We start from the raw sequence: 56351 nt of genomic DNA on the forward strand, positions 1-56351 counted from the left end.
ACCACGGTCAAGCCCGGATACCGCTGCTGTCGCAAACGTGTATGTCACTTGCTGGCTGGGCAGCGCTGGCGGCGTTGCGCTGTCTGAGCGCTGATAAATACTCACCGTCACTGAGTTCAGACCGTTCACCCCATCTGCACCATCCTTGAACAGCTGCACCGCACCAGAGAAACGCCCAGCCCCTACAGTTACAGTCGCACCGCTGCCACTTGCACTGGCAGCACGCACATATACCGGACTATTGCCTGCGGGAATTTCCTTAAACCAGCCGTTACCCAAATCCCCGACCGGCGAAACAATCGCACCCGCAGTAAAGCTGTACACCACATCGCCGGGGCCATCTGTCGGCGCAACAGCCGAGCGCTTGAATGCGTAGACGGTTGCATTCGACAAACCAGCCGCACCCGGCTGACCGTCATTACCATCCTTTACCCGGATAATCGTCTGCGTCGCTTTATACGTCTGACCATCACTGTTCAGTTCTGCTGTGATCTGCACTGCATCATCAGTCACGTCAGCATAAGACAGCGTGCGGGTCAGGCCAGCGCTGCCGATTAGCTTGCTTGCGCCGGTCACGGCAAATGTCGGCGCACCCGTCAGCCCGTTTAATACTGCTTCGATAGCAATCGCTGCAGGCGCTGCAACACCAGCCGCCACTTTGAACTGTAACGACGACACATTCAGCTGCAGCGACTTGCCCGCGCGCGGGTTTGTATTGCGCACCGGCGCACCCTGCAGCAACACGTCGCGCGCATTGACAATCGCACTCATACAAGCACTCCTAATCTGACTATCTGATTTTCAAACTGCAGCGCGCGATACACCACTTGCCCCGGTACACCAGCCGATAAGCCGAAACGCTGGTTTTTGATCATCACGTCCTGACCGAGTTTGACCGGCAATAAATCCGGCGTTCCGTCAAACTCAAATACACGCCGCTGCACTTTGTATAAGCTCAGCTGCCGCGCTGCTTCTGCATCTGCATCCGCTTTTGTCAGCAGCAGTGTTTGCTGTTGCTGCACGACTTCGTCCAGCTTGTACAGTGCGCGCACCGCATCATCTTTTGCGACTGTTTCCAGCCACTCAAGCGCAAACAGGTCTTTATGCTCTGCCGGTAATGCAGTCAGCAGCCCTGCCTGCACTGTCCAGTTTTTCGCGTAAGCAATGCGAACACCGGCCACCACGTCCGGGCGCTGCTTCTCTGACAGTGTTCGCTCCACCATCTGCGCGGGACCGATGGCGCGACCACCGGCCACCGGCGCGCGCACACGAAACAGCTGCAGCAGGCCGGTATTGCTTGCAATGACCTGCGCCCCGACACTTCCCGCCAGCTGCTGCAGGGCGCTGATGATGTTTGTGCGATCTGTCAGATACAAACCCACCGGCTGCGGGCAGCTGGCCTCGAATGCTGCGAACGAATCTGCATCGATGTCAGCTGCAGTCATGCGCGTGGCAACGGGGCCGAACTGGGTCACGATGCGCCGGATAATGCCGCCGACCGTATTCACATAACCGCCGACTGCATGCCCCTGCACACTGCATGTAATCGCGCCTGCTGCCGCCTGGTTCAGCGTGAAAGTGCCGTCTGCAGGCTGCTGCGTGAATGACACCGGCAGGCCGTTGTCGCGCACTTCGATCACGCTTTCAATCGCACCGGCATGCACCGCATATTTCAGCGTTGCAGCATCGATCAGCACTGGCGTCACGTTGTGACATTCACCGAAGCAAAGCGGCAGCAGTGATGCTGCTTTTGCTCCTGTGCCGCCGACGGTTTTTTCACTGATGGGCTGGTTCAGCAGCTGCATCCGGTCTTGCAGCTTCAGCGATATCGTGTCGCGGTTTTTTGCGATGACATCTGCCACCACACCGGAAAACACCAGCACAAAATCCGCGCGCTTCCAGCCGGGACCACCAATCCAGACTTTAATCGGGCGACTGCGCCAGACGTCATTCAGCCAGCTGTCGCGCCTTCCGTCTGCATTGCTGATTTCAATATCACCCGCAGCCAGCGAAGGCTGCGCGCCAACACCCACGGCCAGCCGCTCTTCAAAGCTGATACCGGGCGATGCCACCGGCTCATAAGCAAGATTCGGCGGCGTATCGTCCGGCGCTGTGCGATAAGCGAACGTCGATAAAAAACGGGTCTGTTCAGACCCGTTCACATTGACACCGACTTCAATCAGAAAGCCGCGCCGGTTTGTACCGGCCAGCCACTTCTGAAAATCTGCATCTGTCATTTCACCCCCTTAGCTGCGGCCGATTTTCTGCCCGCCACGCTTGTTCTTTCACCACGCGCTGATGTGACTCCGTGACCTTTTTCGCATTGTCACTTGCTGCCGTCATCGTGACATCGGCCAGCGTATCGGCCTGCTTCCACGCATCATCGCGCAACCCTTTGATTTCTTCCGTCATTGCCGCAACCTGTGCATTCAGCCGCTTGACTTCTGCGGCCAGCGCGGTCGATTGCTCTTCCGGCTGCGCAAAGCGCGACAAGTCCAGCGCAGGCGCAAGGTCTGCCAGCGGATCACCACCGCCGCCGCTGTAATGCCGCCAGACATTGCGATCACGCCCCAGCTCTTTCACTGCCTGCTCTACTTGCTTTGTCGCCTCAACACCGGCGCGCAGCGCATCGAGCGACGCTTGCCCCAGATCAGCCTGCTGCTTTGCCCAGACTTCCATTTCAGACGTGCTGGACATCACTGCAGCAAAGTCTGCCGTGTATTGCTCAGACGAAGCATTGACTGTGCGCGAGGCTTCTAAAAACGCATTGGCTGCACTGGTAATGCGCCCCTGTGCGTCTTTATCACCGGCGCGGGCTGCGGTCAGCGTTGCTTCATATTGCTGCCTTGCCTCCGCATACCTTTCCTGCGGCGTCTTTGTTGAAAGGCTTCCCAGCAGCAGATCAGCGCGGTATTTTTTGAGCGAATCGACCATGCCCAGATACCCGTCAATCTGCTGCTGAATCGCTTCTGCCTGCGCATTTTTTGCCGCCTGCACTGCATCGACCATGTCGCTGAACTGGCCTGTCAGTGCCAGCAGCTGGCCTGTCAGTTTGGCAGTGGCATCTGTGCTTGTTCCGGTTTTTTCAATCAGCGCGCGCAGGGCTTCTTTGCTCGCTGGCATAGCGATACCCAGCTTTGCAAATGCCTCGCGCACGTTGTTTGTCTGCATTGCAGCGCGTTCTGCATCGCTGAAATACTTGTCCCGGTACACACTCAGCGCGTCGCCCAGTTCTTTACTACCGCCTGCGCCGCCGATCATCGCTGCGCCCAGTGCCTGCCCGTTTAAGCCGACGTTTTTTAACAAGCGACGCACGTCCAGCAGCTGCGCATACGCATCCGCAAGGTCTTTTGCCTGCCCTGTCATGCCCTCCAGAATTTTGCCGACGCCGGACATTCCTTCCACGGCCAGCACTGACTGCCGGAAAATTTCAGCAGCGACATCGCCCTGTTTGTTTTGAACATTCTGATAAGCAATCGCAGACAAGCCAAAGCGCTCCAGCTGATAACGCGCAACTTCAACACCAGACGCGACACGCATCACTGTCTGCGTATAGCCTTCACCGACCTGACGGAATGCGTCTAAGCCCTTGAATGCCGCTTCAGACATCTGATCCATCACTTTGCTGATGACGCCGTTGATTGCGTCTTGCAGCGCCTGTCCGGTCAGACCTTTCAGCGAAACTGTGGTCGTGTCGATTTTCAGCGTATCCAGAATTTTGGTCACTTCGTCAGCGCTGGAACCCAAGCCACCAGCCGCCGCTTTCAGCGACTTTTCAAGATTGCGGAAAATCAGTGCGAACTGGTCAGACAGTTCAGACGACAAGCCCTGCGTCAAAACACTGTTGCTAGTGTCTTTTTTCAGACCGAACCAGCTGCTGCTCGTTGTCTGCACGTTCGCATACTGCGAATAGCCCTGACCCGCCTGCAGCGACCGCAAATCACCGCCGAACATCAGGCCAGCGTCTGTGATGGTTTGCGTTGTCTTGCCCCACAGGTTCGCCAGCCCGCCAAGTAAGCCGCCGATTAACGGGATTTTGCTTAGCAGATTGCCGATGACATTACCTTTTGAAATCACACCTTCCGCGACGCCAAAATTGCTGCCCGATGTCATGCCGTTAGTACGCAGCACAAGGTTTGTCAGACCAGCCATTGACGCTTCAATCGCCTGCAGGCTGGACAGCATGGCTTGATTGATCGGCAGCATCATGTCGCTGTTCTGTTTCAGAAATTCCAGCGACTTTGTGATTGACTCACTACGCGCAGCGGCATCGCCCCAGACGCTGCCGGTTCCTTGCGTTTTTTGACGCTGCGCGGCAAGGTCTGCACCATCATCACCACCACCGAAAAAGCCGGTCGCAAAGCCCAGCGCTGCCATCACCGCAGCCATTGCTGCCATGCGTGGCCATGCAGTGTAGGGATCGCCCTGCGCTTGCGTCGCCACAGCAACCGATGCAGCTGACGCCCCCTTCACTTCATCTGCAGCCACCGCGATACCGACACCCGCTTCAATCGCTGCTGCCTTTGTCGCTTCTGCGCCCAGCGTTGCCGCTGTAACGCTCTCAATCGACACCAGACGTGCCGCCATCGTTGACAGTGTCATTGCCAGCTGTATCGCCTGAAAAACCTGCTCAGCGGCCTGCAAAGCCTTGTATCCACGGCTTTGCTCATTGAAAAAGCCTTTTGCAGCACCGGCAATCTGGCCGTAATTCGCCAGCTGGTTTTCCATGCTCTTTTTGTTGATCGCGTCCATGCGCTTGGCCAGCACTTCCGGGTCGCCGTTTGATTCGCGTCTGGCCAGCGCGACCATCTTGTCATACGCTGCCGCGTTGATCGCGTTTTGCCGCATGGCTGCATCCAGTTTTGCGACAGATGAAACCGCTTCGGACAGCGCACCTTTAATCGCTGCACCGAAGTCTTTACCCTTTGTCGGGTCAAACAGCTTATCCAGCTCTTCGCGGGCTTTTTGCGCGTCTGCAGCGGCTTCCAGCGCCTTTTCTTTGCCTTCGTTTTCGTTGCGAATTGCGGCCAGTGTGCGGCGCTTTGTTGCGGCGTACTCCAGCGCTCCCGCATACGACAGATAAGCATCTTTCAATGGCCCTGCAACTTCTGCGGCCTCGCGCATGTTTTTTGCCAGCAGTTCATCTGCCTGCGCGTCTGCTTCCATCTGCTTCGATGCCAGCGCTTCAATTTCGGCTTTTGTCAGCCCGATCTGCGCGCTGCGCTTGCGCTCTGCATCGATCTGCTGATCCAGCGTTTTCAGATTGTCCTGCGCGGCTTTTTCCATGTCTTCCGCAGCCTTGCGCGCCGCCTGTTGCGCTATCACTGCCTGCTCATTGATCAGCAGTTTTTCCAGCATGCCGCTGATCTGGATTTTTTCAGCATCCGACAGGCGCAGAACACCGTCACGCAAATCCGTCATAATCCGCAGGCTTTCCTGTTCAGCAGGCGTCAGCTGGCGCACCATTTCAAGCTCAGCATTCTGTGCTGAAATTTTTTCGCGGATAGCGCGGGTCAGATTCGCATACGTGTTATCGACTTTCTCTTTTTCATCTTTGCCGCCCTGATGAAAATTCAGCTTTTCTTTTTCCGGCGGCGCTTCTTCCGCGCGCGCCTGTCGCCGCACTTCCATCGCTTCACGGATTTTTTCGCCCATCAGCTTCGGATTCCACAGATCATCAAAATCCGTTTTAAACTGCTTGCGAATTTCTTCTAATTCACGGTCACGGTCTTTCACTGCACCGAACCCGGATTTTCCTTGCTTGATCTGATCTATGATGCCGCCAACCATACGAACTTCTGCGCCGACTTCTGCACCCATTTTTCCGATCAGTTTTCCTGCAATACCCACCACACCGGACAAGCCCTGCACAACGTCTGCAACATAAGTCAGCGCCGTGACTGCACCGCGCGCCCAGTCTGTCAGCGTTCCGTCCTGCGACAACCCTTTAATGCCTTTATTCAGGCCATTGACACCGTTAATGTTATCCAGCCACGCCTGCGCCATTTCGTCCATGACCGGCAGCATGGCCATCGAAATCTGCTTTTTCCATGCCTCATTTGTGCCTTTGATTTTGACCATGTTGTCGCCGTAGTTGTCGGCCATTGCTGCTTGTTGCGCAGTCATTTTGCCGTTCAACTCACCGACCGCCGCCAAGTCTTTCAGCATTGGAATCAGCGATGCACCTTCTTTGCCGAACAGTGCCATCGCGACTGCGACCTTGCCGCCGCCATCCTGAAACTGATCCATTGCTTTCGCGATGGCCAGCATTTGTTCATCCGGCGACAGCTTTGAAAAGTCAGCGAAATCTATCCCCAGCGCTTTAATCGCCATGCCAGCGCCGCGCGATTCTTCGTCTGCGACCGACATATTTTTTGTCAGCCGGTTCAGCGCTGCACTGATTGCATCCAGCCCGGTATCCGACATTTTGCCGACACCGGCCAGCGCCGACAGCGACGACACTGCGACACCTGTGGCCGCGCTCAGGTCATGCATTTTCGCTGCGCCTTCGACAGCGCCCTTCACCATATTTGCGAAAGCATTCACTGACAAAATGCTGCCAATGCCGACAGACAGCGGCCCTAAGTAGCTGGTCGCAGTTTTAATCGGGTCAATCAATGACCCTAATGTGCCTTTCAGCACCGCCACCCGCGCTTCGATATCTTCTACCGTGTTTTTGACGACGCCTTTTGCAGACGTCATTTCCTGCCGCATCTGGCCGATGTCAGCACCCATCTGCACAATCAATTCACCGATTTTGACTGCCATCACGCACCCCCGTTAAACAAAAAAGGGCAAGGCCATCGCCTCACCCTTTTTTTGTCTTTGCACTTTCTTCTGCTTTGTATTCCAGCACTGCGCGCTCCATAATGCGCAGCCCTTCGAATACACCTTTTCGCCGCGCTACCGGCACACCCAGCATTTCCATGACTGGCGGAATAGCACTGTATTCCAGCCCCTGATAGACCGCACCCGCCATGCCTGCGATTACGCGCCACTGCGTTCCCAGCGCGCAAAATACGCCGACGGTTTCTACGTTGTCTGGCTCAATCTCGCAGACATCGTCTTCTGCATCGTTGTGCAGCAAATCATCTGCCACATCCTGCAGACCGAACAGTGCCAAATCTTCAGCCAGTTCGCTGTTATCGTCTGCAGGGCGGGCAGTTACCCAGTGCAGCGCGGCGTCTTTCAGTTTTTTGCTTTGATACCAGCATCAATTTCTGTAACCGCGCGAGTTACCGCTGTAATAAACGCCATACCAACCGGCCCCTTTGCAATTTCTCGCAGCGCTTCTTGGGAATACTCAATCGGCTTATTGTCTTCGTCCACGATGTCAGACCAGCCGACCATAAAGCGAGAAATACGCAGAACAGCTGCGTCAATATAGTCCTCACCTTCTTTCCTAGAAATATCGTCCAGCTCTTCATCAATCTTTTTGCGCTGCTCATTATTCAAGCGCAGAAATTTACCTTTAAATTCGACTTTCTTTACTTTTCCGCCATCCTGCGCCATTTCAATAAATACTGGCCAAGTCACTGGTTGGTCGATTTCTTTACGGAATACGAACATTTTTTTTCCTTACATTTTTTTGAGTGTGAGAATAAAAAAGGGCAGCTGCTGCTGCCCTTTTCGGTTTGCTTTTGTTTTACTGCGACAGATCACATAAAGCTGATAGTCAGCTCATCATTGCCCAGATCAGGCAACAGCTTCAGGCCAGTTTGCAGCATGACGATGTTGTCCATATCCGACAGCTGCGGCTTTGTCAGCTGTACGCGCGGCGCGTCGATTTTGACGATATTGCCTGCCACTGTGCCATGTGTGATAGACAGCGCGCCGACTGCGGCATTTTTAATGGCCGTGTACCAGTCTTTGTCTGCCATCTTTGTCGCTTGCTGCGTGATGCTGCCTGTCGGCTTGCTGTCTGTGATCAGCACTTGCTCAGTACCACCACCCAGCGTGCGGAAGGTTATATCGTTCGCCACATCAATCGACAAATCCGACACTACCGCGCCGAAGAAATCATGCAGGCGCGTATTGCGCGTATTGATTGCATTGACTGCAACAGGCGGCGTTTTACCCGCATACGATGCCTGACCAGCTGGCGCGTCTACCACCTGTGCGAACAGCCCCGTCATGCTGAATTTTGCTGTCGGTACTTTCTTATTGCTGAAGCTGAACGACACCGTGCCACGCACACCTAACATCTTATGCAGCACACCGTCGATATTGACATAGTGCGTCACGCTTTCCGGGTTGTCCGTAATACGGCGATACACCACTTGCGCCGGAATTGTGTATTGCGTTGTCGCGTCCGGCGCGGTCGCCAGCGGCGCTGTAAATACTGCGGTTTTTGTTGCGCCAGTGTATGACTTGATGACTGCAGACTGACCAGCGCCTGTGCCGCCCGTCAGATTGATCGTCATACCGACATACGCACCATCGACCGCCGATGCACCAGCTGCCAGCGGCATCTGTGTCACCGAACCACCCGCACTGGCAACACCAGTCACTGGCGCAGCCATAATGGTTTCCGACATTGAACATGCGCGCAGCAGCTTGCCCAGCTGCGGCACAGTACCTGCCGCGCCAGAACCGGACACTTCGACATCAAAGCTCAGCTTTACATATGCCGCTGCGATGATGTCTTCTGTGTTACCGAAATACGGCTGCACTTGCCCGCGCTCTTGCGCTTCGACTTCCAGCGGACTGAGATCAAGATTCGTCACCATGATGGCATCTACGACGCCGGGCGCTGCGTCGCTGCCGTATGTGCCTTCGACCTTTGTCGTGAGAATTTTTTTCTTCGTTCGCAAAACTCCTGTAGCTGGCATCATGCACCCCCTTTCGCTTTTTGTTGAACTTGCTGCACCGGCGCTGCTTGCTCAGCAGCTGGCGCGGCCTCCTGTTGCGCAGTTTGCTGCGCTACTTCTGCGGGCGCTTGTTCTGCTGTGCCACCGGCGCGCTTGACTGTACCGTCTGCGCCGATGACATAGCTGCCGCCCTGCGTTAATTGCTCCATTGTTAGCCCTTTACTTGATATGTGACTGAATAGCGAAAAGTCACCAAACACGCCCGCCCGTTAGCGCCGCCGTAAATCGGTTCATCTGCACTGCTTTCTTCGACCGATACAACATCCGGGAAGTCGTCCGATGCTTTCACCACCGGATCGAATTGCACGAAAAAGTTTTCTGCAACGTCTTCCGCCAATACTTTGGATGTGGCCACGCTGATGCACAGCTGCAGCTCGCGATTTCGCCAGCCTGTTGACTCAGACAGCAGAATGTCTTTGCCCCGATGTACTTTGATAACATCGTCGTCATCGATGTCAGCACCATCCATCACTACCCGACTGACCGGCAATCCGACGTTTTGCAGACGTCTGCAAACTTCGCTGATATACGCTTGCCGGAATGTCATGCTGACCCCAATGTTGCGACGCTGTATGAGCCATCCTCCGCATGCCGGATGCGCGTGACAGCGTAGATTTTTCCGGTCTTCAGGTTCTGGATTTTGTCATCTTTGCGCAGCGTGATTTCCTCGTTGCGAAATTCGACGGACGGGTCAGACATTTGCACCATGCCATCCATAACCAGCCCCTGCGGCTCTTCAAAAATTCCGGTGAAATCACGGTCAGCTGCTGCGCCGGATTTCACTACAAACGGCGTCAGAAAACCGACAGCTGAAAATGCCCGAAAAATCAAATTTTCCATGCTGCCGCGACAGCTTTCGCTGCCGCCTCCGGGTTAGGTTTTGATGATGCCTGCAGCGCGCAGCGATGCCAGCAGCGCATTGACCGTGGCCTTTGTCGCATTGGCCAGTGTCTGTGCTGTAGCGAGGTCTGCAGCGTTTGCGGCGGCGATGTCTGCGATTGCTGCCAGCCCGCCGCGCAGGAACTCTGCAGGGCTATCGGACAATGCTGCATTGATCGTCACATCACCTGCCGCCGCATCAGCCGCAGCAACACCGACAAAAATTCCTGCTGCGCTATCGGTCGTCAGCTTTTTCGCAGCGGCATCAAAATACAAGCGCTGACCCAATGCTGCTGCACCAGCTGCTTTTGGCAGGCGGAACACACCTTCACGATCCAGCGATAACTGTTCGCCAGCTTTTGCCGAATGCACTGCAACACCAATCAGCGCATTAACAATCACCAGATCACCACCGGATACATCCGCTGGGGCGACGATCTGCAGTACGCCGCCAACTACGATTTTGTTTTGCATAGGTTCTACCTTTCAAATGAAATAAAAAAAGGCCGTCAATACGGCCTCTTATTCAATACTGTGCGAATGCGGCAAAAGATTAGCCGCCTGCATTCATTACCATGTTGCGATAATCCAGCGCCTTCGCCACAAAATCCAGACGGGCTTTGACAAACATGCTGTCATTTTCCGGGTCAATACCCTGTTCGGTGTACAGCCCTTCCTCACCGTCCAGATAGCAATACTCGACTGTGTCCAGCATTTCGTTATCACCGAGCAGATACCATGCTTTTGACGATTTACCATCCAGACGGGCTTCAACAATCGGCGTCAAAATGCCATTGAACGGATTCGTATCGATAGCCTTTGCAGCGATCAGCTGGGAACTGCAAAACTGGATCGCCGCCGTTTCCAGCGCTGCCGGAACCAGCAAGAATTTCGGCGTCAGGTTTTGCACTGTGCCATCTGGCCCAGTCTGTGTGCGCAGCAGTTTGCGGCCTTCAGAAAGCGATGCAACAGAAATGACTGCCGATGTACCAACGTTCTTATGTTGGTCATCAAACAGAGGAATGCCGTCTGCCATTGGTGCATTACCAGTCAGGCAGCTGTAAACAATGTCAGCCTCCATTTCAGCGGCGGCACGCCCCATCAGCACAGGCAAGCGGGACAGGGCGTCAAGATCATCATTGATGATCATCTGGCGCGTAACAACCACTTTTTTACCGTAGGTCGCCAGACGCAGGGTCTCTTTCCCTTCCGTCAACATGCCGCGTTTGTATTCGCCACCGGGGGCAATCGTTTCAAATTTAAGCGCCGCATCAAATGCTGCGCGGTTCATATCACGGAAATCACTGAGCGTACCTTTGCGCGCCCATTGCGTGAATGTTTTCGGCGCATTGGTGTAACCACGACGCAGCGTACGGTTAATAACACCACCGAAGATTGTCGGCAAATCAGAAGGCGTTCCCGCACGATTGACCAGACCCAGTGCGATGCCGGTAAATTCACGCTGGTCCAGCCCTGCTGTGCTGATACCCTGCGCTTCCAGCGAGGCACGGCAGATTTCGCGCAGAGACATACCGCGATAGATACGACCCGCATCTGTCAATTGTGCTGCCGGGTTAATACGATGTTCCAGCGCGTTCTGAATGGCTGTACGACGAACATCTGTTTCGTCCTGTACAGTCGTAATGCGCGGCGTGCTTTGTGGCTGCGTAACAGCTGCTGCCGCTGAGCGCTGCACCATTCGATTGAACATTTCAGCGCGTACGGTTTCTGCGCTGACGCCACTGTCAATGAAGCCGCGTGTCAGTGCATCCGCATCTGCCACGCCTGCACTGCGCACGACTTCTGTGATGTCTGCAATGCGCTGACGTTCACGCAGAATATTTTGATCCTGTGCCGGTGTTGGTTGCGTTTGCACTGCGCGTGTTACATTGTTTTCTGGCTCTGCTGCCTGAGTTTGTGTTTGCTGTGCTACTTCCATGCTGTCACTCCCTGAGTTTGTGTTTGTGTTGCTGTTGTGAATACTGCGAACGACTTTAATTTCGCAGCCTTGGAAAACATCGTCTTTACGCACGACCGCATCCGGGTCTGCACCGATAGGAACCAAGCTGATTTCGTAAGGCTCCCAGTCAATCGCGCGGTAAATCCAGTCTTTATTGCCTTCTGCGCCTGGTTCGATCATCAGGAGTTTGTAGACCCGTGCGCCGACCGATACCTGCCGCAGAATTCCGTCTTTGATGTCGTTAAAAATGTCTGTAACGCCATCACGATTACTCATGCGAATCGTTGCCGCACCACCTTTATCCGGGGATGTCGCACTTTGAATCACACCCATGACTGCACTGACGTCATACGAATTGTGATTATTAAGAAATGGTGCATTACCCGACTCCAGCGTTGCCATTCGGCATGCGCCTGCATCAGTGCTTAATTCTTCGATATAGCGACGCTCACGCAGGTAGTCGTATCGTGGGACTTGTGACTTGGCAATCCAGCGAACGTCGAATGTACGTGTTTCCGCGTTGCTATTTCCGATATCCGCTTTACGCGCGACAGTGCCGACAGGTAACTGGCCGACCGTTTGCTGCTGGCCTGCCTGCTGTTGCTGCGCACCCGCCGAGCGAAAGATATGCAGCGGTGTTTGTTGTCTTTCCAAAATGAATCTCCCAAAAAAAGAAACCCGGCATTGCCGGGTTCAGGTTTCTTCGTCTGTTGCTGCTTTGGTTTGCGGCTGCAGTTGCGGGGCCAGATCATCACCCCGGATTTCTGCATCCATTTCTTCCGGGTCGTAACCCAATTCACGCTGCACCTGATGCCGTGACAGCACGCGCTGGTCTTGCAGCGTTTTGTAGCCCAGCGCTTCTTTTTGTACATCCAGCAGCGGTACGCGCGGGCAAGTGAATGAGAGCGGCATTTCCTGCTTTGTGATTGCACCGCGCAGATACGCCACCTTGACAAACATACGTACAATCCGCGTCATCACCATCGGCAGGAAAAGCAGTTCTTGGTATTGCTCGGTTTGCTGCCTAAATTCCAGCTTACCCATGCGCCCGGATGTGAAATTTACTTGCGAGTAGTCGCCGGTCATCTGTTCATAACTGACTTCTGAACCCGCAGCAATAGCTCGCAATTCTGTGCGCGTTGTTTCTTCGTAGCCATCTGACGGCGTTGGCGATGAAAAGTCCACACCTTCACCGGGGCGCAGGTAATGCACCATGCCGGGGCCGATGTCTTCAAGACCCGGATCAGATTGGCCAGCGACGCCGGGGACACCAATGCGCATATCATTTTGCTGCGATGTTACGAATACTGCGAAACACGCTTCAATTTTTTTACGTACTGCGTGCGCTTCCTGATACTCGTCCAGATCATTCACTTTCCAGATGGCGCATGACAGCGCTGGAAAGCCGCGCACTTGATTCGGCCTGCCCATTGCATCGAAAAAGTGCAGTACAAATTCTGCCGATACAAATTCGCTGACCATGTCGCGCGGTATTGTGTATTCACCCGGATGCGTTTTAAACAACCAGTAGCCGATACGCTTGCCGCGATCATTGAACTGCACGCCAGCGATAGCGAATCCCATTTCATTCCGGCCAGTTTTAAAACTATCCAGATGATCTGATTCCAGCACCTGAACTTGCAACGGCACTTTCAGCTTCGGGTCATCAAGAACATGAAAGCGCAGCAGGATTTCGCCGGATTCAATTTCGCCACGGCACAGCTGTGCAAGCCGCGCATTCAGCGATAACACCTCATCATAATCGGCTTCGTATTTACTCCAGTAGTCCCATAGCGCTTTCACTTTCGGGTCTTCCCACTTTGGGATAATGCCTGTGCCGACGCGGTTTGATACCAGCGTTTTTACTGCTTTTTTCAGATAGCCGTTATTCAGAATTAAGTCACGCGAACGGTTACGCACGATATGCAGACCGCTGTTAATTTCCGAATTGATGCTACCGGTGCCGGGCTTCCAGTTTGTGCTGCGGGCTGGCTTGGCGGCATTCATGCTGCGTTGCACGGCTTCATACTGCTTTCGCTCAAATACGCGACGGATACCGGCAGCAGGTGAGAATGCGCCGACGATACGATCCACAAAATTCATGATCTGATTCCTATCGGTTAAAGCGCAGGCGGGTTACACGCGTGCGCTCTGCGCTGCTGCCTTTTAACAGCTCTGCCGCGATGCGATCCCGCAGCCGCAGCATTTCGTCTACTGAGTGATATTCCACCTCGCGCCCGTTATGCTTCACTTTTTTTACGCCTGACTTGATGGCCGTATCAAGCGCATCTAAATCAGCTCCTGTGTATGCCATGTTCTACCTCCGTCGATTCATCCAGCCGCTCTTCGCGCGATTGCCCATCCACCCCGATTTTGCAGACGTCTGCAAAACGGCTGTATCGGGCGCTGGCGCGCTTTGTTGTGGCTGCTCTTCTGTTGATATTGCCTGCGCACTTGTGTGCGGCTCAGGCGCTTTTTGTGGCTCTGGCAGGGCTTCCTGTTGTGGCGGCTGGCTGAACAGATCAAATGTGCGCGGCTCGATGACTTGCTCCAGTGCCACCCAGTCTGATTCTTTGTAAAGGTTCAGCCGTAAGCGGGGATGGTATGCGCTGGCAAATCCGTACACTTTCAAGTCCAGCGCTTCATTGCGTGGGCGTACTTTGTCCCAGCGGTCTTTCGCTGGGTTGTATTCTTCAGCCAGTAATTGCTGGTAATACTCGTCGTCCATCCCTTCGGGAAAATTAATACGCCATGCTTCCGGCGCTGCATCACCGTCATTCAGCAGTGCATGACTGATGATTTCTTTCGCGGTATCTGTACCGACTGGCCACAGAAGAACACCACCTTCCGCCACCACCTGACCATCCTGCTTCACATCCTGCTTCGTCGCTCTGCCGATGACGGGTTTGCGTCTTTCGGATGCGCCTTTTAAAGCATAGACGCCCAGATGCTGACGTGTGCGGCAGTAGTCATAGACTTGTTGCGTAGATGACCCGCCCGAATCTATGCCAATCAATACCGGGCGCATCTGAACGCCGAAAGCGTTGGTGTATGTCAGCCTTTCAATCGCTGCAGTCAGTTCGTCCCATGTGCTGCTGTGGGTTGTATCCCCGTGGACGACGATATGATCTATCGTCCAGTTTTTCATGCCGCGCCCCCAGCCATCAACCGCCAGCTCCAGCCGGTCTTTCTGCGTATCGACTGACGCTGTGAGTATCAGACAGCCACGCGGAATTTCGCCGCGTTTGTAGCGGCCTGCGCGTGCTTTCAGCTGCTCCCATTTCACCGCGTTGCTTTTGATGACGTGACATTCAGCCAGAAAGTTATTCAGAAATGCGATCAGCTTAATGACATCTGTCTGCGCTTCTTCCCAATCTTTCGCCGCATCCGTCCAGTACCGCCAGCCCAGCGCCGCATACATTGCAGACAAATGAAAGCTCGCGGTTTTTCCGTCGCCTTTTGCTGTCGGCATCCAGTACGCGCGCGGATATTGCGCTTTCCATGCTGCTTCTGTGCCGTGGTAACTGCAGGCGCAGCAGTGATATTCCGCTTTCTCTGGTTCTCCTTTCGGCCAGCGCAGGTTCTTAAATTCAAAATACTGCGGATGATCACAATCTGGGCATGGCACAAAGTACCGGCGCTGATCGCCGCGCAGATACAGCTTCTCGATTTGCGACTTGCCTGCAATTGTCGGCGTAGAGTTTGCGTAAATCTTCGCGCGATGCCGGAAGTTTGATGTCCGGTTAATCGCCAGCGTTACCGGATTGCCCTGCCCGTCGATATTCAGCGCATATTCGTCTACTTCCTCCAGCAGCACATAACGGACAGACGTGGATTTCAGCGCGCTGACTGCGTTGGCCGTGGCCAGCACCATCATTCCACCGGGGAAGGATTTCTGCAGCTTGCTGGTCTTGCCGCCTTTCTTATCCGATGGCGGCACCCGCTTACTGAGTTCTTTTGTACTGACGCGCATTGGATCAAAGCGGTCTAACTCCCACTTTTCCGCGTCTTTTTCAGTTGCGAAAACACTCAGAATATTGCCAGCTGCAGTGCATATCGAATTGCCGATAAAATTTTCACCGGCGCATGAGCCGCCCAGCTGATGGCCTTTCATCGTCGCCACTAGCGTAAAGCGGCTGTTATCAAATGGCGTTGTATCGTCGTGGCTGTAGCGAGTGCAGCTGCTTGCTGTGCCGCTCAGCGCATCCATGATGCCGATCAGATAGGGTGTTCTGGCGTTCGTCCACGGCCCCGGCTCCGGCGTATTTGGCGGCAGAATCCGGTATTTCTCTGCCCATTCTGCGATGGATACTTTTTCGTCTGGTTTCAGCGCATCCGCAATTGTGCGCAAAAAAGATTCAATTGCCCCCATCGTTGACATCCTCCAACTGGCCCCGCATTGCAGCAGCAATGTCAATGCTGCCGAAGACGCGCGTTAATTCCGCCATTAGCCTGTTTTCGATTTTTATCGGGTCTGTTTCTGCAGCCAGTTCATCCATCACCCTGCCCGGTACATTCAGAATTGCATCGCGCACCATCCGAAATGCAGTGAATGCAAGCGGCCCTGCTTCAGCCAGCGGGATCATCTGACCTTTTTGTATCTGCAGTTCCAGCCGTTCTTTTTCGACCCGAATCTGTGCGATCTCTAAGCGCGCCTGACGCTGTGCGCGGTTAATTTTGTCGTCTTCGCTTTCCTCTTGCTCGTCCTCAGTATCTGTAGCAAGCGGATCAGCGCCAGTGCTGAAAAGATCGTCATCATCTGTTGCCGCCGGCGGGGCGCTTTTACCCGGCGGCGCTTTGAAAACGTCTGTGTTATTCATCCAGTCGCGGTCAGCAATAGCAGCATCAATCTTGCCGTTTCTATTCATTTTGATGCGATTGGTTCTAATTGCCTTCTGCACTGCCGACAGAGCAACGCCCCTGTGCCGTGCATAGGCGCGTAAGCTCATTTCGGAAGACATCATTTTCCTTTCTTACTGACCACCCAAGTGACCACCCAATATTTTCTCTGCACAGACAGGAAGCCCGCGCGCGAATGACCCACAGCGGCAAAGTCCCGGGAAGGACCCAGACCCATCACCGCCGCATTGTTTTGATCGCGGCATCCCATGCCGCCCTGAATTCTTTTTCGTAGACATCGACCGATGCCTGCCGCACCACGTCACCGAACTTATAGCGCGGCTTGTAGTTTGCTTTGGTAACGAAGACCAGCTGCGGCAGGATTTCCTTTTTGTCTTTTGACCGCATTGCGATCAGCTGGATGTCTGGCCGCGACTTTGCGGTCAGCACAAAGTAATTACCGCCCAGACCTTTCGCGATCTTAGTAATCTCAGCGCGTGACAGATTGCCCGCAGCATTACGCTTTGCCGCTTTGCCGCCGAACGCGAACAAGCCGGTTAAAGTCTTACCGAAGCGTTCTTCAAACGGTTTGAAATCCCGCTTACCGCCGAAGACTTGCGGCGCTAAGTATTGCGCCTGATCGTCCTTAACAAACACAGCAGCGGTCAGCGTGGCTTTATCTGCCGGTCTGAATGCAATCGCTCTGCGTGTGAATGACGTGGGCGAATCAAACGCGCGGTCAATCTCTTCTGTTGCCGCTTGCCTGCCAGCCCTTGCGGTTTGCGTCAGTGCGCGCGCGGTTGCGAATGGCAGCTGACTTTGCGTGATGCTGTCGATGGTCGCCACAATCTCTGCTGCACCTTTAACGGTAATAGTGATCATGCCAACCTCACTGCAGACGTCTGCAAATAAAAAAACCCGCTGCCACTTCTGACAGCGGGCAAGCCCACCTCAACATCAACAACAAACCAACCGCACCAAAGCAAAAGCCCCGCAACTTTGCAGCTGCAGGGCTTCGTTTTCTTCGGACGTGCGCGTGCCCCCATCTGGGAGCAGCGCAAGTCACGGAAGTCACACCGGAATCAAATTTTCAAATCGAATCATAACTGCAAAATTAATAAAGTACAACACTACTTGATATCAAGTCTGCTTTTTAACTCACGCTTAGCCGATGCCATAACAATCAGGTGCTGACGTCCACGCATATTCATCTTGTTGCGAATCTTATTCATGCAGTAGCCGGTTATATAGTAGAGGCGCAAAATCTCTTTGTGCGTATATAGCGGAAGGCTGCGCCACGCTCTCTCCACTCGCTCCGCGTCCAGCAACATTTCCGCCCTGTTCACTTCCTTCTCAATAGAAACAACCAGCGCCGGTACAGGCTTGAACAGGTTTTCACTAATAGCCAGCTGACGCTCCAAACTCTGCTGATACTGGTAAAAACGCTGAACCCAAAACGGCATATCGGCTGGCTTTGCATAAATAGCGAAGTCACGACCATTCATGCCGCGCACCATACCCCAGTTATGCAGCCGGTCTTCCAGCGCATAATCAAGCGATGGCGCTCGCTTAGCACCGGCCATCACTCGGTTTCCCGCCTGATCAAACCCCGCCCTTTCCATCGCCACAGCCACCGGATCACGCTGCACGCTTGCCGCTCTCACTACTCTCTTCTGTTGCATAAGAAACCTTTCTCAGTATTGTTCTCAATCGCTCTGCACGTTGCAGCGCTTCATCAAAATTCGTCACATCCACCACATTCACTTCATAACCCAGCGTTTTTACAAACTCAGCCGCTTTCAGCATCCACGGCGGGTCTGCGCACCGCACCAGCCTGTCCTGCTCACCCCAGTGGCAAATGTGGTTCGTTACTGGCGGCGTACCGAATGACAGATAGTTCTCAGCATTCCAGAACAATCCCGGCTCACCAGCCAGCGCACAGCGCACCAGCCAGTCTGCGCGATCCCTTCCCTGTTGCTGCCTTAACTGAACAATCATGCGCGCTGTTTGCGGCATCAAAACCTTTACACTCACTTTCAAACCCTCCACACTCTCAAGCAATCCTCAATAAGAAAAAACCTATACAGCAATTATGTTTATGGACACTATTGATACTATTGATAGATAGAATTAAGGTTTATAAAAATTACTAAGCCTAAAAAATCCCTGACGCAAAAAGCACTTAAAAAATATAAGTAAAATCACTACGCGTAAAAAACCGGAAAACATCTGTGCATAACGTCCAAACCGTCCACAAAACCCCGTCGTTATTGCGTTTAATCACATGGACACCTGTGCATAAACTGTCAATCTGGTTCACTGATACCATCCATGCGGCGACGATAAGCACGTAAAGCACCGTCAAACAGATTCGATGTCGCTGTGATATGCGCTTCTTTCGTCACGCCCTCTGGCTGCTGTCCACTAATCCAGTAGCACGTCAGCTGCCTTTTACTTGCTCCCTCAGTCACCATCACAGGGATGGCGCGCATATCGGCACTGCCTGCACGCTTTACATCACGGCCAAAACGGGCTTGGGAAGGCGGGAAACGCTCCCCCTGCAGCGCGCACCAGCGCAGGAATGCGTCATAAAGCTGCTGTGCTGTGCAGCAGATGTAAGGAACTGGCAAACGCTGTTCTGCCCATTCGCGATAAAAACGCTCTGTCGGAGACAAGCCCAGCTCGATCAGATCCATTTTTGCTTCGGTCATCAGCGGCTTTGTGTGCGCGTTGAAATCGCCCAGCTCCAGATTCAGCAGAAAGTGATAGAACGCTTCCGTGCCGCCGCTTTCCATTTCTGCAGCAGCCGCGCTGTAAAACTCTGGTCCCAGCTTCGGCGGCGTCCAAACCACCATATAGCGGCGGTCTGTCTTATCCAGCGCGAGTGGCTGGGTTTCATTCGATAAGAAAACAAAATTGATGTGATTCCGCTCTTCGCGCGGCGTCAGGTTCTTCGGATTGATCTGTATGGTTTCATTCGCCGTGATCTGCTTTAAACGGCCTTTCAGCTGGCGCATTTCAGCGCGCGTCACAACTTCATCGCAGACCATAAAAAGCTTTTGCGACGCCCACTCATTGAACTGAGATTCAATTTCCTGATTGCCGATCACAGACGCATACTTGCCGTAAATCTGTTTCACGCACTTTTCAAAGAACAGGTTTTTGCCTGAGCCTTCGTCACCGTGCATCACGATTGCCGTGGCCATCTTTGCACCAGGGTTTTGCAGCGGATACGCGATCCATTTCAACACCCACTCAAACGTGTCATCGTCACCGCACAAATGGCGCAGCAGCAGCAAAATCTGATTGCACTCACCCACCACCGGCTTCATTGCAAAGCCATCAAACAGGTTCAGATGCGTTTTTGGGTCTACTGAATATGTCGGGTCAAACACAAGGTTCTCACGCGGAACCATCTTCCGATCAGGGCAGTTCAGCCACGTTTTCACAACGTCAGGCGTAAAAGCAAGGCGCAGAGGGCCGATCTTTAACAACTCGCGGCGCTCACCGTCAAACACTTCGTCGCTGCCGTAAATCAGCGTGAAGCTGTCCACCAGCCGCCCCACCTTCGTAAAGAAATCATCGTCAAAATCCGCGCGCTTGCCGCCCTTCCCCCCGCCTGCGGGCGCAGGCTTTTGTTTTTCGACTTTCTTCTGATCAATCGAGCGACGCTCAGGGCTGGAAAGCCACGCCTGATAATTTTCTTTACCAACCGCCGCAATAAACGCCTGTTTTTTAAAGTGAATATCGTTCAGTTCGTCATAAACGTCTGTTGTGCCGATCACCAGTGCGCAATTGCGCAGAATCACTTCCAGCGGATAAATCGCCTCCGCCTTTACTGGCTCATTTTTATCCGCATCATCTGCAGAATCGCGGACATGCGGCGCTCCAGCCGCACTGAAATCCTCCTGCCCTTGCGGGGGGGAAGGGGCGCGCGCAAAATCCTGCGGTTGCTCCGCAACATCGGGGGGAAGGGGAAAATCCGCAGCTGTATCAGCTGCAGCATTATCTGGCGCTGCTATCGCAGCGAAAATTTGAGAAGCAACTACACCAGCGCCTTCAGCGGCCTGCAGGTCATTAAAGTCCGTCCATTTCTTACCAGTACGATCAGTAAAGCGCGGATACACCACCACTGCATTACCCACCGCATCGGCGGCTGCATGCGATTTTGTCCGGCCAGCATTCAGAAACTGCTCAGCCTTCACCAGACTGGCTTTCTGCACCTTCGCCTGAATACCCGGCACACCATGCGCATCCTGCAGTAATTCCGCATGCACAATCACATCATGCCCCTGCGCACACTTCAGCACCTGTGGCATCGGGCTGGCCAGATCAATCACCGGCGCAGCAACACCCCAAAACGACTGCAGCCGCTTCAGCATGCGCTCTTCCAGCTGATAGTCATCGTCAGCCAGAAAGACAATGCGCGCCGATGGGAACAATGCGCGCACCTGCTTTGCCACATCCAGCAAACTGCCCGCATCAAATGCCACTACTGCCGGATGCTGGCCAGCCTGCACCGCATAAGCACTGGCGCACGTTGCATATCCTTCGCCGATGTAAATAAGGTCTGTTGACGCAAAAGGACCGATCACAAAACCAGCACCGGCTTTTTCCATGCCACTGCTGAAGCGTTTTTCGCCCGCTGCATCAATCTTTTGCAAGCCCTGCACACGCAGGCCAAAGCCCGCATTTTCAATAAACGGGATCAGCAATTCGTTTTTGCCGTTCACGCGCAAGCCATACGATTCGACCTGTTTTTTCAGCAGATACGGATGGCCGGACATCGATGCAACCGTCTGCGCATCCTTCCACTCCTGCCCCGCACGATTCGCCGCGCGCCGCGCTTCGTCAGCCCGTTTTTCTGCCTGCACTTTCTCTGCTGCAGCCAGACTGCGGCGCATTTCTGCGCGGTCAGCCTCGGTCATTACTTCAGTGTCAGACTCAAAATCTATCGCGCCGTTATCGTCGCCGTGCCAGCAGCCGAAACTGCCCTGCAGCACTTCGCGACCACTTTTCAGCGTCACAGTGCGCGCAACGTACCACCACTTTTTCTGTGGTCCGAACCGATGCACTTTACCGCTCAGCACAGGATGACCGTCCGGCAGCTTCGGCGCTCCAGCTGCCTGCATCTGGTCAACAATCTTTTCTTCAAAACGCATCAGTCCACCCCACCCGGCAGACGGCATTCACTGCCCATGCGCGACGGGATACTTCTGTAATCCAGCGCACCGGGGCGCACTGGCGCTGGCGCGCGCAGCTTCGCCACATCCAGCGGCTTGAACGGACGAACCGCACGCGGCGCAGCTACCTGCCCGACATAACGCTCTTTTTTGGGCTGCTGCACTTTCCCGAATTTCAGCGCATAGGCTTTTGCTTTATCCGTAGCAATCAAAAAGCACTTAGAACGCACGTTCACCAAGCCCAAATCCTGCAGCGGCATCAGCACATTGCGCCGGAACGCATCTGCGCTGCAGTGCTTTGTTTCCAGCACGGCACGGACATCATCGATAGACAACATCGCATCCGGCGCTGCGCATATCTGAAAAATTGCGATCTGTGCCGCGCTGCCAGCGCGTGGATAGTCAAGACTTCCCATGTTTGCCTCCCTTAATTTGCTCAATAAAACGCTTCTTCAAAATCGAAAAAATCACATCCACCTCTGCATGCACCGCATCACGGTCGCTTTCCAGCGCTGTCAGCTCTTTGCCAGTCAGCACACCGTCTGCCAGCGCGCCAATTACATCCGTCACAAAATGGCCGCTCTCGCTCATAAACTCAGCCAACCGCTGCTGCATTTCCGCTTCACTGAGACTCAGCACCGCATGCGGCACAAACGACCCGCCAGATTCAGCTGCAACGGCTTCGGCGTAATAAGCTTTCCCCGTCAGCGCTTGCAGTTCCATCCACTGCGCATGGCTCAGTGCCTGACCGCGCTTCTCATAAAGCCGGTTACGCAAGCCCTCCTGCGTCAGTCCCAGCGCCAGTGCCGCTGCAGCCATGCCGCCCGCTTCATTTATCAGCCGCAGACCTGCTTCACGTTTGTTCACACAAAACCTCTTTTTGGGTGGCATTCAGCTGCAAAACTGTTTCTTAGAATCAGCACAAACAAAACGGAGCCAACCATGTGCCGCTACGAAAACCAGCCCGCTCAAAAACAACTGAATGAATTACTGAAAAAAAATGACTACCTGCAAAGCTGCTTCAACAGCCAGCGAATCGCCTTCGCTGAAGCCCTCGCTGCCATCGTCAAGGCCGTGGTCGCGGTCAATCCCGAACTGGCTGCACCGCTTGCCGCATCGATCAATGAAATCGGAGAAGGATTCACAGACAGCGGCCCCTCTGTTCGAGGGGATCGCTCTTTATTCGCACGCGCCATGCGAGACAGCCTGCAGCGCGCTACCGGGGGGAATGGATGATGAATCACTGTTCTTTTCCTTCGCCCTGCACTGATTTCTGTTTAGCGTCCTTAACAAAAATTTCAGGACGCAAAAGCATCAAATATCGCAGCTGGGCTTTAGGAATTCCCTTCGTTCGCCACTGCGAAACAGCGCCCTGCGTGACATCGCATAGCTCAGCTGTATTTTTCGTCCCGCCCAGACGGTCGATGATGTGATTGGTATCCATGCACAAACTTTAGCACACTTAACTTAGTTTTGTGAAGCGCACTAAACTTTTGAGGAATTAGAATGCAGGACATGAACACGTTAAAAGAACGATTAGAAGAAGTCATGTCAGAGCTAGGCATGCGGAAATCATCGGAACTGGCCAGCTATTGCGGCGTTTCCGCAAGTCTTGTCGCCCAGTGGTTTTCCGGCACAACAAAGCTCGGCTCAAAGCCGCTCAAAGCACTGGCAAAGACACGTTTCAATATCGAATGGATTGCAGATGGCACACTGCCAAAATATCGTGCAGGCGCACCGGCGCAGGTCGAAGCACTGCCAGTGGCGACACCGGAAGTGTTTCTGGTCTACGCAACAAAGCGCGAATTAAGTCTGCTTAGCAAATTCAGAGAAGCCACGCATTCAGGCATGGAACTGATCGAAACAACGGCTGACGTAGCCGAAAAAGATGGTAGAAAAATAAGAGAAGTGAAGCGCGGTTAAGTAAAAATCTGTCGCATCCGGTACAAAATAACCGAATTCGACAGATTTTTTGTCTTACAGAATGCTGCTGCGTATATTCGGCAGCATGAGCAAGATTGCACACAATATCGACATAGCGATGCGGATCGCGCATATCAAATCGCAGGCAGAATTACACCGATTGTCAGGAATTCCGGCCACATCAATCGCACGCATTCTGAAGGGGCAAGCCACCCCATCCATTGAAAATCTTGCAAAAATCGCACAAGCCTGCAAAACAACGACCGATGCGCTTATTTTCGGAACACACGGCAGCAGCAAAGAAATCACACACTTTCCGCTGATATATGTCACCCAGAGAGAACTGACAATCCTGCATCAATACAGGCAAGCCAATTCGATGGGGAAGACGCTTATCGAGACAGCCGCAGAAACTGCCGAAAAAGCCCCCTCCACACTGGCTTAATTTTTTCCTGCTACAAGCTTCAACCGCACCTCGCGCACCACCTGCTCCGGCTTTCGCGGTTTTTTAGCCGTCCACGCGCGCACCAGCTCCATCAGCTGGCCCAGCGCGGCGCGATCCGTCTTTGGAACTATTTCTGCGAATTCGCGTATTACTTCTTCATCAGTCATTAAAGCCCCTGTTGTAACAATGTTTATCAGTTGAAACAATATAAATGAATAGCACCACGGATTTACAGTCTAAAACGGAAAACGTATTTTCTATTTTGGAAAATATGCTTTAACCATTGTTAAACGTAATAATTCTGCATTTCAACTATCTGTTGAATTACAGAAACTATTTGCTGAGGCTCAATGCAAGACCCCAGCATGAAAAACTATACCGTCGAAGAATTCCAGTTACTTGTCGCAATTACCGAAGAGCATTCATTTAGCTCAGCAGCCTCACGCCTTTCAATTGACAATTCTGTGCTGAGTAAAAAGCTCAATAAGCTGGAAGAAAAAGCAGGCACAAAACTGGTACACCGACCAGGCAGACCGTATCGACTTACTCACGCTGGCGAAAGACTTCTCACTACCGCAAAAAAAGTATTAGAACTGACAGAAATGGCAAACAGAGATATCGAAGCGATGCGTCACCAACATCATTTAACGATCATTTCAAATCCCAGCATCGCCATCATTGATGTAGCCCCCGCACTCAAAATCCTGCGCGAACAATTGGACGTCAGCGTGAAACTGATCGACGGAAATTTTTCAGAAATAAAATCCGCAGTCCTCACCGGCAAAGCGGATATCGGCCTACTCACAGAAAACCCGCACCATGACGGGCTGCGATTTTTTGACTACAGATCAGACCGGCTGTGCCTGCTTTGCCCGATCTCGCACGACCTATCGTGGCGCGAATCAGTCAAGCTAAAAGACATCGGAGAGTATGAGCTAATCGGCGCATCAGCCGCGCGTCAGATTAACCAGTTCTTAGAAATCAAAGCAGCAGACGCAAAAGTTACGCTGAAGTATGTCATGGAAGCCGATAATTTCGACTTGCAAGCGCACTTAGTCAACCAATGCGGCATACCCGCGATCATGCTGGAAAGCTTAGCGCGGCAGTGGGCAAAAGCCTTCAATATCCGCGCAATCCCAATCAGCGAAAAGTGGGCGACTGGTAAGTTTTTCGCATGCGTACCAGACATTTCAACACTCTCACCCGCCACGACCAGCCTGCTGGAAATCCTTTGCGCCCGAAAAAAATTTACATAACTTCGACGGATGCAACCCTGCAAGCCACGGAATCTGCCTGAGAATGCAATCCCGGAATCATTAACCGCTGAAACCGATGATCTTCAGCCGGGGCAATGCCTTCATATAACGTGCCACTAATCCGCCCCAGCTCCGTACCACTACGCGCGGACACCGTGCAATTGATGACAGGGTCTTTCACCGGGAACTTACTGGCATTAGTAATAACCCCGCTTACCACAAGAACCGTGCCAAACCCGCTTTTTTCCATGCTCCACTTTTTCAGCTTCACTTCGTTTTGCGCCTGCACCTTCGGATCAATCGCCACCGGCGCAACACTGCCATCACTTGCGCCATTTGTACCCACGACAGCTTTATAAATCACCATCGCAAAAACACCCAAGATAATCATCCCACCGATACCGATATTCGTAACCGGATGATTTATTCCGCAGTGCGGGCAAACCTTCGCTTTATCGCTCACCTCTTCGCCGCACTCCCGGCAGTTTTTCAGCGCCATACATTACCTCGCGTAAATTTCCACATAATCAAGATTGTATTTTGTCAATAACTTAGTGCGCTTAATTTTTATTGCTTGATTTTATTTAGTGCGCTAAACTCCAAAAAACTTAGCTGACTTAACTTTTTTGGAGGCTTTTATGAAAACCGAGTTTTCCGCAGTTAAAACCAGTATCACCTTCGCAATGCTGCTTGCCGCCTACAGCTGGGCAGCTGGCGAACAATTCGATGCCGAAGCCAAAGCCGCAGAAGCAACCAGCAATGCCATCTACATCGAACAGATGGATGCAGCAGACCGCCGCCGCGAACGTCAGGCAGAAATCGTGCTGGCGGCAGCAGACGCAGAACAAGCAACTTTGCAGACGTCTGCAAAATGAAGGTCTGCATCCTGCCCAGTGCGGACGAAATGCGCCAAGCGCACCGCGAACTGTCTGTCAAAAAAACGCTGGCAGATGCGCTGAACGACCCCGCACTAAAAATAGTCATCCGCAACCGCGCGCAGCAAATTGCGCGCAGACGGGAAAGATTCGACCCGGCAGCAAGAAAGGCGCGCAACGATGAATAAAACCATCAGACCAGCGCAGCCCAGCCCGCAGCTGTACGCGCGCCGGATGCAGTCCGGCCTGTATCTGGATAACGAAGACGGGCTGCAAAAGCGCTGCGCCTGCTGCGGCGAACACTGGCCAGCCGACACGGAATTTTTTCAGAAACGCGCAGGCGGCGACGGACTGGACAGTCACTGCAAAGACTGCCGCAACACCCAAACAGCAATAAAAAAACAGGAGAGAAAGCATGGATATGGAAATACGCATTAATGAAATATTCCCCAGCAACACCAACCGCACGCACTTCTCAGAAAGCAACCTGAAAGAACTGGCCGAAAGCATCAAGCAAAAAGGCTTAATACAGCCCATCATCGTCAGACGAATTGAACCATCCGGCCAGCTCCTGAAGGCATTTGAAATTGTCGCAGGCGAACGCCGCTGGCGCGCGTCGAAGCTGGCAGGACTGAAAGAAATTAAATGCACCGTCCTCCAGCTAACCGACAAAGAAGCGCAAGAACTGCAGATTATTGAAAACCTGCAGCGCGAAAATCTGCACCCGCTGGAAGAGGCGCAAGCATTCCAGCTGTACATGATGAAACACGGCGCAAACGTGGATGATGTTGCCCGCACGTTTAACAAATCCAAACAGTACGTTTACGCCAGCTTAAAACTTTGTGACCTGAACGTTGATCTGCATGCCGACTTTTTGAGCGGCGACATCGATGCAAGCACTGCGCTGCTGATTGCCCGTATCCCAAACCCCAGCCTGCAGAAGCGCGCGCTGCCAGAAGTCAAGGGCATGAGTTTTCGCGCAGCAAAAGAACATATCCAGCAACGCTTTCAGCTGAATTTAGCAAAAGCGCCGTTCGATATTACCGATGCAAAACTGACCGAAGCAGGCAGCTGCAAACGCTGCCCAAAGCGCACCGGCAACATGCCAGATGCGGAAAAAGGAACAAGCAAAGACCTCTGCACAGACCCGGATTGCCACGCTGAAAAATCCGCAGCAAACCTGCGCAAAGTGACAGAGCAAAAAATCAAAGATATGGAAAAGCAACAGGCCAGCACCCCAGCACCTGCTGTATCCGACGAAAAGACCATCACTATCGGCGGCGCAACACTGACCGCAACAACAAAAGACGCCTACGCAGACCGCTTGGCACAAGTCGATGGCTTACTGAAACCAGCCCAAGCTGCAACAGCTACCGCACCTGCCGACGACAAGACCAAGCAACGCAACGAACGCAGCGAAAAGCTGTTCAACATCCTGCGCAAAAAATTAATCGGCAGCGATCTGCTTTTTGACGTGATTTTTTCTGCGCTGCACCTCGGCCATCGCCCGCATATGCACTTACCGGAATTCGTCAAACCGCACTGGCCAGAACTGGACATGATGAATATCAATGCTCTGAAGCCAACAGAAAAAAGTCGCCTGTGCGCTGATTACTGCCTCGCAGTGCATTTGCCACAACCACATCACTCATACACAACCGGCGACGCCATAGACCACCCGCTGATCACAAAACTGATTAACGAATTTCAGATCGATCTGACCGAGCCAGAACCAGCAGCACCTGCAACCGCTGCGCCAACAAAAAAAACTTTGTCACTGAAAAAATAACCCGGAGAACAACATGAAAACACCTGACCCGATCAATTCCATAAAAAAACCAATTCGTCTTGAAAACTACATCGACAAAGACGGCACAAGCATCAATAAAAAAGCCCTTATCTATGCGGCATGTATCCTATTACCAATCTTAACGATCATGGCCAGCATAGTCATTATCGCGTACGTATCGACACGCCACACCGAACCAGCAGAAATTATCGGGGGATCGCTGGCAACTGATCTGAAAACCGGCTGTCAGTATGTCACTACATTGACAGGCATCACTCCGCGAATGAATGCAGACGGAACCCAAACATGCCTGACGGTGCAACCATGAAAACATCTGACCTGATCAAATCCGCAATCTCGCTGGCCATCGTCATCCTGTTGACTTACGTCATTTTCGATCTTGGCCGCGACACAAAAACCGTCGCCCTAACCTCTGCACCATCAGTCACCTGCAGCGACGGATACCTGCACAGCGTCACCACCAGCGGCGACAAGCACCAGATCACCGACGATGCTGGCCACGGCATCAAGTGCAAAGCCTGACCCTGTAAAGCCGCTTCTGTTTGACCCGTTTTTCGCATAAATCAAAAAAAATGATACGCTATTTAACTATCGCTAAATTTTCCGAATTCTCTGGCTACAGTGAAAACGCAATTCGCACAAAGATTCGCGATGGACTTTGGCCAGAAAATGCAGTGTGGAAACGCGCGCCGGATAAGCGCATTTTGATTGATAAAGAAGGATATGAAGAATGGGTAGAGACGGGAGCGGCGTTAAAAGTGCGTCGCAAAGCAGTATCGAAATCACCTTCACCTATCGCGGCCAGCGCTGCCGCGAAAGGCTCCCGCTCAAGCCCACCCCCGCTAATCTGAAACGGGCAGAGCAGCACCGGGCGGCAATTCTGCACGCTATCGCGACAAACTCCTTCGACTACGCATCAACATTCCCCCACTCTAAGAACGCCGCCAAATTCGCAGACATTCAAGGCGACGTTCTCTTCCTCGAAAACTACCTCGAAAAATGGCTGGACAGCCGCAAGCCGGAACTCAAAGCATCCGGCTATGACGGATACCGGAAAATCATTTTCGGCAAACTAATACCGGCCTTCGGACACCTGCGCCTGACCGAAATTAAGCGCAGCCACATCCGTGAAGCGCTCAGCCAGCAGACATGCTCAAACAAAACGCTGGCCAATATTCAAAGCCCCCTCCGCAAAGCATTAGACGACGCCCTGAATGACGATCTGATTGAATCGAACCCGCTGGCAGGCTGGACGTACAGCAAACTGGATGCACCTGCGAAACGGGTAAAAATTGACCCGTTTTCCAAAGAAGAACAAGCGGCCATTCTGGAAGCTGCCACTGGCCAAGTGCGCAACCTTGTCCAGTTCGCCCTGTGGACTGGCCTGCGCACGTCCGAATACGTCGCGCTTGACTGGTCAGACGTGGACTTTATGCGCGGCGTCATCATCATCGATAAAGCGCTGACACAAAAAGCCACCGAAGCGGAAACCACAAAAACCTTTTCTGGCCAGCGCGAAGTGAAGCTGCTAGGTCCTGCGCTCGATGCGCTGAACGCGCAGAAGCAATTCACGTATCTGGCCGGAAAAGAAGTCTTTCAAAACCCAGCAACCGGCGAACGCTGGACGGGCGACCAGCCGATCAGAAAGCGCATGTTTGAACCGCTACTGAAGCGCGCCCGCGTCCGCTATCGCAACCCATACCAGACGCGCCACACATACGCATCTATGATGCTAAGCGCCGGAGAGCATCCAATGTGGGTCGCGAAACAAATGGGGCATTCAGACTGGACAATGATCGCGCGCGTGTACGGAAAATGGATGCCTGACGCTGACACCCAAGCAGGAAGCCGCGCAGAACAACTTTTCGGGAATGACAACAATAAGACAACTAACCTGCGGAAACCCGCATGAATACTGGGTTTGCAGCGGGTTCAATTCCCGCCGACTCCACCAGATTCAAAAAGCCTCCGTTGCGTAAGCGACGGAGGCTTTTGTTTTTCCTGTGATGCGTACTGCATCCGTACTCCAAACACCGTGCACTTGCTTCAGGGCTGTGCTGCGCTGATCAGTGCCTGCATCAGGCAGCGTGCGGCAGGACCTTGTACGGTTTTGCGCTGGCGGATCACAAACGCCGGAAAGACTGGCATACGGTCACTGCCCTCCCAGCTTTTTATCGTCAGCCGGACCAGTCTGCCCTGATCGATTTCCTGCTGCACCAGATGCAGCGGCATGCTCCCCCAGCCTATCTCCGCCAGCAGCAACCGGCGCTTCGTATCCAGTTCTGTGACATGCCATGCATCCAGCGCATGGACGCCGAAATCCGGATCGCCAGCCAGTGCGCCCTCGCGCGTCCAGACGATCTGCATATGCCCGCGCAAATCTTCCAGTGCCAGCGCGCCCTGCTTTTGTGACAGCGGATGTGCCGGTGCTGCCACGGCGATCAGCGGCCCCTCCCCCAGAAAATGCGCTTCGACTTCATTACCCATCGGTCCCATTCCGGCCACAACACCCAGTTGTGCCTGTCCCTGACGAACCATCTCCAGATCGTCGCCAAACGATTTGCGTACCAGTCTGACGCCCACTCCCGGAAATTTTTTATGCATGGTCGTCAGCGCTGCAATCACTGGCTCCATATCTGCAAACTCATTCACAACCAGCGTCAGTGCCGCTTCCACACCCTGGGCGAAACCACTTGCCTGTGCATGAAAATCCTGCAGATCTTCGACCAGCCGTCTTGCACGCGGCAGCAGTGCCTTCCCTGCACTGGTCAGTTGCGGACGGTAATGCGCGCGGTCAAACAGAATCAGGCCGGTTTGCTCTTCCAGCGCACGGATTGCATACGTAATGGTGGACTGCGAACGCCCGAGCTCACGCGCCGCTGCGGCAAACCCGCCATGATCCACGACCGCCAGAAAAGTCTGAAACTGATCGAGAGAGTAATGCATCACAATATTCAAATATTCGATAGACTTAATCGAATTTATCACATTCTCATTCGATTTTTTTGATACTAAGATCATGACTCCATACTGACTTTGCAGGAAATGATCATGAACACCCTTGCTCAGAACACTATAAGCACCCCCGACGATTTCCCTCAGTCCGGTGCACGCCAGCCCGTATTTTTTATGTCGCACGGCGGCGGGCCGTGGCCTTATATGGAAGGTGCATTTCATGCTCTGTTTGCACCGCTGGGAACCGCGCTGCGTGCCGTACCGCATCAGTTACCGCAGGCACCGCGCGCGGTTCTGGTGATCAGCGCGCACTGGGAAGAGCCGGTATTCACGGTATCCACTGCGGCCAGGCCCGGCATGCTGTATGACTATTACGGATTTCCGCCGCATACCTACAGCGTGCGCTATCCGGCTCCCGGCTCGCCGGAAGTCGGACAGCGTATCGCCGGATTGTTGTCGGATGCAGGCTGGCCGGTTGCCACTGATGATCAGCGCGGCTTTGATCACGGTACGTTTTGCATGATGCAGGAAATTTACCCGAGTGCAGATGTTCCGATTGTGCAATTGTCATTGAAACACGGCCTGGATCCGGCAGAGCACATTGCATTGGGTGCTATATTATCAACACTTCGTGATGAAAACGTACTGATCATCGGCAGCGGACAAAGCTTCCACAATCTGCGTCTGCATGGCGCAGCGGCACGACAAGCGTCGGAAGTGTTTGATCAGTGGCTGCAAAAGGCGATGGCATTACCGCAGACAGCGCAAAGACATCAGGCACTGGTTGAATGGGCACAAGCGCCCGCCGCCAGACTGGCTCATCCGCGTGAGGAGCATTTATTGCCGCTGATGGTGATCGCAGGCGCAGCCGGGGACGATGCTGCGCACCTGATTTTTTCGGAATTTCTGGCAGATTCCAGAACGTCCGCATTCCGTTTCGGAAGTTAAGGATAATGAATGAATACATGTAAGCAGGCACCCGGTGAATTTATTCCAAAAATCAACCGTGAACGCTGTGAAGGCAAAGGGCCCTGCGTACCTGTCTGTCCGTATCAGGTACTGGAAGTCCGGACACTGCCACCGGATCAGCGCGCAGGGTTGTCACTGAAAGGCAAACTGAAGGGCTTTGTCCATCGCTGGCAGCAGGCTATCGTGGTGCAAGCAGATCTGTGTCAGGCATGCGGCTTATGCGTTACGGCCTGTCCGGAAAAAGCCATCACGCTGATACGCCGCCCCGCCGGCTCCTGAAAAAATCCTGCCGACATTTCCATGAGGCAACTTGCAAGCCGGTTTTGGTGCTACTATATTGAACTGATGAAAATTTAAGCACTCAGCAGGTGATGTGATGGAAATGTCGGTGAGCGCCAGCCTGTCAAATCTGGCCGATGTCGGGCGGACAGCCCGTGAAAAAGATGTCAAACAAACGCTGCAAAAGTTAACGACTGAGCAGCCACAACAGCCTGCCCGTAAGGCAGCATCATCTACAGAAGTCAGCCTCAGCGAAGAATCGATCAAACGTGCGCAGGAAGCCGCCGTTGCTGCTGCGCAGCGTCTGAACGAAGTGAATCAGCAAAATACTGAGGCACTGAAAGCCGAAAATTCTGCGGATAAACCGGCTGGTCTGGCACAGGCCAGCGCTGCCAATGACAGTGGAAATGCAGCATCGGCAGTCAGCAAACCACAGTCGGTGAATAATGCCGAAGTGAAACCTGCTGACAAACAGGAAAATCTGCGTAAAGATGGCATCGATCCGTTTTCCGGTCAGCCGATCAAGCCATCCATCAAAATTCAGGATTCGTTCTCTGAACAGGCACAGGCCAAAGTCAAAAACAGCGGGCAGGAAGCCAATGCGGCCAACAATGCCGCGCATTATGCGGAACAGCAGCAACTGCTGGCCCGCAATAATGAAAAACGCCGTGAATCGCTGGGCATTAAAACCACCGCCTGAACCCGTCTGCGAAGCAAGGCACCCTGCCCCAACTCTGAAGTCCCGCCACATGCGGGACTTTTTATTTCTCCGTCGAAAATCTCGCCAGCAACGCTGAAAAGCCTCGTCCCGCCCTGCCTGCTCATCTGCAGATCAGCAGGGATTATCCGTCAGAACAGCACGTCATCCGGCCTTTACTGTGCAGAACTCCGCATTTACCATTTACGGAGAGCCGGACTTTCTGCCGACGACCGCCGGATCGCTGTGCTGAACACCGCATTTGGGGCATTTTTCGGTGTTTTGCAGAGCCGTGGAACACTGTCAGGCGACGGGCAGCGCGGGCTGGCGCTGGCGCCAGTCGGAGGCGTGGGCGCTCAGGTATTGCAGGAAAGCCTGCGCCAGCGGGGACAGGCGTTTGCCTTGCAGATACACGATGTACCAGCTGGACTGAATCGGAAAGCCGTCCACATCCAGCACTGCCAGCGCTTCATCAACCAGATGCTCGCCAAGCGCGTGGCGGGATAACACTGCCAGCCCCATGCCACCGGCAACCGCTTGCTTGATTGCTTCATTGCTGCCCAGTTCCAGCCGCACCAGCGGGGCAAAACCGGCTTTTTCAAAATGCTGATCGCAGGCCAGCCGCGTACCGGAACCGCGTTCCCGCAGGATGAAGCGTTCGCCGCTGAGTTGCGCCAGCGGGATGGCTTTTTGCTGCGCCAGCGGATGCGACAGCGGCGCAGTCACGACCAGCGGATTCGGCATGAAGACTTGCGACACAATATCCATATCGCGCGGCGGCGTGGACATGATGACCAGATCATCGAGATTGTCGCGCAGGCGCTGCAGCACGCCATCGCGGTTCTGCACTTCGAGTGCAATATCGATTTCCGGATAGTCACGGCAAAACGCGCCCAGCATACGCGGCACAAAGTATTTGGCAGTAGACACCACGGCCACTTGCAGCCGGCCTTGCGTCAGCCCTTTCATGGCGGCAATACGCTGTTCAAAGTCCGCCCATTCCTGACCAATATGCCGCGCGGTTTGCGCCAGCTCCTCACCGGCTGCCGTCAGGCTCAGGCGTTTTCCGGTCATCTCATACAGGGGCAGACCTATGCTGTCCGTCAGTTCACGCAATTGCATCGAGACCGTGGGCTGGGTCACATGAAACTGGCGTGCCACTTCACTGATACTGCGGTGCTGTGCCAGCGCAGCAAACAGACGTAACTGGCGGAAAGTCACATTCATAGATTTTTATCGATAGATGATGCCGTAAAAATTGATTTTACCTGATATCAGCCTTCCGTTAACATCTCGCCTGCTCTGGGATCCCGGCATCTTCTCACGCAACACCCCGGTCAGCGCCCCGTACAAGGCGACTGCACCGCACTTCAGAAAAGGTCTGATATGGCAAGCTTAGTTGATCCGGCAATTTTATTTTTTGTGTTCGGTTTATTCGCGGGCGCCGTGCGCTCCAATCTCGAAATTCCGCAACCGATTTCGCGTTTTTTATCTCTGTATCTGCTGATGGCACTCGGCCTGAAAGGCGGATTCGCCCTGTCGCATTCCGGCATGAACTGGCAGGTTGCCGCCAGCCTCGGCGCAGCCATGTTTCTGGCGGTGGCGATTCCGGTGGCCGGTTATCAGGTACTGAAACGCATGGTCAGTCCGTTTGATGCAGCGGCGGTCGCGGCGACTTACGGTTCTGTCAGTGCGGTCACCTTCATCACTGCGGTGCAGTATCTGGATTCGCACCAGCTTGCGTATGGCGGCCACATGGCAGCGGCAATGGCGCTGATGGAATCACCGGCAATCATCGTTGCCGTGGTGCTGGCGAATATGCTGCGCAAGAAAAGTGAACAGACGCCGCAGCAGAATTTGTCGATCCGTCACACGCTGCATGAATCACTGACCGATGGCGCGCAACTGTTACTGATCGGCGCAATGGTCGTAGGGCTGATCACCGGCGATGCAGGCAAAGCAGTCATGCAACCTTTCTCGGTGGATTTATTCAAAGGCATGCTGGCTTTCTTCCTGCTGGATATGGGCTTGCTGGCAGCACGCAGCCTGCCGCAATTGCGCGGCACGCCGGTATGGATGATGGCTTACGCGATTGCCGGTCCGCTGTGCCATGCTGCACTGGCGCTGGGGATTGCTTACCTGCTGCATATTCCAGCCGGTGATGCGGGCTTGCTGATGGTGCTGGCGGCATCCGCTTCGTATATCGCCGTGCCTGCCGTCCTGCGCTACGCGATTCCGGAAGCCAAACCTTCGCTGTACTTCGGCATGTCGCTGGGTATCACCTTCCCGCTGAATATCCTGTTCGGTATTCCGCTGTATATGCAGATTGCCCACAAAGTACTGGCCTAACCGGCTGTCTTCTGCGCGGATGTTGTGCCATATAAAAGACATAACATCCGTGTCATAATCCGGCGATCTTGTCTTCACCGGAGTCCGCATGTTGTCCCGCTTCCCGCACTGGCGTGCGCTGTTATCGTTTGTTACCGGCAGCGCCCTGATAGTCTATGCGCTGTATTTATGTCTGGTACATATCACCCACGCAGGCACGGCACTGATTGGCAGCATCGGTGTTGCGATGGCTGCATCCGGCTGGTTCAGCGTGCCACTGGCACGCTGGTTGCAACAGCAACGCTGGCGTCAGATCGGCTGGCAGTTATTGCTGACCGGATTTGTGCTGTGGGCAATCAGCGTTGCGGCATTTTTCCGTCACATCAGCTTACTCAGTGAGCAAGCCATACCGCTGGCGGCGACTGATCGCGGTGCGATTATCGTACTGGGTTCGGGAGTGCATAACTGTATCCCTTCACCTGCGTTGACTGCCCGTCTGAATCGCGGCGCAGAGGTTGCTATGCAATTTCCGGCGATGAACATGGTGGTCAGCGGCGGGTACACTCACGGCCGGTCATGCTCAGAAGCCGAAGTGATGGCAGCATATCTGATAGGCAATGGTATTCCCGCGAACCGGCTGATACAAGAAAATACGAGTACAACCACCTATGAAAACCTGCGCTTTACACGTCCCTTATTACAACAGCGGGGATTTACCGACGATACGCCGCTGATTATCGTCAGCAGCGAATTTCATCTGGAGCGTGCAACTGCGATTGCCCGTCGTGCCGGATTCCGGAACGTTTATACCGCCGCTTCAGCCACGCCGATGTACACCCGTTTCCCATCATGGCTGCGCGAGTACTTTTCTTTTATTAAAGGCTATCTGTTCAGCGAATATTAATCTCCGCTATACCGGCAGAACAGGGCGATGCGGATGTGTCCTGCTCTGCCCGCGCTTGCTGCGCCATCCAGTAATCCATTTCCGAACGCCCCGCCCCCAGATCACTCCAGTCCCGGTCTGTCATTCCCGCCAGCTCTGCGTGTTGCTGTTGCGTACGGCGACGCTGTTGCCACCATTGTTTAAGGGTATTCAGCATTTGCGGCCTCCTGTCTCATTAAGGATTCAGAGCCGCCATCATGCTATGCTGTGCATTATCAGAGAAGCCAGATTTTATAATCAACATTATCAGGAAAGCTGATCAGTCATCATGCGGGAACTCAGCCTCGATCAGGTACGCACCCTGATTGCCATTCTGGATCTGGGGACATTTTCAGCGGCTGCACAGGCGCTGCATTTGTCCCAGCCGACCATCAGCCTGCATATTGCAGAACTGGAGCAACGCTTTAATACGCCTTTGCTGGTACGCACCAGAAAGCCGGTGACTGCCACCGCCGCCGGAGCCTTGCTGGCGGAGCGTGGACGAAAATTGCTGAAGGAAGCCGATGAAATCAGTGAAGCAATACGCCGCCAGACACTGGGCATACGCGGACGGGTGCGCATGGGTGCATCCAGCGGCATACTGGTGCACAACCTGCCGGCGGTGATGGAAATCCTTGAACAGCGTTACAACGGCATTGATATTGATGTGCAGATTCTCGGCTCCGCCGATACGCTGGCGGGATTAACGCAGGGCAGTCTGGATCTGGGCATTGTGGCGATGCCGCAGCCACAGAATAAAGATATCGTGATTCAGCACTGGCGCACCGATCCGATGATGGCCTTCATTCCGCCGCGCTGGGAATGCCCTGATCTGATCACACCGGCATGGCTGGCCGACAAACCGCTGATTTTTAATGAGCCCAGCACCCATATGTACCATCTGACGATGGCATGGTTTGCCGCTGCCGGTTTTGCACCACGTGCGCGTATCGAACTGAATTACACCGAGGCAATGAAAAGTCTGGTTGCGTCCTCGTATGGCGCAGCGATTTTACCGGCAGAACATCCGGATCAGCATGGTGTGAAAACCATGCAAATCCGGCCTTTAGATCCGCCATTACCGCGCTACACCGGCATTGCGCACCGGCCATTACCGCAGCTGGACGGTGCCAGCCGCAATGTGCTGGAAGTGTTGCAGCAATTCCGACAGATACCGCAGGATTAAATTTTTTCCTGACGTGCCGGACGCTGCTTGTGGAAAGTAATCGGGCTGTAAGGCACGCTGGATGGCGGTGGTGATTGCAGAATGTGTTTTTTCATCGCACCGACCACATGCATTTCACAAGGTTTGCAATCGAAACGCAGCGTGTATTTTTCGCCGCCGGACACCAGTGTCATCGGTTCGGCTTTCACCTGTCCCTGCACGCCTTTCACACCTTTGGCCTGTTTCGGGCACAGGTTGAATGAGAAACGCAGGCAGTGTTTGGTGATCATCAGCGGCACTTCACCAGCTTCTTCATGCGATTCATACGCGGCAGCGATCAGTTCCACACCATGCTTCTGGTAAAACTCGCGCGCCTTGCTGTTGTACACATTGGCGAGATAGCTGAGCGTGGTTTCCGGATATTGCGCAGGTGGTTCGACCGCCGGTTCACGTTGCGGACGCGGCCAGGCGCTGACACGGGCGGCTTCATGCGCAGCCACGGCATCACGGCGCAGCGCATTCAGTACCGAGGTCGGTACAAACCACATCCGACCTAACTGCAGGCTGACATCTTCTGCTTCAAACATGGTGTTACCCAGTTTACGCAAACCGTCTTTCAGCGCCGCTTCCGCTTTGTCAGCCTGCTGCGCTGCTTCCAGTGCAACATCTGCGCGGGTGGTGGTTTCCACGCCGTCGGCATCGCTGATGGTCAGCAGCAAACCCTGTGCATCGTCACGCAAACGCAGCCAGACCGGTACACGGCGCTCTGCGGACTTCTTATGCAAAGCCTGTTCCCAGCGCTGATCGCGGTTGCGGTTCATCGCGATACCGGCTTTTAAACCCGGCAGCTCTGCCATGGTTTCATTCGGATAAATACGCCAGATTTCACCGTTTTCCGACTGACCGGTTTTCTCAACCGTATTCGCCTGCACACCGACCACTTCGCGTTTGTGCATGTAGTTCAGGCCGTCGCCATTCGCCATTGGTTCCTGCGTTTCAATTTCCACCCAGTTGGTGCCGACGCGGGTCACATAACCAAAATGCAGACCAACGAATTTCGGCGAATCAAACGCGCCGATATCTTCCTGACGACCATTCGCAAAATAATCGGTATGGCCGCGATGGAAAGTTTTGTCCACATTCGGAGTGAAAGCAATGCGCGACACACCGCTGGACGCACGCTGCAGTTCAGGACGGCGTTCCATGATTTCATCCAGCAGCAAACGATAATGCGCTGTGATGTTTTTCACGTAACTCATGTCTTTGTAGCGGCCTTCGATTTTCAGCGACTGCACACCGGCATTCAGCAAGGCTTCGAGATTTGCACTCTGGTCATTGTCTTTCATCGACAGCAAATGCTTTTCAAATGCGACCACGCGGCCTTGTGCATCCGTCATCGTGTACGGCAGACGGCAGGCTTGCGAGCAATCGCCACGGTTGGCGCTGCGGCCGGTATCGGCATGCGAGATATAACACTGACCGGAAAACGCGACGCACAAAGCGCCGTGTACAAAGTATTCCAGCGGCGTTTTCACTTCTGCTTTGATCGCACGGATTTGCTCCACCGTCAGTTCGCGCGCCAGCACCAGTTGCGAGAAACCGCACTGGCTCAGAAACCGCGCTTTTTCCACGCTGCGGATATCGCACTGCGTACTCGCATGCAGCTGAATCGGTGGAATATCCAGTTCCAGCAAACCCATGTCCTGAATAATCAGCGCATCCACGCCGGCATCGTATAACTGATGAATTTGTTTGCGCGCCGGTTCCAGTTCGGATTCATGCATGATGGTATTCATGGTCACGAAAATCCGCGCATGGTAACGGTGCGCATACTCCACCAGTTCCGCGATTTCACTGACTTCATTCGAGGCATTGTGACGCGCACCAAACGAAGGGCCACCGATATACACCGCATCCGCGCCGTGCAGAATCGCTTCTTTGCCAATCTCAATATTCTTGGCCGGTGACAATAATTCAATCTGATGCGGTAACAGGGACATGATGCGTGCCGAAAGCGGAGGAAAAGGGCGAAATTATAACGAAATCAAAGGCTTATGTCCTGCATCGTATACCTTTTACGGTACGTCTTCCATAAGCCGTATGAATGGCGAAGCCACGGGCTGATCAGACAGGCCGCAGTGTGCTGATGCCGGCGGTCAGATCGCGCACAGCAAACCTGTCTGCCAGAGCAATTTTTGTTGTATCTTATGCAGCAAACCTCACCCTGAACGACAGCTCCCCGCAACGAACCCCGAATACAGACCAATGACATTGCTACGCCTGCCATCCCTGCTGCTTCCCGTTTTGATGACACTCGCCGCTTCCGGCGTCCATGCGCAAACCCGCGACACCGGTGTCTTGCCGGACAGCATACGTCAGCAATTGCAGCAGCAAGGGATTCCGGCGCAGGCGTTATCGGTGGTGGTGATGCGGGCGGATAACGGGCAAACCGTTCTGCAGCAACAGGCGACGCAGGCTGTCAGTCCGGCATCCAGTATGAAGATCCTGACCACGCTGGCGGGACTGGAGGAACTGGGGCCGGTGTTCCGCTGGAAGACTCAGATACTGAGTACGGCCACACCGGAAAAAGAAGTGCTGAACGGCGATATCTATTTACGCGGCGGCGGCGATCCTTCGTTGTCGCTGGAAAAGTGGACCAGCTTTCTGCGCCGCCTGCGTTACAGTGGTATCAAAACCCTGCGCGGCGATCTGGTACTGGACCGCAGCAGTTTTCAGCCGGAACGCGAAGACTTACAGGCGACCCCGTTTGATGAACACCCGGATGCGGCTTACAACGTGATTCCCGATGCACTGCTGCTGAATCACAATCTGCTGCAGTTCGCAATTGAATCCGATGGCAAACGGATACAAACCCGTTTGCAGACACCGCTGGCGAATGTGGTGATTCGCAACAATCTGAAGCTGAATACTGCGCCCTGCGCCAGCTGGGAAAAATCCGTCACGCCACCGGTGGCGCTGAACGATGATAACGGAGATATTGAGATACGTCTGAACGGCAGCTTCCCGAAAAATTGTCAGGTCAGCACACGCTTAAATCTGATGGACCGCAATCAGTATGGGGCTGCGATGTTTGCGCAAATCTGGCGAGAACTCGGCGGTGTCTGGCGCGGTCAGGTGCGCGAAGGCAAAGCACCGGCGGATGCCACGCTGTTACTCGAACATCAGTCGGAAACGCTGGCAGATTTGCTGCGCACGATTAACAAGCAATCCGATAACACCATGGCGCGCGCCCTGTTGCAAACGCTGGGCAGTACAACATCCGGCATCAGTGGGAACGCTGTCAGTTCACGCACTGCCGGTGATCTGCGCATTCGTCAGTGGCTGACAAAACATCAGCTGGATGAACAGGGTCTGGTGATCGACAATGGCTCCGGTTTGTCGCGCACAGAACGGATCAGCACTCGGACGCTGGCCGGCGTATTGCAAGCAGGCTGGCGCAGCCCGTGGAATGCAGAATTTATCAGCAGCCTGCCGATAGGCGGCATGGACGGCACCTTGCGCAAGCGTCTGAAAGGCACGGTAGCCGAAGGCCGCGCCCGTCTGAAAACCGGCACGCTGCGCAATGCAACCGCGCTGGCCGGTTATGTACGTGATCTGCAGGATACGCCGTGGATTGTGGTCGCCATCGTCAACGATGAACAGGCGGCCAAAGCGCGCAAAGCTTTAGATCAGCTGATTTTGTGGGTGGTGGCCGGACATCCTGAACAATGGCAGGCACCGGACGAACCAGCGCCGGAAACTCAGCCCTGACGCCCCGCCTGTTCGCGCTGCAGCGCTGCCAGTTGTTGTTCCAGACTGGCAACGCGACGCTCTAAACGTTCCACATCATCCGCGTCGGCATGCTTGACCCAGCGGTTACCTAAACCGGTCATGCTGCTGAAAATCAGCCATGCCACACCTGCGCCGACTGCCCACTGAATCATTTGTGCTGGTTCCATGTTGTTTCTCCGAAAGTTCGCGTTAATGTGTTCACAGTGTGCCTGCGGCGCGGCTGCGGCAACAGTGACAAATGTCAGGACTTTACGGTGACAAGCCAGCAACAGGTACCTGCGTCACCCGCCGGAAGCCGGTCGGCAGTGTCTGAAACTGTCCGAAATCGCCCAAAACCGACCTAAATGCGGAGTTCAGCACAGCGATCCGGCGGTCGTCGGCAGAAAGTCCGGCTCTCCGGAAATGCCTGATGCGGATAGCTGCACAGCGTGAGACTGTGCAGCGGCTAGGGAAGAAGAAAAACTCAGTCCTGCAGCGGCAGATATACCGCGAATTCTGACTGATGTTCAGGTACATCCGGGAAGAAGCGGATACGCTCCACAAACAATGGAAAATCCCGTATCTGCTGACCGCTGGCAGGCAGCCATGTGCGGTACAGCCAGTCCAGTCCGGCGTATAAATCCTGTTCACGACCGGTGATCAGCAATTTCGCGCAGCGTCCGGCGGGAATAGTCTGCATATGAATACCATCAGCGCCCTCACCCGGATCCGCATCCAGCGGCAGCGCCAGATCGAGCCGAAAATCCTGCGCAGCAACCGTGTCCGGATCGTTGTACAGAATATTCAGCGTGGTATAGCGTGAGGGATGCAGATGGTGTTTTTTGCGCCAGGCAATAAAGCGCTGTATGGTTTGCCCGATCAGCGCCGGATCGCCCAGATGCGACATGCAGGCAATGCGGGTGGCAGGGAAAGCGATCAGTTGCGGTTCAGCGAATGCAGCAGACACAGACAGACTCCTTTCAGAAAACAATCGGAAACGCCGGTTCCAGGAGAGCCAGTCCGGTGCATGGCGGAAAGCACTCGGGCTTTGTCCGGTATCGCGCCGGAATTCGCGTGCAAACGCTTCCGGACTCTGATAACCGTTATCCAGCGCCACCTGCATTACACTCAGCGGGCGGTATGCCAGCTGATACGAAGCGCGCCGTAAACGGCTTAAACGGATATAGCGATGCAGCGCAATGCCGGTCCATGCCTTAAACAAGCGATGAAAATGAAACGGTGAAACGGCAACCAGCGCACTCAGGGTTTCCAGACGCAAATCGCCATCCGGATGAGCATCAATCCAGTCCAGCACTGCCTGCAGGCGGCGCTGACGGCTACCGGCAGTCGCAGTGTGTTCTGAAAGTTGATCCATCGTATCGAGGCAATGTGCGCATATGTACAGAAAATAAGCTGAGTGGCGGATATCAGAAGTTGTTATCCGCCTGCTCTCCTGTCTGCACAGTATGCAGACAGCGCGCCTATCTTACCTGACCATTCTTGCTGAATTGATGCACCAGAAAGAGAATCAGCACCAGCCGTGCGCAGCATAGCGCGCGCGCAACAAATGCATCATGGCGACATTTAATTCCCACGCATTGCTGACTTCCTGCTGGCTGTACGGCAGCGTGGCGGTATAAGGCACAGGGCCGAATTCCGGCGTGATCGTCAGGCAGGTTTCACCGGCAGCAACACGTGCCTGCAGAATCTGATCCCACCAGGACAAATGCACCTGCAGTTCTGCCGCAAATTCCGGTGCACGGAAATCGCTGACCTGCGGCCCCTGCGCATGACCAACCCGCGCATGAATATGCTTCACCAGCGGAAAAATTCCTTCCAGCATTGCTTGCTGATCCTGCAGCAGGGATTCGCAGGCACAGCACCAGTGCGATAAATCCGCGTTCAGCGGTAAGCCGGGATTGTTTGCCAGATACGGTGCCATCAGCGCCGGATGCCCGCTGAAACGGCTGCGGTGAATTTCATGCACAATGCGCACACCGGTTTCCTGACTGATCGCTGCAGTCAGCGCAATCAGTTCCTGATTCTGTGCGACGCTGTACCAGTCTTTGCCGGTGTGGCTGTTGACCATCAGCGGCTGTGCCACACAGGCACGGCGCAACAGCGATTCCAGCGCCGTTTTATGCTGCGCAAAATCGGCGTGGAATACGGTTTCCCACTGCTGGGTAATCAGTTGCAAACCGGCATCGCGGATACGCTCCAGCCAGTGCGCCCATTCGGCGTCATCCGCAGGCAACGACATTTCAATGCCATCAAAACCAGCGGCTTTGACTTCATCAATAAACTGCTGCGCCGGTTTGCCTGCATGTCCCCAGTGCGCCGCAAAAATATGCAGTTTCACCGTCTGACTCATTCAAAGCCCCGCACCGGAAACTCTGCGCCGCGCTGTATCCAGTTTGCCGGCGAATACTGGCTGGCGCCATCGGTCACGTGCAGCGTGTAAGCATGGCGTGATACCGGCGAACGGTTCGGTGCGCTGTAATGCGGCAGCAAGCCGTGGAAGCACACCAGACTACCCGCCCGCACTTCCAGCGGCACGGCAGTGCTGTCATCCGGCCACGGCAGATCGGACAATTTTTCAGTACGTACATGGTCGCCTTCACGCACAAAGCGTTCACGCAGCGGTGTGCGGTGACCGCCGGGTTCCGCCCACAGACAACCGTTTTCCAGACTGGCATCTTCCAGCGCAAACCAGAATGTCGTCACCGTCACCGGATCGGTTTCAAAGTAAGTCGCATCCTGATGCCAGCGCACTTCGCCGCCTATGCCCGGCTGCTTAAAGATATACATCGATTGCCAGATTTCCGGCTTCTGCAAACCTAACTGACGCGCAACGGCTGCCAGTTCAGGTCCGCGTGAAAACGCGCTGAACACCGGATCCAGATCATGCATCGCATGACCAATTTTATTAATCGACAGCGCTTTGGCCTGACGCAACTGACCATCTGCACCAAACGCTTCTTCTTCAAAGAAGCAATGCATACGGGTTGCCGAATCAAGGAAGTAATGGTCGATGTGTTTATCCTGCTCGCGTGTCGTGAAAATCGAACGGGACTGTGCGGGATCGAACGCATCCACAATCTCGGCAGCACGCTGACGCAATGCAGCGATTTGCTCAGGTGATTTGAAATCCGGGATGACGATATAACCATCCTGCTGATAGCGGTCTAACTGTTCCTGATTCAGCATTACTGCCTCCTTGTTTTGCGATAGCGCAAGTGTAATCAGCGCAGCACCTGTCCGACAACAGCTACAACGGTTGACAGTTTGTTTCCGCTTCTTTGACAATCAGCATTTATCCCCCTGAGCAGGTCAAGCTATGGATACGCTGAAAGCGATGGAAGTTTTTTGCGAGGTAGCCCGTCAGCGCAGCTTCAGTGAAGCCGGCCGCAGGCTGGGCATCAGCCGCGCACTGGTCAGCAAACATATCGCCGCGCTGGAACAACATCTGCAGATACGCTTGCTGCATCGTTCCACCCGCGAAGTCAGCCTGACCGGTCAGGGGCTGGCGTTTCTGACGCCATGCGAAGAGGCAGTGCAGCAGGCACGCGCGGCGCTGGCAACAGCAGCGCACAGCAGCGATCAGTTGCGCGGCATCCTGCGTCTGCAGGCACCGGCCAGTTTTGCGTCTGAATGGCTGGCGGGCATTCTCGCCCGTTTCGGACTGGCGCATCCGGAGCTGCAAATTGAATTGCATGCGGACGATGCCTTGCTCGATCCGGTACGCCACGGTTTTGATCTGAGCATACGGGTCGGCGGCATTCCAGACCACTATGGTTTGCAAATGCGGACGCTGGCACCCTGCCGTGGATTGCTTTGCGCCAGTCCGGCTTATCTGGAAAGTGCCGGAATGCCTATGCATCCGTCTGAACTGAATGCACATCGTTGCCTGCATTTCAGTCATCTGACACAAGGCGCACGCTGGCAGTTTCAGCGTGGTGAAGAACACTGCGAAGTCACAGTCAGTCCGGTCTTCAGCGCAAATAATGGCCGCGCACTGCATCAGGCAGCGCTGGCCGGTGCCGGTATCGTGTATCACACCAGTTTTCTGGCAGCCCGCGATATTGCCGCCGGGCGTCTGCAAGTCGTCTTGCCGGACTGGCAGGTACCGCTGAATCATCTGACGGCGCTGTATCCGGCCACCCGCCGCCTTGCACCGGCAGTGCGCGCACTGATTGATCTGCTGGTCGCTGAATTCGCACCGGTGCCGGAATGGGACAAACTGGCGGGGCTCAGCACCATTGCCGGACAAAATGTTGCTGCAAATCATCAGCCTGACAGCCTCAGCACAGTATTTGCCGGCATTTACTGAACTGTGCTGGTGAAATTCCGCGCTTTGTCATACTGTACCAACAGCACCTGAACAGTGCGTACCGGATGTACCGTAATGAAGGAAAACCTGTGCTATGTGGAAAGAATATCTGGAAGGTCTACTGGAATGGAAACGCATTATCCGCGAAGCCTTCACGGATAAATTCTTTCTGCTGTGGTTTCTGCCCCTGATGCTGATGTCTTTGTTGCTGGTCGCGATTTTGTTTGATCTGCTCAGCTACGATCATGTATTTAAAGGCGCACATCTGGCTTCTCAGTCCTGTCGTAACCTGAACGACAAAGAAGCATTCATCATGCTGATGAATATGCTGATTACCGTACTCAGCGGCCTGGTCACCATCGGTGAGCTAATGCGTTTCGCGGAAAATAAGAAAAATGGCCTGCCTGTGCAGTTAGGTTCTTTTCTGACCAGCGCGATTATTGGAATTACATCGCTGCTGTCACTACTGATTTTCTCCCGCTACTTCTGTCACTGAGTCGTCGTTTCGGATATCTGATAGCTCCAGTACAAGCTAATAACCTGAACTTATAGCCAAACGACAAAAAGTCACTCGTTGCCATACAGAAATTTGCCTATGATGCCGCAGTCTGATGGATTGGTCAGACCCTTCTCTGCTATCCCCCAAGATAGTGAGGATACTTTCACGGGCGCCACGGCGCCCGTTTTTTTATATAAAAATTCTTACGGATAACTGCCAGTTTTTTTCAGCGGCTACTTACGTAATAGCAACCATCTCAAAACGAATACTGCATTCCGATCGAAACATTCGTGACAGACTCTTTACCACCGGCAAACTTCACTTTACGGGTTTCCAGCTCTGCGCGCGCCGACAGTTCTTTTGTAAAATTCACTGTGACACCAATGCCGCCCACCGGCACCAGTGACGACTCACTGCTGACAAGTCCATTCGTGTTAGCTGAAGAAACCGGGGTTTTGACAGACGCGACACCAAGTTTCGCAAACGCCATCAGCTCACTTCCAAGTCTCGCACGCAACACGCCAGCTAAATCCATTGACCTGATTTTTTCCCCTGAACTGCCGACAGCACTGTTTGCACTTGCTGACGCCGCCATTTTTCCCAGATCAGCATAGCTGGCCTCAATCGAAAAAACTGATCCGGTTGTATACCCTGCAAACACTTTGTAGCCCGAATTTGCATTGCTGCACCGGACACCTCCCTGACAATTTTCAGTCCAGTGGAATTTACCGATTGTTGCCCCCGCATAAACCTGCGCAGACGCGACATTCACAGCCAAAGCACCTGCCAGCATTGTCACCAGCATTATTCCGTGTTTCATTTTTTTCATTTTCATACCAGATTTATCAAAAGAAATATTTACATAAAGAAACTTTAAATAGCATAAAGCATATTTTCGAAATTATATTTCAATATATTTAAAATTGGCACTTTATTATCTGCAGCAAAACAGTAAATCCGGATTACTTTAGGATTGGCATCACGACGCGCATCCAGTACGATGCAGTCCTTTGAATTCCGATTCGTTGCTCCGGTATGCTTAGTTCTCTGTTTTCTGTACGTTGCGCTGGTTTGAAAAAGTTTCTGATATCGGCTTGCACCGGTTTACTGCTGGCTGCCTGCGGCACGCCGGTCAAACCACCTGTGCCTGTGACCGAAACTTCTATACCCGCTGCCCAGCCGGTGAATGCGCCGCTACCGGGTCAGACTGTCAGTCAGCAGGTTCCGCCGCTGCCACGCGAATTCCGCGCAGTCTGGGTTTCCACCGTTGCCAACATCGACTGGCCCAGCCGACGTGATCTGAGCAGCGAACGTCAGAAACAGGAGATTCTGCAGATTCTGGATCAGGCTGCGCAAATGCGGATGAATGCCATCGTTTTGCAAGTGCGTCCCGCTGCTGATGCGATCTATCCTTCCGCGCTGGAACCGTGGTCTGAATTTCTGACCGGTGAACAGGGGCGCGCGCCCAACCCTGCTTATGATCCGCTGCAGTTCTGGATCGAACAGGCGCACGAACGGGGTATGGAATTGCATGCGTGGTTCAACCCTTTCCGTGCACGGACAGCATCGCCAAAGGCAACGCAGGCGCGCAACCACATCAGCCGTGCGGCGGCGCAAGTCGTGCGTAACTATGGCGACCAGCAATGGATGGACCCGGGCGAGCCACTCGCACGGCAGCACACACTGAATGTGATCGCAGACGTGCTGCGTCGCTACGATGTGGATGGTGTGCATATCGACGATTACTTTTACCCCTACCCCGTAAAAAATGCGCAAGGGACTGAAATAGAATTTCCGGACGACGCAGCATGGAACCGTTATCTGCAATCGGGTGGCACACTCAGCCGCGCCGACTGGCGACGGGATAATGTCAACCAGCTGGTGCGCGCGATTGCAGACCTGGTGCATCAGGAAAAATCCTGGGTGAAATTCGGCATCAGCCCGTTTGGCATTGGACGCCCGGACCGGCTTCCGGCCGGCATTACCGGCTTCAGTCAGTACGATAAATTGTATGCGGACGTGGAAACCTGGCTGGCTAACGGCTGGTTAGATTATCTGGCACCGCAACTTTACTGGCCGATACAGCAAACGCCGCAGGCTTTTAAAGTGCTGCTGGATTACTGGCAGCGTCAGAATGTGCAGCAACGACACATCTGGCCCGGACTTTTCACGAGCAAAATTGATCAGAGCGAAAAATCCTGGCCATCGGATGAAATCCTGAATCAGGTGGATGTCACGCGGTCCATGCAGGCAGGCGGGCATATTCATTTCAGCATGATCAGTCTGGCACAGAACCGTAAGCAAATCCGCCAGCGCTTAGAACAGGAGAAATACCTGACGCCGGCACTGGTACCGGCAACGCCGTGGCTGGAAAATACGAATATCGCCCCGCCGCAACTCAGTCTGCTTACAGCAGCCAGAGTGCGTGTTCAGTTACCGGATCCGGCAAATACACGCTGGATTGCCGTCTGGAAAAAAACTGATCAGCAATGGCTGTTCAGTTATCAGCCTGCCAGCCAGACTGAGGTCGATCTGAATAACGGTGCGGCAGTACGGCAGATTGTGATTATGGCGATCAGCCGTTCAGGTCAGCAAAGCCTGCCGGCCAGCATGCAGTTCTGAAACGATTTAAAGGCTGGTGACATCGTCAGGCAAGCGCAGCACCACCCTGTCGCGTCCGCTGCGTTTTGCGGTGTACAGCGCATCATCAGCGAGCGCCAGCAAGTGATTGACCTCAGTATGCACATGCAGACGCGTCAGTCCGACGGATGCGCTGTAACGAAAATCCGGTAGTGCCGGTAAAGGTCGCGATTTTCGCAAGCGCTCAAGAATGCGTTCACAAATTTGCTGTGCCTGCGTCGTTTCCAGACCGGGCAGCAGCAACAAAAATTCTTCCCCGCCGACACGTCCGCAGGCATCTTCGCGCCGGATACATGCCTGCAGCGTGCGTGAAAAATGAATCAGTACCTGATCACCGGTTGCATGGCCGTAGGTGTCATTGACCGCCTTAAAATGGTCTATATCAATCAGCGCAATATGCAGCGGCGCGTTGACTTCCTGAGATTCCTGAACACGTTGCTGCAATAGTCGCATCATGGCGCGTCGGTTGGAGATTCCGGTCAGGACATCCGTACTGGCTTCACGTAATGCCAGATCCCTTGCATGTCTCAGTTCCCGCCCTTCCTGACGCTGATGGGTGATATCCATACCGATGCACAGCATCCAGCGATTCGGCAGCAGGGTTTCTGTCATCCAGATCCATCGGCCATCCGTCAGATCGGCTTCAAATCCGCGAAACGCTTCTTTTCCACGCCGGGAATAAGCTGAACGTATCCATGCATCAATATCATCAGCACGAATCCGGACTCCGCGCTGCTGCTCATAATTTTCGCGCATCAGTTGCTGCCAGCTCATGCTGCCATCCGTCCGGCCACCATAGGTTTCACAAAACGGCGGATTCGCAGCGCGCAGGATATCGTGCTGATCAAACAGGGCGACCAGCAGATACGGGTTTTCTAGCAAGCCTTCGCCTGCCATTTCAGTCAGGTTCAGTTGTTCTGTCATCTCAGAGGTCCGGTAACCTGATACAGCTGCCCCAGTAATAAAGCGTCAAGTGGTATTTAAAGATAATCATTATTCGCCGAAACTGGAAGCTGCAACTGTGAAAGATGTTCAAACACCGCCGCTTATGTGCAATCTGTCTCCGTAGAAATACGGAGACAGTACAGCCTTGTTACAGAGTACAATCCCCCGCTGATATATCCGCCGGATACGCTATGCGATTGCGTCATATTGAAGTCTTTCATGCTGTTATGCAGACGGGCACCATCAGTGGTGCTGCTCAGTTGTTAAATATTTCCCAGCCAGCGGCGACAAAGGTCTTACAGCACTGTGAACTGCAGCTGGGCCTGAAGCTGTTCGAACGTATACGCGGAAAACTGCATCCGACACCGGAAGCCCACCGTTTGTTTGGCGAAGTGGATAAGCTGCAGCGGGATTTACAGTCTGTCAGACGTCTGGCGGCAAATCTGAAAAGCAATCCCGCTGAAGCGGTCAGGCTGGCATCAACACCCACGCTGTCGATCACGCTGATACCGGAAGCGCTGGCAAGATGGCGTCACCGGTTTGAGAAGGTCCATTGTACGCTGGCGACCTTTCACACTGCCGGACTGGTCAACAGCTTGCTGGTCGGCGACACAGACCTCGCATTTTCTTTGTATGACCCGTGCCACCCGGGCATCAACAGTGAAGCGATTATTCGCGGCAATATGACTGTGATTGCACCGGCGGACACGTGGCCAAAAGAGTTGCACGGGCAGCCACTGAAATTATGCGGCTTACCCAAAAACCTGATCGGGATTGATCTGGATGATCACTTAGTCAGCCGCCTGCTCGATGCCTGTGAAGACGAGGGAACGGTCTTTGAATCCAGTACGATGGTGCAGACCTATCTGCAGGCAAAAACACTGGTGGAACTTGGTGCAGGCGCAGCCGTGGTTGATCCGTTCACTGCAGCCATTGCAGACCGCAGCAAAACAGCATGCCGTCCGGTTTTTCCTGCTGTCGGTGTGGACTTATATCTGTTGTCACGCAAAGCGACACCGCTGTCACGCAGCGCACATGCTTTTGTGGACGCGGTGCGCCAGACTGCAAACGACCACATTGCACGCGCCTCAGCGCAAGCTCAGTCAATACGCGGATAAACAGCCCTTACCTGCGCCGGATCCCCCATATTGAAATGCCACCACTCCGTCGGAATACCATGGAATCCGGCGTCCAGCATCAGATCACGCAGTAAATGCCGGTTTGCCACTTGCTGCGCAGTCAGCCCACCGCTTTCGAGGAAAGCCTGTTCCAGGCGTGGTTGTGAGCGCTCATCGAAAGCATCAAACGCAGTCCCCATATCCAGTGCCCTGCCTTCCCCGTCCAGAATACTGACATCGACCGCCATGCCAAACGAATGAATGGAGCCACGGGCGGGATCGGCAACATACATTTGCAAAGGCGTTCCGGCCAGAAAATCCCACAAGGCAATCTGAATCTGATGCGGACGCAAAGCGTCGTAAACCACCAGCTGATGTTCGCTGTGTTGCTGGCGTAATGCATTCGCAGCAGCTTGCAAGGCATGTGCCGCTTCACGGTGCAGCCACGCGCAGTCACGGCCAGCATATAAATTGCGTCCGGTAAAATTATCCGTGCAGGCATAGCGCAAATCCGTGACGACCCCGCGCAGTGCAGACAAAGGCAGGAAGTCAGGATGCGGACTGGCAGGCGATGCAGCTGATAAACACATCGTCATCTCAGCGCCTCCCTGCCTGATCCTGAATGTCCAGATAGCGCCAGTTTGTGAATTCAACCGGGTGACGCAGATAGTTCTGCACGCGTGGCTGAACCAGGTCCGCTGACAAAGGATGCGTACGCAATACCCAGGGGTTATAGGCATGCATCAGATACGCCATACGACTGTATAACTTTTTACGTTCCGGCCCGTCCGGCAGACGGCGAGACTGCTCAAACAGCTGATTAAATTCCGGTAAATTGAAACGGGAATAATTTGCTTTTCCTGCATTCGGGCCATACAGCAACTGATAAAAATTTTCACCGTCAGGAAAGTCACCCACCCAGTTCGCCTCAGTCATTTGCACCTTACCCAGACGGGCTGCTTTCAGGATTTCACCGTGTTTATCTGACACGAATCTGATCCGCACCCCGATTGTCTCCATATGACGGCGCCACACTTCCTCGCGCAGCTTACCGGTAGCATTCGCCAGACTGTGCATCACCAGCTCCAGCGGACTGCCATCCGGCAGACTGCGGTATCCATCCTGTCCCCTGCGGTAGCCGTAGCGGTCAAGCAATGCATTTGCCATTGCCAGATGATGCCTTACGGGACTTTTCCATTGCGGATCATAGCTAAGCACATTCGGTGGCAGCGGTGTTTGCGCAGGAATCGCCAGGCCTTTTTCGATCAGGCGGATATCACTGTCCGCATCGTAGCTGAGTGCAATCGCACGCCGCAGTGCGATTTTTTCCCTGGTATAACCACCGATGACCGGATCATCCATATTCATCCAGACATAGTATGTCTGCAAAGGTGTGAACCAGAACAGCCGTATCCCCTGTTGCGCCAGTTGCGGCTTCAGCTGTCCGTTCTGTAACACCATTTCCGACAAAGGCGGTGGCACCTGTTCCAGAATATCCAGTTCACGGTTCAGAAATGCCAGTACCCTCGCCTGCTGTTCCTCGAGCACCAGCACATTGACTATATCTACCAGCGGATAGGTTTTCCCTTTCAGACTTTGCTGTACACGGCGGGCATCCTCATCCTTTGCAGTTTCTGTGACAAATACCGGACGACGATAGGAAGGGCTTGCGACCAGCTCAATCCGGAAACTTCGCTTCCATGAACCCAACTTAAACGGTCCGGTCCCGACCGGATGACTGCCTGCCTGACTGCCATACATTTCTACTACTTCACGCGCCACTGCAGCGGTCGCAGGCGTCGCCAGCGTCAGCAGGAATCCGGGATCAGGCTGTTTCAGCCGCAGTTTCAGGGTGTAACGGTCGACCACCTCAATACCCGGAATAGCCATCTGATATGCAGCATCAGGCTGTTGCCTGACTGCTGCCAGCAAGCGCTCATCACCCTGCAGCTTACCTTCCAGTAAAAACAACCACGGAGATTTCAGCACCGGGTCATACAGCCTGCGCAGTGAATACGCATAATCCTCCGCTGTCAGTTCTCGCTCTTTGCCGGCAAATGCAGCATCCATCGTGAACCGTATCCCTTTTTGCAAACGGAAGGTATACGTCAGTCCGTCTGCAGAAACTTCCGGCATGGCACTCAGCGTATTCGGCTGCAGGCGTACAGGACGTGCCAGATAATCGTAACGCAGCATGGGCTCAAACAGATTTTCATTGATGCTCATGGTGCCGATATCCGATGCCAGTGCCGGATCAAAACTGCTTTCCGGATTGGTGATCAGCACGTTCAGCACTTTTGCCGCCTGCACTTCCTGCAGACAAAAAAACGGTAGTGGCAATAGCAATACTGCCGCCAGAAACTGACGTATCCGCATCAGCGTACTCCCTGCAACCGCGAGGAATAGCGTGCGAGATAAAACCACTCTTCGCCCGCAGCTGCAGCCGGATCAGGAAAAACAATACGACCATCAAACGGCGCTCTGACTTCCGTGCCATCGGCATGAACGCCTATCAGTTCTCCCGTGCTGACCGGATCAAAGCTTGCCCAAGACTTTACAAAGCGATCAGCCGCATCCCGCTTATCCAGTACTTCTTCCAGATGCAGCGCTTCCATCGTCATATCTGCGTCAGGTGGTGAGCCTGCGGTCAGTCCCAGCCAGTCCAGCGTGCGGCATATCGCATTCCATGCGACTTCCGGTGCTGCCGGATCGTCATGACTGCCGCATTCCAGCGTCATCGCATAGCCGCCGACAGAGCGCATATATTCCGTGGTACCAATACCGAACGCTGTATCAGCATCGGCTTGTTGCTGTGCAGTGGCGTCAGGCGGCAACGCAGCGCGGCGGCGCGCCATGCCTTTATCGTAAGTACTGAGCCAGCCGTCCACAATACGCGGGACACCAAGGCGCATCGCCAGTGCCAGCTCAGGCGTTGCATGCCGGAACGGCTCCAGCTTGCCGAGATTATTTTCCGGCCCCACCAGAACAAACGGCTCCCCTTCCCCGCGAAATGAGTGCAGGTCCAGCAACACATCGTGCTGAGCCAGTATAGGGCACAGCCAGTTAGCGACATGATCCTCAAATTGCTGCGGATGCTCGGTCGGGATCAGGCGACGGTTCAGATTGCGGTCGCCGTGACGCTCGCCGCGTGCAAATGCGAGCGGATTACAAACCGGCACCAGTGTCAGCGTACCGCATTGCAAGTGCATCGCACCACTTTCCAGAGCGGCGATCAGACGGCGGATTGCGATTGTGCCGCACACTTCATTACCGTGTACTGCACCGGTAATCATCAGGGCCGGGCCGCGCCGCAGTGCCTGATAACGGTGGCTGACAAATGCAGAAGGAATTCCGGCTTCTTTTGTACTGTGCTGAGACTGTGTTACCACATCTGACTCCTGCTGATTATGTCTGCGCCTGCTGCGCATCTTTTTTACCAAATTGCGGATCAATCCGGATCATTGCGCAAACGATGAATGTCGCCAGCGCAGCCACGCAAATCCAGAGAAAAAATCCGGTGTAGCCAAGCTGCGCCTGCAACCATCCACTGAATAAACCCGGAATCATCATCGATAAAGCCATGAAACCGGTACAAATCGCATAGTGCGCGGTCTTGTGCTCTCCGTCCGAAAACATCATCAGATACAGCAGGTAGGCAGCGAAACCGAATCCGTAGCCAAACTGTTCAATCGCAACTGAAACGCCAATAATGCCGGTGTGCTGTGGTTGCATCCATGCCAGATAGACATACACCAGATGCGGCAGATTGATGGCAATCGCCATCGGCCACAGGCAGGCCTTTAAACCCCAGCGTGAAATCGCTGCACCACCGGCGATGCCGCCTGTAGTCAGCGCTGCCATGCCTGCCATCCCGTAAATCAGTCCAACTTGCTCTGTACTGAGCGCCAGTCCGCCATTGGCGATACTGTCTTTCAGAAATAAAGGTGCAACCTTTACCAGTTGTGCCTCACCGAAGCGGTACAGCAGCATAAATGCGATTGCCAGCGCAAACTGCGGCTTACGAAAATACAATGCAAATACCGCGACAAAAGAATGCCACCAGTTGTCGCCGTGCCGTTGCGCGTGGTCCGAATCCGGTTTTGGCAGACCGAACTGATGCCAGACTGCGACCACCAGAAACATTGCGGCCAGCAAACTGAATACCAGCATCCATCCTTTTTCCACACTGCCGCTGAGACCCGCCGTGTGCCCTGCGAGCCAGACCAGTCCGCCCTGTCCGGTCAGCATCGCACAGCGATAAAACAGGCTGCGAAAACCGACATAGGCTGCCTGCTGATGCTTCTCCAGCGCCAGCATATAGAAACCGTCGACACTGATATCATGCGTTGCGGCGGCAAACGCCAGTAACCAGAAGCACGCCAGCGACCAGCGGAAAAAATCCGAGGCCGGAATCGTCAGTGCCACTGCCGCAAACAAAGCACCGATGACCAGTTCCGTCACCACAATCCAGCCACGTTTTTTTCCGTTCATATCTACCAGTGGCGCCCACAATGGTTTGATCACAAAAGGCAGATATAACCAGCTGGTATAAAACGTAATATCGGTATTAGAAATCCCGAGATCTTTGTACAAAATGACCGACAAGGTCATCACTATTACATACGGCAATCCCTGTGCGAAATACAGAGATGGTATCCATGACCAGACAGAACGTCCGGCAGAAGATGTTGTCATTAAATCATTCCGTTCTTAGGGATGTATCAAATTGTTGCCAGTCAACTACACTGATCGCGCGCTGACAAGTACAATAGTGGCATTGCGCCACTGAAAGCATTTGCGATTTGCAGAGTGTCTCAACGGCACCTGTGCCGTAATGATAAGCCATTGCCGCCGGTACACATTAAAAACTCATGCAAGGTCTGGCACCGGGAGTAAGATAAAAAGCCTTGCTGCCGTCCGTAACTGATCGTCATTAATGAACTCGGAATTTTTTCTTCCTGAATCCGGGGAACTTCCCCCGCCATTGCCACTGCTGGGCCTCGGTATCGATACCGGTGGTACACAAACGCGCTGGGCACTCGCGAATCAGCAACAATCCGTGGTCGCCAGCGGAACTGCGGAGGGGTTCACAGCCCTGCAATTCGGCACGCGCGAGGGAAAAACAGCGTTTCAGCATTTGTTTGCAACCCTGGCTGCCACCGCACGCAGCCACGGTGAACTGGGATATGTGAAGGCGGGCATTACCGGTTTCAGCAGTGAGCAAGCCCAGCTGCACCACATGATCGCCCGCATTTTTGAATTGCCGGATTCCTCCGTTTCGATCGGTAACGACATTGAAATTGCATATCTCGATATTTTTTCTCCTGGTGCTGGTTATCTGATTTACGCAGGCACCGGTTCGATCGCAGCGTATATCGATGAAAACGGTGAATTCCATCGTGCCGGTGGCCGCGGATATCTGATTGACGATGGCGGCAGCGGATACTGGATTGCACGCGAGGCTTTGCAGTACATCTGGCGTAATGAAGATGAGCAACCCGGTTACTGGCGCCAGTCACGTCTCGCACAAAGTATTTTCCATCAGATCGGCAGCCACGACTGGCAGCGTACAAAAGACTTCGTATATCACCGTAGTCGCGGCGATATTGGTAAACTCGCGCTTGGCGTTGCTGCTGTGGCCAGTCAGGACACGGTAGCAGCTGATATTCTGTGGCGTGCGGGACAGGAACTGG

Annotated in this window: 60 protein-coding genes (1 of these 60 running past the window's edge); 21 read left to right on the top strand and 39 right to left on the bottom strand. The window is 53.9% G+C overall.

The genetic code is table 11. The features are described 5' to 3' along the window. From IE092_RS17400 to IE092_RS17500, 21 genes are all read right to left on the bottom strand, one after another. Positions 1 to 771: hypothetical protein (locus tag IE092_RS17400; RefSeq protein ID WP_189358757.1), on the bottom strand; the 771-nt coding region annotated here is incomplete at its 3' end. Beyond that, positions 768 to 2237 (bottom strand): hypothetical protein, encoded by a 1470-nt coding sequence (locus IE092_RS17405; protein ID WP_189358760.1) that lies wholly within the window; start codon positions 2235 to 2237, stop codon positions 768 to 770. The genes IE092_RS17400 and IE092_RS17405, both read right to left, overlap by 4 nt. A 1-nt stretch (position 2238) precedes the next feature. Then, a complete protein-coding gene (locus IE092_RS17410) occupies positions 2239 to 6768 on the bottom strand; it encodes a phage tail tape measure protein (RefSeq protein ID WP_189358762.1) in 4530 nt (1509 codons plus the stop codon). Between the two features lie 40 nt (positions 6769 to 6808). Beyond that, the gene (locus IE092_RS17415) at positions 6809 to 7123 is read right to left on the bottom strand and encodes a DUF1799 domain-containing protein (RefSeq protein ID WP_229793243.1); all 315 of its coding nucleotides are present in this window, start codon (positions 7121 to 7123) and stop codon (positions 6809 to 6811) included. 65 nt (positions 7124 to 7188) lie between these two features. After that, complete coding sequence (locus tag IE092_RS17420; RefSeq protein WP_189358764.1) at positions 7189 to 7569, bottom strand: hypothetical protein; 381 nt, start codon at positions 7567 to 7569, stop codon at positions 7189 to 7191. Between the two features lie 89 nt (positions 7570 to 7658). Continuing rightward, a complete protein-coding gene (locus IE092_RS17425) occupies positions 7659 to 8834 on the bottom strand; it encodes a phage tail tube protein (protein WP_189358766.1) in 1176 nt (391 codons plus the stop codon). Then, positions 8831 to 9019, bottom strand: a complete 189-nt coding sequence (locus IE092_RS17430; protein WP_189358767.1) for a hypothetical protein — start codon at positions 9017 to 9019, stop codon at positions 8831 to 8833. The genes IE092_RS17425 and IE092_RS17430 overlap by 4 nt, the downstream gene beginning before the upstream one ends. Positions 9020 to 9021: 2 nt before the next feature. Further along, positions 9022 to 9339, bottom strand: a complete 318-nt coding sequence (locus IE092_RS17435; RefSeq protein ID WP_189358769.1) for a hypothetical protein — start codon at positions 9337 to 9339, stop codon at positions 9022 to 9024. A gap of 74 nt (positions 9340 to 9413) precedes the next feature. Next, positions 9414 to 9710: a hypothetical protein gene (locus IE092_RS17440; protein ID WP_189358771.1), complete on the bottom strand. Its 297-nt coding sequence runs from the start codon at positions 9708 to 9710 to the stop codon at positions 9414 to 9416. A gap of 33 nt (positions 9711 to 9743) precedes the next feature. After that, positions 9744 to 10223 (bottom strand): DUF2190 family protein, encoded by a 480-nt coding sequence (locus tag IE092_RS17445; RefSeq protein ID WP_189358773.1) that lies wholly within the window; start codon positions 10221 to 10223, stop codon positions 9744 to 9746. 79 nt (positions 10224 to 10302) lie between these two features. Continuing rightward, positions 10303 to 12363 carry a prohead protease/major capsid protein fusion protein gene (locus tag IE092_RS17450; RefSeq protein WP_229793244.1) on the bottom strand — a complete coding sequence of 687 codons (2061 nt, stop codon included), beginning with the start codon at positions 12361 to 12363 and terminating at the stop codon, positions 10303 to 10305. Positions 12364 to 12402: 39 nt separating this feature from the next. Next, entirely contained in the window at positions 12403 to 13812 is a 1410-nt protein-coding gene (locus IE092_RS17455; RefSeq protein ID WP_189358774.1) for a phage portal protein, read from the bottom strand. 10 nt (positions 13813 to 13822) lie between these two features. Further along, entirely contained in the window at positions 13823 to 14023 is a 201-nt protein-coding gene (locus IE092_RS17460) for a phage head-tail joining protein (protein WP_189358776.1), read from the bottom strand. Between the two features lie 3 nt (positions 14024 to 14026). Continuing rightward, a complete protein-coding gene (locus IE092_RS17465; RefSeq protein WP_189358778.1) occupies positions 14027 to 16081 on the bottom strand; it encodes a phage terminase large subunit family protein in 2055 nt (684 codons plus the stop codon). Beyond that, entirely contained in the window at positions 16068 to 16673 is a 606-nt protein-coding gene (locus IE092_RS17470) for a hypothetical protein (protein WP_189358779.1), read from the bottom strand. Before IE092_RS17470 ends, IE092_RS17465 begins: the two co-directional genes overlap by 14 nt. Positions 16674 to 16785: 112 nt before the next feature. Beyond that, positions 16786 to 17430, bottom strand: coding sequence for a hypothetical protein (locus IE092_RS17475; RefSeq protein ID WP_189358781.1), 645 nt, complete (start codon positions 17428 to 17430; stop codon positions 16786 to 16788). Positions 17431 to 17678: 248 nt separating this feature from the next. Then, the gene (locus tag IE092_RS17480) at positions 17679 to 18230 is read right to left on the bottom strand and encodes a hypothetical protein (RefSeq protein ID WP_189358782.1); all 552 of its coding nucleotides are present in this window, start codon (positions 18228 to 18230) and stop codon (positions 17679 to 17681) included. Beyond that, positions 18187 to 18546, bottom strand: coding sequence for a hypothetical protein (locus IE092_RS17485; protein ID WP_189358784.1), 360 nt, complete (start codon positions 18544 to 18546; stop codon positions 18187 to 18189). The genes IE092_RS17480 and IE092_RS17485 overlap by 44 nt, the downstream gene beginning before the upstream one ends. 308 nt (positions 18547 to 18854) lie before the next feature. After that, entirely contained in the window at positions 18855 to 21710 is a 2856-nt protein-coding gene (locus IE092_RS17490; RefSeq protein ID WP_189358786.1) for a DUF5906 domain-containing protein, read from the bottom strand. Continuing rightward, complete coding sequence (locus IE092_RS17495) at positions 21710 to 22147, bottom strand: hypothetical protein (RefSeq protein WP_189358788.1); 438 nt, start codon at positions 22145 to 22147, stop codon at positions 21710 to 21712. The genes IE092_RS17490 and IE092_RS17495 overlap by 1 nt, the downstream gene beginning before the upstream one ends. Further along, positions 22134 to 22598 (bottom strand): YmfL family putative regulatory protein, encoded by a 465-nt coding sequence (locus IE092_RS17500; protein ID WP_189358790.1) that lies wholly within the window; start codon positions 22596 to 22598, stop codon positions 22134 to 22136. Before IE092_RS17500 ends, IE092_RS17495 begins: the two co-directional genes overlap by 14 nt. Positions 22599 to 22673: 75 nt before the next feature. Here IE092_RS17500 and IE092_RS17505 point away from each other — a divergent pair, with 75 nt between their 5' ends. After that, positions 22674 to 22967: a hypothetical protein gene (locus tag IE092_RS17505; protein ID WP_189358793.1), complete on the top strand. Its 294-nt coding sequence runs from the start codon at positions 22674 to 22676 to the stop codon at positions 22965 to 22967. 4 nt (positions 22968 to 22971) lie between these two features. Here the strand turns inward: IE092_RS17505 and IE092_RS17510 are convergent, their stop codons facing one another. Beyond that, the gene (locus IE092_RS17510; protein WP_189358795.1) at positions 22972 to 23175 is read right to left on the bottom strand and encodes a helix-turn-helix domain-containing protein; all 204 of its coding nucleotides are present in this window, start codon (positions 23173 to 23175) and stop codon (positions 22972 to 22974) included. A 62-nt stretch (positions 23176 to 23237) separates the two neighbouring features. On the opposite strand from IE092_RS17510, the gene IE092_RS17515 reads away from it, so the two are divergent. Continuing rightward, on the top strand, positions 23238 to 23654 hold the full coding sequence (locus IE092_RS17515) for a helix-turn-helix domain-containing protein (RefSeq protein WP_229793245.1): 417 nt from the start codon (positions 23238 to 23240) through the stop codon (positions 23652 to 23654). An 85-nt stretch (positions 23655 to 23739) separates the two neighbouring features. Then, on the top strand, positions 23740 to 24099 hold the full coding sequence (locus IE092_RS17520) for a helix-turn-helix domain-containing protein (RefSeq protein WP_189358799.1): 360 nt from the start codon (positions 23740 to 23742) through the stop codon (positions 24097 to 24099). Here IE092_RS17520 and IE092_RS17525 read toward each other — a convergent pair. Then, positions 24096 to 24266 carry a hypothetical protein gene (locus IE092_RS17525; protein ID WP_189358801.1) on the bottom strand — a complete coding sequence of 57 codons (171 nt, stop codon included), beginning with the start codon at positions 24264 to 24266 and terminating at the stop codon, positions 24096 to 24098. The genes IE092_RS17520 and IE092_RS17525 overlap by 4 nt on opposite strands. Before the next feature lie 198 nt (positions 24267 to 24464). On the opposite strand from IE092_RS17525, the gene IE092_RS17530 reads away from it, so the two are divergent. Beyond that, a complete protein-coding gene (locus tag IE092_RS17530; protein ID WP_189358802.1) occupies positions 24465 to 25355 on the top strand; it encodes a LysR family transcriptional regulator in 891 nt (296 codons plus the stop codon). Here IE092_RS17530 and IE092_RS17535 read toward each other — a convergent pair. Then, on the bottom strand, positions 25348 to 25854 hold the full coding sequence (locus IE092_RS17535; protein WP_189358804.1) for a zinc ribbon domain-containing protein: 507 nt from the start codon (positions 25852 to 25854) through the stop codon (positions 25348 to 25350). The two genes, IE092_RS17530 and IE092_RS17535, sit on opposite strands and share 8 nt — an antisense overlap. A 139-nt stretch (positions 25855 to 25993) precedes the next feature. Here IE092_RS17535 and IE092_RS17540 point away from each other — a divergent pair, with 139 nt between their 5' ends. Beyond that, the gene (locus IE092_RS17540) at positions 25994 to 26230 is read left to right on the top strand and encodes a hypothetical protein (RefSeq protein ID WP_189358806.1); all 237 of its coding nucleotides are present in this window, start codon (positions 25994 to 25996) and stop codon (positions 26228 to 26230) included. A gap of 105 nt (positions 26231 to 26335) precedes the next feature. On the opposite strand, the gene IE092_RS17545 is transcribed toward IE092_RS17540, so the two are convergent. Beyond that, the gene (locus tag IE092_RS17545; RefSeq protein WP_189358808.1) at positions 26336 to 26665 is read right to left on the bottom strand and encodes a hypothetical protein; all 330 of its coding nucleotides are present in this window, start codon (positions 26663 to 26665) and stop codon (positions 26336 to 26338) included. On the opposite strand from IE092_RS17545, the gene IE092_RS17550 reads away from it, so the two are divergent. The 4 genes from IE092_RS17550 (at position 26646) to IE092_RS17565 (ending at position 29952) form a co-directional block, all read left to right on the top strand. Further along, positions 26646 to 28019, top strand: a complete 1374-nt coding sequence (locus tag IE092_RS17550; protein ID WP_189358810.1) for a ParB/RepB/Spo0J family partition protein — start codon at positions 26646 to 26648, stop codon at positions 28017 to 28019. The genes IE092_RS17545 and IE092_RS17550 overlap by 20 nt on opposite strands. Positions 28020 to 28032: 13 nt before the next feature. Continuing rightward, on the top strand, positions 28033 to 28347 hold the full coding sequence (locus tag IE092_RS17555; RefSeq protein ID WP_189358811.1) for a hypothetical protein: 315 nt from the start codon (positions 28033 to 28035) through the stop codon (positions 28345 to 28347). Further along, positions 28344 to 28562, top strand: a complete 219-nt coding sequence (locus IE092_RS17560) for a hypothetical protein (RefSeq protein ID WP_189358813.1) — start codon at positions 28344 to 28346, stop codon at positions 28560 to 28562. The genes IE092_RS17555 and IE092_RS17560 overlap by 4 nt, the downstream gene beginning before the upstream one ends. A 208-nt stretch (positions 28563 to 28770) precedes the next feature. Beyond that, positions 28771 to 29952 carry a tyrosine-type recombinase/integrase gene (locus tag IE092_RS17565; protein ID WP_189358815.1) on the top strand — a complete coding sequence of 394 codons (1182 nt, stop codon included), beginning with the start codon at positions 28771 to 28773 and terminating at the stop codon, positions 29950 to 29952. 134 nt (positions 29953 to 30086) lie between these two features. Here IE092_RS17565 and IE092_RS17570 read toward each other — a convergent pair whose 3' ends face one another. Further along, positions 30087 to 31028, bottom strand: a complete 942-nt coding sequence (locus tag IE092_RS17570; RefSeq protein WP_229793246.1) for a LysR family transcriptional regulator — start codon at positions 31026 to 31028, stop codon at positions 30087 to 30089. 63 nt (positions 31029 to 31091) lie between these two features. Between IE092_RS17570 and IE092_RS17575 the strand changes: the two genes are divergently transcribed. The 3 genes from IE092_RS17575 (at position 31092) to IE092_RS17585 (ending at position 32943) form a co-directional block, all read left to right on the top strand. Beyond that, a complete protein-coding gene (locus IE092_RS17575; RefSeq protein WP_189358819.1) occupies positions 31092 to 31943 on the top strand; it encodes a DODA-type extradiol aromatic ring-opening family dioxygenase in 852 nt (283 codons plus the stop codon). A gap of 9 nt (positions 31944 to 31952) precedes the next feature. After that, a complete protein-coding gene (locus IE092_RS17580; RefSeq protein ID WP_189358821.1) occupies positions 31953 to 32243 on the top strand; it encodes a 4Fe-4S dicluster domain-containing protein in 291 nt (96 codons plus the stop codon). A 97-nt stretch (positions 32244 to 32340) separates the two neighbouring features. After that, entirely contained in the window at positions 32341 to 32943 is a 603-nt protein-coding gene (locus IE092_RS17585; RefSeq protein ID WP_189358823.1) for a hypothetical protein, read from the top strand. A gap of 300 nt (positions 32944 to 33243) precedes the next feature. Here the strand turns inward: IE092_RS17585 and IE092_RS17590 are convergent, their stop codons facing one another. Then, a complete protein-coding gene (locus IE092_RS17590; protein ID WP_189358825.1) occupies positions 33244 to 34167 on the bottom strand; it encodes a LysR family transcriptional regulator in 924 nt (307 codons plus the stop codon). A 159-nt stretch (positions 34168 to 34326) separates the two neighbouring features. Between IE092_RS17590 and IE092_RS17595 the strand changes: the two genes are divergently transcribed. Together IE092_RS17595 and IE092_RS17600 are read left to right on the top strand one after the other, a co-directional pair. Beyond that, positions 34327 to 35289: a sodium-dependent bicarbonate transport family permease gene (locus IE092_RS17595; RefSeq protein ID WP_189358827.1), complete on the top strand. Its 963-nt coding sequence runs from the start codon at positions 34327 to 34329 to the stop codon at positions 35287 to 35289. An 88-nt stretch (positions 35290 to 35377) separates the two neighbouring features. Next, positions 35378 to 36172, top strand: a complete 795-nt coding sequence (locus IE092_RS17600) for a YdcF family protein (RefSeq protein WP_189358829.1) — start codon at positions 35378 to 35380, stop codon at positions 36170 to 36172. Here the strand turns inward: IE092_RS17600 and IE092_RS17605 are convergent. Next, positions 36159 to 36368 (bottom strand): YjiS-like domain-containing protein, encoded by a 210-nt coding sequence (locus tag IE092_RS17605; RefSeq protein ID WP_189358831.1) that lies wholly within the window; start codon positions 36366 to 36368, stop codon positions 36159 to 36161. The genes IE092_RS17600 and IE092_RS17605 overlap by 14 nt on opposite strands. A gap of 111 nt (positions 36369 to 36479) precedes the next feature. Here IE092_RS17605 and IE092_RS17610 point away from each other — a divergent pair, with 111 nt between their 5' ends. Then, positions 36480 to 37376, top strand: coding sequence for a LysR family transcriptional regulator (locus tag IE092_RS17610; RefSeq protein WP_189358833.1), 897 nt, complete (start codon positions 36480 to 36482; stop codon positions 37374 to 37376). Here the strand turns inward: IE092_RS17610 and IE092_RS17615 are convergent. Beyond that, positions 37373 to 39355, bottom strand: a complete 1983-nt coding sequence (locus IE092_RS17615; RefSeq protein ID WP_189358836.1) for a peptidase U32 family protein — start codon at positions 39353 to 39355, stop codon at positions 37373 to 37375. The genes IE092_RS17610 and IE092_RS17615 overlap by 4 nt on opposite strands. Positions 39356 to 39620: 265 nt before the next feature. Between IE092_RS17615 and dacB the strand changes: the two genes are divergently transcribed. After that, on the top strand, positions 39621 to 41126 hold the full coding sequence (gene dacB, locus IE092_RS17620) for a D-alanyl-D-alanine carboxypeptidase/D-alanyl-D-alanine endopeptidase (RefSeq protein ID WP_189358838.1): 1506 nt from the start codon (positions 39621 to 39623) through the stop codon (positions 41124 to 41126). Here dacB and IE092_RS17625 read toward each other — a convergent pair. The 4 genes from IE092_RS17625 to IE092_RS17640 form a co-directional block, all read right to left on the bottom strand. Continuing rightward, positions 41117 to 41314, bottom strand: a complete 198-nt coding sequence (locus IE092_RS17625; protein WP_189358840.1) for a hypothetical protein — start codon at positions 41312 to 41314, stop codon at positions 41117 to 41119. The genes dacB and IE092_RS17625 overlap by 10 nt on opposite strands. Positions 41315 to 41610: 296 nt before the next feature. After that, positions 41611 to 42501, bottom strand: a complete 891-nt coding sequence (locus IE092_RS17630; protein ID WP_189358842.1) for an AraC family transcriptional regulator — start codon at positions 42499 to 42501, stop codon at positions 41611 to 41613. Positions 42502 to 42654: 153 nt separating this feature from the next. Beyond that, complete coding sequence (locus IE092_RS17635; RefSeq protein ID WP_189358844.1) at positions 42655 to 43485, bottom strand: sugar phosphate isomerase/epimerase family protein; 831 nt, start codon at positions 43483 to 43485, stop codon at positions 42655 to 42657. An 8-nt stretch (positions 43486 to 43493) separates the two neighbouring features. After that, positions 43494 to 44333, bottom strand: coding sequence for a phytanoyl-CoA dioxygenase family protein (locus IE092_RS17640; protein WP_189358846.1), 840 nt, complete (start codon positions 44331 to 44333; stop codon positions 43494 to 43496). Positions 44334 to 44463: 130 nt separating this feature from the next. On the opposite strand from IE092_RS17640, the gene IE092_RS17645 reads away from it, so the two are divergent. Both IE092_RS17645 and IE092_RS17650 read left to right on the top strand, forming a co-directional pair. Beyond that, positions 44464 to 45456, top strand: coding sequence for a LysR family transcriptional regulator (locus tag IE092_RS17645; protein WP_229793247.1), 993 nt, complete (start codon positions 44464 to 44466; stop codon positions 45454 to 45456). Between the two features lie 94 nt (positions 45457 to 45550). After that, a complete protein-coding gene (locus IE092_RS17650) occupies positions 45551 to 45952 on the top strand; it encodes a hypothetical protein (protein WP_189358848.1) in 402 nt (133 codons plus the stop codon). A 259-nt stretch (positions 45953 to 46211) separates the two neighbouring features. Here IE092_RS17650 and IE092_RS17655 read toward each other — a convergent pair whose 3' ends face one another. Further along, positions 46212 to 46775, bottom strand: coding sequence for an outer membrane beta-barrel protein (locus tag IE092_RS17655; protein WP_189358850.1), 564 nt, complete (start codon positions 46773 to 46775; stop codon positions 46212 to 46214). Between the two features lie 251 nt (positions 46776 to 47026). Here IE092_RS17655 and IE092_RS17660 point away from each other — a divergent pair, with 251 nt between their 5' ends. Further along, entirely contained in the window at positions 47027 to 48577 is a 1551-nt protein-coding gene (locus IE092_RS17660; protein ID WP_229793248.1) for a glycoside hydrolase family 10-like protein, read from the top strand. Between the two features lie 6 nt (positions 48578 to 48583). On the opposite strand, the gene IE092_RS17665 is transcribed toward IE092_RS17660, so the two are convergent. Further along, on the bottom strand, positions 48584 to 49519 hold the full coding sequence (locus IE092_RS17665; protein ID WP_189358858.1) for a GGDEF domain-containing protein: 936 nt from the start codon (positions 49517 to 49519) through the stop codon (positions 48584 to 48586). Between the two features lie 212 nt (positions 49520 to 49731). On the opposite strand from IE092_RS17665, the gene IE092_RS17670 reads away from it, so the two are divergent. Next, complete coding sequence (locus tag IE092_RS17670; protein ID WP_189358859.1) at positions 49732 to 50658, top strand: LysR family transcriptional regulator; 927 nt, start codon at positions 49732 to 49734, stop codon at positions 50656 to 50658. Here the strand turns inward: IE092_RS17670 and IE092_RS17675 are convergent. Genes IE092_RS17675 through IE092_RS17690 form a run of 4 tightly spaced genes read right to left on the bottom strand, consistent with a single transcriptional unit; the run spans position 50640 to position 55353 of the window. Continuing rightward, positions 50640 to 51248, bottom strand: coding sequence for a M15 family metallopeptidase (locus IE092_RS17675; RefSeq protein ID WP_189358861.1), 609 nt, complete (start codon positions 51246 to 51248; stop codon positions 50640 to 50642). The two genes, IE092_RS17670 and IE092_RS17675, sit on opposite strands and share 19 nt — an antisense overlap. 7 nt (positions 51249 to 51255) lie before the next feature. Continuing rightward, complete coding sequence (locus IE092_RS17680) at positions 51256 to 53034, bottom strand: ABC transporter substrate-binding protein (RefSeq protein ID WP_189358863.1); 1779 nt, start codon at positions 53032 to 53034, stop codon at positions 51256 to 51258. Continuing rightward, positions 53034 to 54047, bottom strand: a complete 1014-nt coding sequence (locus tag IE092_RS17685; RefSeq protein WP_308427155.1) for a succinylglutamate desuccinylase/aspartoacylase family protein — start codon at positions 54045 to 54047, stop codon at positions 53034 to 53036. Before IE092_RS17685 ends, IE092_RS17680 begins: the two co-directional genes overlap by 1 nt. A gap of 16 nt (positions 54048 to 54063) precedes the next feature. Beyond that, positions 54064 to 55353, bottom strand: a complete 1290-nt coding sequence (locus IE092_RS17690) for an MFS transporter (protein WP_189358866.1) — start codon at positions 55351 to 55353, stop codon at positions 54064 to 54066. 241 nt (positions 55354 to 55594) lie between these two features. Here IE092_RS17690 and IE092_RS17695 point away from each other — a divergent pair, with 241 nt between their 5' ends. Then, positions 55595 to 56351, top strand: partial view of an N-acetylglucosamine kinase gene (locus IE092_RS17695; RefSeq protein WP_189358868.1) — the 5' portion only. Its footprint extends 200 nt past the window's final position; only the first 757 of its 957 coding nucleotides appear in the window; its start codon is at positions 55595 to 55597; its stop codon lies beyond the right edge, outside the window.

The sequence above is a fragment of the Cognatundibacterium squillarum genome, from assembly GCF_014652435.1.
Taxonomy (GTDB): Bacteria; Pseudomonadota; Gammaproteobacteria; order Burkholderiales; family Burkholderiaceae_D; genus Undibacterium; species Undibacterium squillarum.

Excerpts from the sequence above, each read along its gene's own strand:
- IE092_RS17470 (WP_189358779.1), bottom strand. The coding sequence starts at position 16,673 with ATGATGTCTTCCGAAATGAGCTTACGCGCCTATGCACGGCACAGGGGC.
- IE092_RS17495 (WP_189358788.1), bottom strand. The coding sequence starts at position 22,147 with ATGGGAAGTCTTGACTATCCACGCGCTGGCAGCGCGGCACAGATCGCA.
- IE092_RS17480 (WP_189358782.1), bottom strand. The coding sequence starts at position 18,230 with ATGCAACAGAAGAGAGTAGTGAGAGCGGCAAGCGTGCAGCGTGATCCG.
- IE092_RS17435 (WP_189358769.1), bottom strand. The coding sequence starts at position 9,339 with ATGGATGGTGCTGACATCGATGACGACGATGTTATCAAAGTACATCGG.
- IE092_RS17535 (WP_189358804.1), bottom strand. The coding sequence starts at position 25,854 with ATGGCGCTGAAAAACTGCCGGGAGTGCGGCGAAGAGGTGAGCGATAAA.
- IE092_RS17670 (WP_189358859.1), top strand. The coding sequence starts at position 49,732 with ATGCGATTGCGTCATATTGAAGTCTTTCATGCTGTTATGCAGACGGGC.
- IE092_RS17605 (WP_189358831.1), bottom strand. The coding sequence starts at position 36,368 with ATGCTGAATACCCTTAAACAATGGTGGCAACAGCGTCGCCGTACGCAA.
- IE092_RS17530 (WP_189358802.1), top strand. The coding sequence starts at position 24,465 with ATGAAAAACTATACCGTCGAAGAATTCCAGTTACTTGTCGCAATTACC.
- IE092_RS17665 (WP_189358858.1), bottom strand. The coding sequence starts at position 49,519 with ATGACAGAACAACTGAACCTGACTGAAATGGCAGGCGAAGGCTTGCTA.
- IE092_RS17430 (WP_189358767.1), bottom strand. The coding sequence starts at position 9,019 with ATGGAGCAATTAACGCAGGGCGGCAGCTATGTCATCGGCGCAGACGGT.
- IE092_RS17550 (WP_189358810.1), top strand. The coding sequence starts at position 26,646 with ATGGATATGGAAATACGCATTAATGAAATATTCCCCAGCAACACCAAC.
- IE092_RS17555 (WP_189358811.1), top strand. The coding sequence starts at position 28,033 with ATGAAAACACCTGACCCGATCAATTCCATAAAAAAACCAATTCGTCTT.
- IE092_RS17615 (WP_189358836.1), bottom strand. The coding sequence starts at position 39,355 with ATGTCCCTGTTACCGCATCAGATTGAATTATTGTCACCGGCCAAGAAT.
- IE092_RS17610 (WP_189358833.1), top strand. The coding sequence starts at position 36,480 with ATGCGGGAACTCAGCCTCGATCAGGTACGCACCCTGATTGCCATTCTG.
- IE092_RS17455 (WP_189358774.1), bottom strand. The coding sequence starts at position 13,812 with ATGAATTTTGTGGATCGTATCGTCGGCGCATTCTCACCTGCTGCCGGT.
- IE092_RS17515 (WP_229793245.1), top strand. The coding sequence starts at position 23,238 with ATGCAGGACATGAACACGTTAAAAGAACGATTAGAAGAAGTCATGTCA.
- IE092_RS17560 (WP_189358813.1), top strand. The coding sequence starts at position 28,344 with ATGAAAACATCTGACCTGATCAAATCCGCAATCTCGCTGGCCATCGTC.
- IE092_RS17680 (WP_189358863.1), bottom strand. The coding sequence starts at position 53,034 with ATGCGGATACGTCAGTTTCTGGCGGCAGTATTGCTATTGCCACTACCG.
- IE092_RS17630 (WP_189358842.1), bottom strand. The coding sequence starts at position 42,501 with ATGGATCAACTTTCAGAACACACTGCGACTGCCGGTAGCCGTCAGCGC.
- IE092_RS17580 (WP_189358821.1), top strand. The coding sequence starts at position 31,953 with ATGAATACATGTAAGCAGGCACCCGGTGAATTTATTCCAAAAATCAAC.
- IE092_RS17405 (WP_189358760.1), bottom strand. The coding sequence starts at position 2,237 with ATGACAGATGCAGATTTTCAGAAGTGGCTGGCCGGTACAAACCGGCGC.
- IE092_RS17655 (WP_189358850.1), bottom strand. The coding sequence starts at position 46,775 with ATGAAACACGGAATAATGCTGGTGACAATGCTGGCAGGTGCTTTGGCT.
- IE092_RS17475 (WP_189358781.1), bottom strand. The coding sequence starts at position 17,430 with ATGATCACTATTACCGTTAAAGGTGCAGCAGAGATTGTGGCGACCATC.
- IE092_RS17525 (WP_189358801.1), bottom strand. The coding sequence starts at position 24,266 with ATGACTGATGAAGAAGTAATACGCGAATTCGCAGAAATAGTTCCAAAG.
- IE092_RS17490 (WP_189358786.1), bottom strand. The coding sequence starts at position 21,710 with ATGCGTTTTGAAGAAAAGATTGTTGACCAGATGCAGGCAGCTGGAGCG.
- IE092_RS17595 (WP_189358827.1), top strand. The coding sequence starts at position 34,327 with ATGGCAAGCTTAGTTGATCCGGCAATTTTATTTTTTGTGTTCGGTTTA.
- IE092_RS17640 (WP_189358846.1), bottom strand. The coding sequence starts at position 44,333 with ATGCTGAATCAGGAACAGTTAGACCGCTATCAGCAGGATGGTTATATC.
- IE092_RS17625 (WP_189358840.1), bottom strand. The coding sequence starts at position 41,314 with ATGGAACCAGCACAAATGATTCAGTGGGCAGTCGGCGCAGGTGTGGCA.
- IE092_RS17575 (WP_189358819.1), top strand. The coding sequence starts at position 31,092 with ATGAACACCCTTGCTCAGAACACTATAAGCACCCCCGACGATTTCCCT.
- IE092_RS17690 (WP_189358866.1), bottom strand. The coding sequence starts at position 55,353 with ATGACAACATCTTCTGCCGGACGTTCTGTCTGGTCATGGATACCATCT.
- IE092_RS17465 (WP_189358778.1), bottom strand. The coding sequence starts at position 16,081 with ATGGGGGCAATTGAATCTTTTTTGCGCACAATTGCGGATGCGCTGAAA.
- IE092_RS17645 (WP_229793247.1), top strand. The coding sequence starts at position 44,464 with ATGGATACGCTGAAAGCGATGGAAGTTTTTTGCGAGGTAGCCCGTCAG.
- IE092_RS17600 (WP_189358829.1), top strand. The coding sequence starts at position 35,378 with ATGTTGTCCCGCTTCCCGCACTGGCGTGCGCTGTTATCGTTTGTTACC.
- IE092_RS17410 (WP_189358762.1), bottom strand. The coding sequence starts at position 6,768 with ATGGCAGTCAAAATCGGTGAATTGATTGTGCAGATGGGTGCTGACATC.
- IE092_RS17425 (WP_189358766.1), bottom strand. The coding sequence starts at position 8,834 with ATGATGCCAGCTACAGGAGTTTTGCGAACGAAGAAAAAAATTCTCACG.
- dacB (WP_189358838.1), top strand. The coding sequence starts at position 39,621 with ATGACATTGCTACGCCTGCCATCCCTGCTGCTTCCCGTTTTGATGACA.
- IE092_RS17420 (WP_189358764.1), bottom strand. The coding sequence starts at position 7,569 with ATGTTCGTATTCCGTAAAGAAATCGACCAACCAGTGACTTGGCCAGTA.
- IE092_RS17445 (WP_189358773.1), bottom strand. The coding sequence starts at position 10,223 with ATGCAAAACAAAATCGTAGTTGGCGGCGTACTGCAGATCGTCGCCCCA.
- IE092_RS17590 (WP_189358825.1), bottom strand. The coding sequence starts at position 34,167 with ATGAATGTGACTTTCCGCCAGTTACGTCTGTTTGCTGCGCTGGCACAG.
- IE092_RS17440 (WP_189358771.1), bottom strand. The coding sequence starts at position 9,710 with ATGGAAAATTTGATTTTTCGGGCATTTTCAGCTGTCGGTTTTCTGACG.
- IE092_RS17650 (WP_189358848.1), top strand. The coding sequence starts at position 45,551 with ATGTGGAAAGAATATCTGGAAGGTCTACTGGAATGGAAACGCATTATC.
- IE092_RS17460 (WP_189358776.1), bottom strand. The coding sequence starts at position 14,023 with ATGGCATACACAGGAGCTGATTTAGATGCGCTTGATACGGCCATCAAG.
- IE092_RS17520 (WP_189358799.1), top strand. The coding sequence starts at position 23,740 with ATGAGCAAGATTGCACACAATATCGACATAGCGATGCGGATCGCGCAT.
- IE092_RS17510 (WP_189358795.1), bottom strand. The coding sequence starts at position 23,175 with ATGGATACCAATCACATCATCGACCGTCTGGGCGGGACGAAAAATACA.
- IE092_RS17505 (WP_189358793.1), top strand. The coding sequence starts at position 22,674 with ATGTGCCGCTACGAAAACCAGCCCGCTCAAAAACAACTGAATGAATTA.
- IE092_RS17585 (WP_189358823.1), top strand. The coding sequence starts at position 32,341 with ATGGAAATGTCGGTGAGCGCCAGCCTGTCAAATCTGGCCGATGTCGGG.
- IE092_RS17545 (WP_189358808.1), bottom strand. The coding sequence starts at position 26,665 with ATGCGTATTTCCATATCCATGCTTTCTCTCCTGTTTTTTTATTGCTGT.
- IE092_RS17565 (WP_189358815.1), top strand. The coding sequence starts at position 28,771 with ATGGGTAGAGACGGGAGCGGCGTTAAAAGTGCGTCGCAAAGCAGTATC.
- IE092_RS17675 (WP_189358861.1), bottom strand. The coding sequence starts at position 51,248 with ATGTGTTTATCAGCTGCATCGCCTGCCAGTCCGCATCCTGACTTCCTG.
- IE092_RS17540 (WP_189358806.1), top strand. The coding sequence starts at position 25,994 with ATGAAAACCGAGTTTTCCGCAGTTAAAACCAGTATCACCTTCGCAATG.
- IE092_RS17485 (WP_189358784.1), bottom strand. The coding sequence starts at position 18,546 with ATGATTGTTCAGTTAAGGCAGCAACAGGGAAGGGATCGCGCAGACTGG.